The 57,671-nt window shown below is 70.0% G+C and carries 43 protein-coding genes, 2 tRNA genes and 1 pseudogene (1 of these 46 running past the window's edge); 2 read left to right on the forward strand and 44 right to left on the reverse strand.

Annotation, left to right across the window (positions count from 1 at the left end; genetic code table 11):
* Positions 1–138 precede the first annotated feature (138 nt).
* The 12 genes from HZB25_03100 to HZB25_03155 form a co-directional block, all read right to left on the reverse strand.
* Positions 139–405, reverse strand: coding sequence for a DUF1844 domain-containing protein (locus tag HZB25_03100; protein MBI5836213.1), 267 nt, complete (start codon positions 403–405; stop codon positions 139–141).
* 2 nt (positions 406–407) lie between these two features.
* On the reverse strand, positions 408–1,607 hold the full coding sequence (locus tag HZB25_03105; protein ID MBI5836214.1) for a class I SAM-dependent rRNA methyltransferase: 1,200 nt from the start codon (positions 1,605–1,607) through the stop codon (positions 408–410).
* Between the two features lie 24 nt (positions 1,608–1,631).
* On the reverse strand, positions 1,632–2,198 hold the full coding sequence (locus HZB25_03110; GenBank protein MBI5836215.1) for a helix-turn-helix transcriptional regulator: 567 nt from the start codon (positions 2,196–2,198) through the stop codon (positions 1,632–1,634).
* A gap of 206 nt (positions 2,199–2,404) precedes the next feature.
* Positions 2,405–3,307: an agmatinase gene (gene speB / locus HZB25_03115; GenBank protein MBI5836216.1), complete on the reverse strand. Its 903-nt coding sequence runs from the start codon at positions 3,305–3,307 to the stop codon at positions 2,405–2,407.
* Positions 3,304–3,522: a hypothetical protein gene (locus tag HZB25_03120; GenBank protein ID MBI5836217.1), complete on the reverse strand. Its 219-nt coding sequence runs from the start codon at positions 3,520–3,522 to the stop codon at positions 3,304–3,306. Before HZB25_03120 ends, speB begins: the two co-directional genes overlap by 4 nt.
* A 234-nt stretch (positions 3,523–3,756) precedes the next feature.
* Positions 3,757–6,102 carry a carbohydrate binding family 9 domain-containing protein gene (locus HZB25_03125; protein ID MBI5836218.1) on the reverse strand — a complete coding sequence of 782 codons (2,346 nt, stop codon included), beginning with the start codon at positions 6,100–6,102 and terminating at the stop codon, positions 3,757–3,759.
* A 119-nt stretch (positions 6,103–6,221) separates the two neighbouring features.
* Positions 6,222–8,609 (reverse strand): MASE1 domain-containing protein, encoded by a 2,388-nt coding sequence (locus HZB25_03130; GenBank protein MBI5836219.1) that lies wholly within the window; start codon positions 8,607–8,609, stop codon positions 6,222–6,224.
* Between the two features lie 160 nt (positions 8,610–8,769).
* A tRNA-Asp gene (locus tag HZB25_03135) sits at positions 8,770–8,846 on the reverse strand.
* 134 nt (positions 8,847–8,980) lie between these two features.
* The gene (locus HZB25_03140) at positions 8,981–10,267 is read right to left on the reverse strand and encodes a SpoIID/LytB domain-containing protein (GenBank protein MBI5836220.1); all 1,287 of its coding nucleotides are present in this window, start codon (positions 10,265–10,267) and stop codon (positions 8,981–8,983) included.
* Positions 10,264–11,397: an anhydro-N-acetylmuramic acid kinase gene (locus HZB25_03145; GenBank protein MBI5836221.1), complete on the reverse strand. Its 1,134-nt coding sequence runs from the start codon at positions 11,395–11,397 to the stop codon at positions 10,264–10,266. The genes HZB25_03140 and HZB25_03145 overlap by 4 nt, the downstream gene beginning before the upstream one ends.
* Before the next feature lie 32 nt (positions 11,398–11,429).
* On the reverse strand, positions 11,430–12,365 hold the full coding sequence (gene murQ / locus HZB25_03150) for an N-acetylmuramic acid 6-phosphate etherase (protein MBI5836222.1): 936 nt from the start codon (positions 12,363–12,365) through the stop codon (positions 11,430–11,432).
* Positions 12,362–13,690, reverse strand: a complete 1,329-nt coding sequence (locus HZB25_03155) for an insulinase family protein (GenBank protein ID MBI5836223.1) — start codon at positions 13,688–13,690, stop codon at positions 12,362–12,364. Before HZB25_03155 ends, murQ begins: the two co-directional genes overlap by 4 nt.
* A gap of 214 nt (positions 13,691–13,904) precedes the next feature.
* Between HZB25_03155 and HZB25_03160 the strand changes: the two genes are divergently transcribed.
* Positions 13,905–14,138 (forward strand): NifU family protein, encoded by a 234-nt coding sequence (locus HZB25_03160; GenBank protein ID MBI5836224.1) that lies wholly within the window; start codon positions 13,905–13,907, stop codon positions 14,136–14,138.
* An 8-nt stretch (positions 14,139–14,146) separates the two neighbouring features.
* The gene (mutM, locus tag HZB25_03165; protein ID MBI5836225.1) at positions 14,147–14,971 is read left to right on the forward strand and encodes a bifunctional DNA-formamidopyrimidine glycosylase/DNA-(apurinic or apyrimidinic site) lyase; all 825 of its coding nucleotides are present in this window, start codon (positions 14,147–14,149) and stop codon (positions 14,969–14,971) included.
* A gap of 65 nt (positions 14,972–15,036) precedes the next feature.
* Here mutM and hisE read toward each other — a convergent pair whose 3' ends face one another.
* From hisE to HZB25_03325, 32 genes and pseudogenes are all read right to left on the reverse strand, one after another.
* Entirely contained in the window at positions 15,037–15,324 is a 288-nt protein-coding gene (hisE, locus tag HZB25_03170) for a phosphoribosyl-ATP diphosphatase (GenBank protein ID MBI5836226.1), read from the reverse strand.
* Positions 15,325–15,488: 164 nt separating this feature from the next.
* Positions 15,489–16,253, reverse strand: a complete 765-nt coding sequence (gene hisA / locus HZB25_03175) for a 1-(5-phosphoribosyl)-5-[(5-phosphoribosylamino)methylideneamino]imidazole-4-carboxamide isomerase (protein MBI5836227.1) — start codon at positions 16,251–16,253, stop codon at positions 15,489–15,491.
* 60 nt (positions 16,254–16,313) lie between these two features.
* Entirely contained in the window at positions 16,314–17,558 is a 1,245-nt protein-coding gene (locus tag HZB25_03180) for an alanyl-tRNA editing protein (GenBank protein MBI5836228.1), read from the reverse strand.
* Positions 17,559–17,645: 87 nt separating this feature from the next.
* Positions 17,646–18,566: a sigma-54-dependent Fis family transcriptional regulator gene (locus HZB25_03185; GenBank protein MBI5836229.1), complete on the reverse strand. Its 921-nt coding sequence runs from the start codon at positions 18,564–18,566 to the stop codon at positions 17,646–17,648.
* A 403-nt stretch (positions 18,567–18,969) separates the two neighbouring features.
* Positions 18,970–20,442: an NADH-quinone oxidoreductase subunit N gene (locus HZB25_03190; protein MBI5836230.1), complete on the reverse strand. Its 1,473-nt coding sequence runs from the start codon at positions 20,440–20,442 to the stop codon at positions 18,970–18,972.
* On the reverse strand, positions 20,439–21,965 hold the full coding sequence (locus HZB25_03195; protein MBI5836231.1) for an NADH-quinone oxidoreductase subunit M: 1,527 nt from the start codon (positions 21,963–21,965) through the stop codon (positions 20,439–20,441). Before HZB25_03195 ends, HZB25_03190 begins: the two co-directional genes overlap by 4 nt.
* Positions 21,966–21,977: 12 nt before the next feature.
* Positions 21,978–23,927, reverse strand: a complete 1,950-nt coding sequence (gene nuoL / locus HZB25_03200; GenBank protein MBI5836232.1) for an NADH-quinone oxidoreductase subunit L — start codon at positions 23,925–23,927, stop codon at positions 21,978–21,980.
* 3 nt (positions 23,928–23,930) lie between these two features.
* Positions 23,931–24,233, reverse strand: coding sequence for an NADH-quinone oxidoreductase subunit NuoK (gene nuoK, locus HZB25_03205; protein ID MBI5836233.1), 303 nt, complete (start codon positions 24,231–24,233; stop codon positions 23,931–23,933).
* The gene (locus tag HZB25_03210; protein MBI5836234.1) at positions 24,233–24,754 is read right to left on the reverse strand and encodes an NADH-quinone oxidoreductase subunit J; all 522 of its coding nucleotides are present in this window, start codon (positions 24,752–24,754) and stop codon (positions 24,233–24,235) included. Before HZB25_03210 ends, nuoK begins: the two co-directional genes overlap by 1 nt.
* A 2-nt stretch (positions 24,755–24,756) precedes the next feature.
* Positions 24,757–25,734 carry an NADH-quinone oxidoreductase subunit NuoH gene (gene nuoH, locus HZB25_03215; GenBank protein MBI5836235.1) on the reverse strand — a complete coding sequence of 326 codons (978 nt, stop codon included), beginning with the start codon at positions 25,732–25,734 and terminating at the stop codon, positions 24,757–24,759.
* Complete coding sequence (gene nuoG, locus HZB25_03220) at positions 25,731–28,250, reverse strand: NADH-quinone oxidoreductase subunit NuoG (GenBank protein MBI5836236.1); 2,520 nt, start codon at positions 28,248–28,250, stop codon at positions 25,731–25,733. Before nuoG ends, nuoH begins: the two co-directional genes overlap by 4 nt.
* 8 nt (positions 28,251–28,258) lie before the next feature.
* The gene (gene nuoF / locus HZB25_03225; protein MBI5836237.1) at positions 28,259–29,554 is read right to left on the reverse strand and encodes an NADH-quinone oxidoreductase subunit NuoF; all 1,296 of its coding nucleotides are present in this window, start codon (positions 29,552–29,554) and stop codon (positions 28,259–28,261) included.
* Positions 29,551–30,024 (reverse strand): NADH-quinone oxidoreductase subunit NuoE, encoded by a 474-nt coding sequence (gene nuoE, locus HZB25_03230; GenBank protein MBI5836238.1) that lies wholly within the window; start codon positions 30,022–30,024, stop codon positions 29,551–29,553. The genes nuoF and nuoE overlap by 4 nt, the downstream gene beginning before the upstream one ends.
* Positions 30,024–31,214, reverse strand: a complete 1,191-nt coding sequence (gene nuoD, locus HZB25_03235) for an NADH dehydrogenase (quinone) subunit D (protein ID MBI5836239.1) — start codon at positions 31,212–31,214, stop codon at positions 30,024–30,026. Before nuoD ends, nuoE begins: the two co-directional genes overlap by 1 nt.
* Positions 31,204–31,743 carry an NADH-quinone oxidoreductase subunit C gene (locus HZB25_03240; protein ID MBI5836240.1) on the reverse strand — a complete coding sequence of 180 codons (540 nt, stop codon included), beginning with the start codon at positions 31,741–31,743 and terminating at the stop codon, positions 31,204–31,206. Before HZB25_03240 ends, nuoD begins: the two co-directional genes overlap by 11 nt.
* A gap of 19 nt (positions 31,744–31,762) precedes the next feature.
* Positions 31,763–32,278 (reverse strand): NADH-quinone oxidoreductase subunit B, encoded by a 516-nt coding sequence (locus HZB25_03245; GenBank protein ID MBI5836241.1) that lies wholly within the window; start codon positions 32,276–32,278, stop codon positions 31,763–31,765.
* A complete protein-coding gene (locus HZB25_03250) occupies positions 32,269–32,646 on the reverse strand; it encodes an NADH-quinone oxidoreductase subunit A (protein ID MBI5836242.1) in 378 nt (125 codons plus the stop codon). Before HZB25_03250 ends, HZB25_03245 begins: the two co-directional genes overlap by 10 nt.
* A 252-nt stretch (positions 32,647–32,898) precedes the next feature.
* The gene (locus HZB25_03255) at positions 32,899–33,879 is read right to left on the reverse strand and encodes an electron transfer flavoprotein subunit alpha/FixB family protein (protein MBI5836243.1); all 981 of its coding nucleotides are present in this window, start codon (positions 33,877–33,879) and stop codon (positions 32,899–32,901) included.
* Positions 33,880–33,893: 14 nt separating this feature from the next.
* Positions 33,894–34,646, reverse strand: coding sequence for an electron transfer flavoprotein subunit beta/FixA family protein (locus HZB25_03260; protein ID MBI5836244.1), 753 nt, complete (start codon positions 34,644–34,646; stop codon positions 33,894–33,896).
* Between the two features lie 335 nt (positions 34,647–34,981).
* Complete coding sequence (locus HZB25_03265; GenBank protein ID MBI5836245.1) at positions 34,982–35,884, reverse strand: hypothetical protein; 903 nt, start codon at positions 35,882–35,884, stop codon at positions 34,982–34,984.
* 79 nt (positions 35,885–35,963) lie between these two features.
* Entirely contained in the window at positions 35,964–44,585 is an 8,622-nt protein-coding gene (locus HZB25_03270) for a T9SS type A sorting domain-containing protein (protein MBI5836246.1), read from the reverse strand.
* A 1,057-nt stretch (positions 44,586–45,642) separates the two neighbouring features.
* A complete protein-coding gene (lon, locus tag HZB25_03275; GenBank protein MBI5836247.1) occupies positions 45,643–48,060 on the reverse strand; it encodes an endopeptidase La in 2,418 nt (805 codons plus the stop codon).
* Between the two features lie 124 nt (positions 48,061–48,184).
* Positions 48,185–49,427 (reverse strand): annotated as a pseudogene (gene clpX / locus HZB25_03280) (ATP-dependent Clp protease ATP-binding subunit ClpX).
* Between the two features lie 24 nt (positions 49,428–49,451).
* A complete protein-coding gene (gene clpP / locus HZB25_03285) occupies positions 49,452–50,060 on the reverse strand; it encodes an ATP-dependent Clp endopeptidase proteolytic subunit ClpP (GenBank protein MBI5836248.1) in 609 nt (202 codons plus the stop codon).
* Between the two features lie 34 nt (positions 50,061–50,094).
* The gene (gene tig / locus HZB25_03290; protein MBI5836249.1) at positions 50,095–51,408 is read right to left on the reverse strand and encodes a trigger factor; all 1,314 of its coding nucleotides are present in this window, start codon (positions 51,406–51,408) and stop codon (positions 50,095–50,097) included.
* 69 nt (positions 51,409–51,477) lie between these two features.
* Positions 51,478–51,562 (reverse strand) — tRNA-Leu (locus tag HZB25_03295).
* Between the two features lie 66 nt (positions 51,563–51,628).
* A complete protein-coding gene (locus HZB25_03300) occupies positions 51,629–52,810 on the reverse strand; it encodes a M20 family metallo-hydrolase (GenBank protein MBI5836250.1) in 1,182 nt (393 codons plus the stop codon).
* A 62-nt stretch (positions 52,811–52,872) separates the two neighbouring features.
* Complete coding sequence (locus HZB25_03305; GenBank protein MBI5836251.1) at positions 52,873–53,658, reverse strand: enoyl-CoA hydratase/isomerase family protein; 786 nt, start codon at positions 53,656–53,658, stop codon at positions 52,873–52,875.
* Positions 53,659–53,736: 78 nt separating this feature from the next.
* Positions 53,737–54,432, reverse strand: coding sequence for a hypothetical protein (locus HZB25_03310; protein ID MBI5836252.1), 696 nt, complete (start codon positions 54,430–54,432; stop codon positions 53,737–53,739).
* A complete protein-coding gene (locus HZB25_03315) occupies positions 54,390–55,130 on the reverse strand; it encodes a hypothetical protein (protein ID MBI5836253.1) in 741 nt (246 codons plus the stop codon). The genes HZB25_03310 and HZB25_03315 overlap by 43 nt, the downstream gene beginning before the upstream one ends.
* Positions 55,109–55,522, reverse strand: coding sequence for a PaaI family thioesterase (locus tag HZB25_03320; GenBank protein ID MBI5836254.1), 414 nt, complete (start codon positions 55,520–55,522; stop codon positions 55,109–55,111). Before HZB25_03320 ends, HZB25_03315 begins: the two co-directional genes overlap by 22 nt.
* A 164-nt stretch (positions 55,523–55,686) precedes the next feature.
* Positions 55,687–57,671, reverse strand: the 3' portion of a protein-coding gene (locus tag HZB25_03325) for a hypothetical protein (GenBank protein MBI5836255.1). 1,513 nt of this gene lie beyond the right edge of the window; 1,985 of the gene's 3,498 nt are visible here — the last part of the coding sequence; its start codon lies off the right edge, out of view; the stop codon is at positions 55,687–55,689.

Genomic DNA, 57,671 nt, shown 5'->3' on the forward strand with positions numbered 1-57,671 from the left:
CCGGGCGTCGGCTCCGGGCCAGAGGGGCACGAACAACCCGGTCCTGGACGTCCCGGGCTCCAATCCCAGAATAAAATCGTCGGCAGGAGCGCTGAAACCAGACAGATCAACTGCCGAACGAGTTACTCGGACAGGCTCCTAGGGGTTCTTCCCCCCCACGATGTGCACGTAACTCATCCGCAGCTCGTACAGCGAATCCTGCAGCACCCGCGCCTCGTTCTCGGCCAGGTTGCCCCGGGTGCGCTCCTGGAGCGCCTCCAGCTGGTCAATGAACATCCGCGCGTGCTCGGCGTCCACCTTGCGTTCCTTGGTGGCGGGGTTCTCGCGCAGCCCCAGCCCGATGCGGGCGCCATAGTCCAGCTGTGCGACCAGGGTCACGAAGGCGCGCTCCAGTTCCTCGCTCATTCCTACAGTCCCTCCAGCACGGCGCATTTCAGGTACTCGGTCTCGCGCATCGCCAGCAGCACCGGGTGATCGGCGGCCTGTCCGCGCAAAGCGGCCAGGCGGAACGCGGCGTGCGCCTCGTGCGCCGCGCGGCTCAAGAGCGGCAGGAACTCCTCCCGCGGCATCAGGTGCGAGCACGAGCAGGTGATCAGGGTGCCGCCGGGCGCCACCAGGCGCATGGCGGCGCGGTTCAGGTCGTTGTAGCCGCGCACGCCCTCGGCCAGTCGGGCGCGGCTCTTGATGAGCGCGGGCGGGTCCAGCACCACCACGTCGTACTTCTCCCCCGCCTCGTGCAGCGCGCGCAGCTCGCGGAACACGTCGGCCTTGCGGAAGGAGCAGCTGGCGCCGACACCGTTGCGCTCCGCGTTCACGCGCGCCAGCTCCAGCGCGAATTCCGACGAGTCCAGGCCGGTCACCTCGCGCGCCCCCCACATGGCGGCGAGCACCGCCCAGGCGCCGGCGTAGCAGAACAGGTCCAGCACGCGCGCGCCGGTCACGCGTCCCTGCAGCAGCGCGCGGTTCTCCCGCTGGTCGTGGAACCAGCCGGTCTTCTGCCCGCGCACCACGTCGGTGACGAACGTGGCGCCGTTCTCGCGCAGCTCCACGCGGCCGGGCTCCGATGCCGTCCCAGATGCCTGCCCCGGGTCCGGCTCCAGGAAGACGCAGTGGTCCCCGAGGCCTTCCTGCGCCCGGGTGGGGGAATCGGAGCGCAGGTACAGCGCGCGCGGCTGGAGCAGCCGGCGGAGGGCGCGCTCCGCCCACGGCCACAGCATTTCCATTCCCAGGGTGCCCACCTGGGCCACCAGCACGTCGCCGTAGCGGTCCACCACCAGTCCGGGCAGGCGGTCGCCCTCGCCAAACACGATCCGCCCGTACGCCGGATCGGGCAGCACGCGCGCGCGCAACTCCAGCGCCCGCTCGATGCGCCCGTGCACGAAAGCCTCGTCCACCGGCTCGCGCGAGCGCGTGAGCACGCGCCCGGCGATCAGCGACTTGCGGTTGAGGTAGGCCTGTCCCAGGAATGCGCCGCGGGAATCGAAGACTCCACCCACGCCCCCGTCGGCCAGGCCGGCGTCGGTGCCTTCGATCTCGTTGGAGAAGATCCACAGGTGGCCGGCACGCAGGCGCCGGTCTTCGTGCGGCTTGAGCTGGATGGTGTGCACGGCGGGAGCCTCCCGGCGAGGGAGCTAGATCGCCATCCGCGGCGATACCGCCACGAAGACGCGGGCCGGCGATTCCCCGATGTTCTCCATGACGCTGTCCGGCTTCACCACGAAGTGCAGGCTGTCGCCTTCCTTCAGGATGAATCGCTCCGCGCCCAGGGTCACTTCGAGGATGCCCTTGAGGCTGGTGAGGAACACTTCGCCCGCCGCGGCGCGCAGGAAGTCAGAGTCCTTCTCCCCCGGCTGCAGCTGGAGCAGGAACAGGCTCACTTCCGGTCCGGCCAGGAACGGGAACAACGGCTCGGCGGTGACGTGGCCGATCTTGATCTGGTAGGGAGCCCGGTCCTTGGGAGAGGTGTGGGCCACCGCCGGCGGAATGCGGAGATCCACGAGCAGGGACATCTTGGTGTCCAGGGCCGCGGCGATCTTGCTGAGCGCGCCCACGGTGGGTGAAGTGCGGCCCCGTTCGATCTCGGAGACGTGCGTCGCCGAGATTCCCACCTTGGCCTCGATGTCCTTGAGCGTGAGCTGCTTCCGAAGCCGCTCCTGCTTGATGCGCTTGCCTAATTCGACTGCCGTTATTTCCGACATCTCTGAATTTCCTCCCCAGGGCGGATGAGGATTATCCTACCCCGAAGAAAAACCGGACGCAACCGCTAGCTTACATTCAGAATTCAGAGAAGTCGCATGCCAGGGGGTGGAGATAGAGTCCCGCAGGGCACCCTCGACCGCCGCCAAGTGATTCTCCGATAGCGATATACAAGTCTCATCAAGAGCCGTGTTCGGGGGTGGCAGGGCTATCCGCGAGGCAGGCAGAACTTGTAGCCCACCAGCTTGTAGACCAGCTTCGCGGCCAGAAAGTCCGAGCGGATGTCGCCCGCCAGCGGGCACAGTTCCATCACGTCCGCGGCCACCACCTCCCGCTCGGAGAAGACGCGGCGCAGGATGCGCAGCAACTCCTCCCACTGGATCCCGCCCGGCTCGGGCGTGCCCACGCCGGGGCATACGGAAGGGTCGAGCCCGTCCAGATCAATGGTCACGAAGACATGTTTCGAGAGCGTTCCCAGCAGCCGGTCCCAGGTGGCGGGGTCCTTGCGCACGCCCCCCCAGCCCAGCTCGATCCGCTCCGACTTCACCCACGCGGCCTCCTCGGCCGAAAGGTTGCGGATGCCCAGCTGCACCACGTTCCGGCAGCTCTCCCGCACGCGCCGCAGGGCGCAGGCGTGGCTGAACGGAGTGTCGCGGTAGGTATTGCGCAGGTCGGCGTGGGCGTCGATTTGCAGCACCGAGAGGTCCGGCCAGCGCTCCTTCGCGGCGCGCACCGCCCCGGGAGTCAGCGAGTGCTCCCCGCCCAGCATCACCACGAACCGGGACGTGCCCAGGGCCCAGCGCCAGGCCTCCTCCACCCGGGCCACCGTGGCCTCGGGGCCGACATCGGAGATATCCAGCTCGGGGAGCGTGGCGATGCCCCCGTCGCAGGGCGAGGCTTCCAGTTCCTCGTCGTACAGTTCCACGTTCTGCGAGGCGGTGAGGATGGCCTGCGGCCCGCGCCGGGTCCCCGGAACATAGGATGTGGTGCCGTCGTAGGGCACGGGCAGGATCAGCGCCCGGGCCTTCGCGGGATCCGACAGCTCCGGGGGGAGCCCGCCAAAGCAGGCCCCCGGCCCCTGCGGGTACGGCACTTCGCGGGCGTCATTCAACGCTGCAGGTCCTCGTCGTCATCGGTCCCATCCTCGAATTCCTCCGGTTCCGCCTCGAACGGCCCTTCGTCGTCGTCCAGCTCGCGCAGGCCCTCGAGATCCCCGGCATCCACCGCCCGGCGGCCGCCGGCAAGCTCGAGGCTCTCCAGCCAGTGCTCGTCCCCCTGCTCCGATCCCGGCTTCCTCCGGGGCACGCTCTCCATCTTGTCTCGCATGGTCTCTCTCCGGTCCTCCGTGGCGACTCGGGTTGCGGGTCCACGATGCGCGGGCGCGGGCCGGGGAGACCGCGCACCATTCGAGGGCGGAAATATCACCGCGCCCCCCGGCCGTCAAGCGGAATCGCCGAGGGACGCGGGAACGCGGGGATGGGAGCGGTCGCGAGGCGGGCCGGCCCGCGGCGTGGAACCGCGCGGGCCGGCCCGCGGTGGCGGTGCGGCAGGAGCTCGCGATCAACCCTGCCAGAGGTACTGGAACTTCACGAAGACCTGGCGCGCCGTCTGGCCAAAGGGGGCGCCTCCGGCCGGCAGCGTGCCGTCCTCGCGCGTGAGGCCGTCGTCATAGTTGCCGTTGACGCCCAGGAAGAACACCGAGGCGTAGTTGAGCTTGTAGCTGAGCAGGAACTGGTTGGCGAGCTCGTTGTAGGTGCGCCGCTCGGGAGCGCGATACGGGCGCTCCACGCGCTGGTACTGCGAGAAGAGCCGGACGAAGAGCCGCGGCGTGAACTGGTAGGTGAGTCGCACGCCGGCGAGCCCCTGGCGCACCAGCACGGTGTCCACGTCGCGGTCCTGGATGCGGTACAGCTCGCCCTGCACGGTGGCGGTCAGCCGGCTGTTGGGGCGCACGTTGAGCGAGGCGACCAGGTCGCTGGAATGGCCCAGCACCGCCTGCCGGCGGTAGATGTCCTCGCCCACCCGCAGCTGCGCGTAGCCGCTCAGCAGGCCGCTGCCGTCCTTGCCCACGTTGACGAGCCACGCGCTGTGGTGCGTGGCGATCTCGCGGCCGATGCCCTCGTTGCGATACCGGCTGAACTTGGTCGCGACCTGCGCCTGCAGGGTCCACTGGCCCCGGAAGCGGGCGAACAGGTCCGGGCGCACCGCCTGGTAGCGGAGCACCCCGTCGTGGTCCACCTGGTACACGGCGTACACCGCGGGCCGATAGAATTCCAGGAATTTCCCGGTGGGACGGAAGTCCCACTCGTGCCAGGCCTCGACGGCGCGCATGTTGTTCTGGTCCTGGTAGCCCATGTCCGCGCGGTACTGCGGGGACTTGTCGGTGTACCAGAAGCCGCCGTTGTATCCGCTGCTGAAGTAGAAGATCTCCTGGTAGGTGGCCCAGCCTCCCTGCGCCACGCCCGTGGAGTCGGCGCTGTAGCCGTAGCCCGGCACGTCGCGGGTGTCGGACTTCGCCAGGTAGCCGGTCCAGCGCAGGCGCTTGAGGAACCGGACCTGCCCGTCCACGGCGCCCAGGACGTTGTGGCCGTCCGCGTAGGAGCGCCCGGTGCCGGTGAAGCCCACGTAGGACTCCCCGTGCAGCCCCAGCTTGCCGCGGACCACTCCGTCGGTGGAGGCGGCGTCGATGTCCAGCACGTCGCTGCCGTTCAGAAACGGGTAGAGCACCTGCGTGGAGCGGTCGCGCGCGGCCAGCACTCCCAGCTGGAACCGGCCCTGCCGGCCGGTCACCTTGCCCGCCCAGCGCGGATCGGAGATGTTGCGGCTGTAGAAGAAATTCCCGAAGGACTGGAAGATGGAGCTGCCCTCCAGGAAGAACGGCCGCTTCTCCTGGAAGAACAGCGCCGAGCCGCTGTTCACGCTGACCTGGTTCTGGTCCGCCTCCACCTGCGCAAAGTCGGGATGCACGGTGCCGTCCAGCGTGAGGCTGGGGGTGACGCCGTACTTCACGTTGATCCCGAAGTCGGGGTGGCTGTCCGTGTCGCGCGGCTGGTCCAGGCTGCCGCGGGTGCTCGCACCGGTGAGCGTCATGTACGGGAGAATTTCAAGGTTCCTGCCCGAGGCCAGCCCGTGGAACTCGTTGAGCACCGCGAACTGGCACGCCAGGCACGGGTTGTTGCGGTCCAGCCGGATGCTGGCGTACTGGAAGCGGCTCTCCCGGGGCCGGATGCGCAGCACGCTGAAGCCCCACTTCTGGTCCTGCTGCATGGGGAAGCGCAGGCTGCGGGTGGGAACCGAGAATTCCGCGGTCCAGCCCAGCGAGTCGAGGGTCGCGGCACTGGTCCACAGACAGTCGAAGGAGTCGTCCTCCTCGTCGCCGTTGCGCGCGATGTCCCCCTGGATGCCGAGCGGGTTGATGAAGAACTCGTAGCCGCTGCGCTGGTCTCGGAAGGTGTCGATCATGATCCCGACCAGGTCGTCGCCGAAGATCCGGTCGCGGTCGCTCAGGTGCGCGCGGATCTTCGCCGGCTCGGAATCGTAGCAGCGCGCGAAGAAGTAGATCCGGTCGCTCACGTAGGCCATGCGCGCGACGGTGCGCACGGGCGGCGGGGCGTTGTCCCCGGGGCTGACCTCGAAGAACTCGGTGATCTCGAGCGCCCCCTGCCAGCCCGGGTCGTCACCCCGGCCGTCCACGACGATCGGGCCCGCGGCCAGCTTCACATGGCTGATCGGCTGATCCTTGGAGGGCTTCGCCGCGCTCCCGGTGGCCGCACGAGCCACCGAATCCGGAGGGGTGGCCGGCGCGGGCTCCGTGGCGGCCTGGCCCGCGGAGATGGAGAGTGCCCCGGTCAGGCAGGCCGCGGCGAGGGCGGCTGCGGCCGCCGCGAACCTCGAAGTCCTTGCCATACAACAACCTCCGCAAGATGGGTGGATCTCGAAGGCCGGGGCACAGGACGGCCGGAGAGGTGGGGTCCGTGCCTTTCTAGACGTATTGCGGGCGCGAAAAGTTGCAGCGGGAAGCGCGGTTAGCGCGAGTCCAGGGTGGACCGGACGTGCCTCAGGAGATCGTCCGGCCGGATCGGCTTCTGCAGCAGCCCCCGTTCCCGGATCAGCGTGCCCCCTCCCGTCAGCCCCTCGTCGGTGTAGCCGGTCATGAACAACACCCGCAGGCCGGGGCGCTCCGCGAGCATGTGCTCGGCCAGCCGGGTGCCGCTCATGCCGGGCATCACCACGTCGGAGAGCAGCAGGTGGATCGTCTGCGCGTGGGCCCGCGCGATCTCCATCGCGTCCTCCGCGCAGGCGGCCTCGATCACGCGGTAGCCCGCCTTCTCCAGCACCCGTCGCAGCAGTTGCCGCACCGCCTCCTCGTCCTCGACCAGCAGGATGGTTTCGACCCCGCGCCCCGGCGGGGCCGCGGGCGGCGCAGGGGGCGGATCGGCCCCGGTGGCATCGGTGACCCGCGGCAGGCACAGATCGAAGCTGCTGCCCTCGCCGGGCCGGCTCCGGACCTGGATGCACCCGCCGGCCTGCTCCGCGATGCCGTACACCATCGCCAGGCCCAGCCCGGTGCCCTGCCCGTGCGCCTTGGTGGTGTAGAAGGGCTCGAAGATGTGCCGCTGCACCTCCGGGTCCATCCCCGCGCCGTCATCGGTCACGCGCAGCGACACGTACGGGCCGGGCGCCACGGCGGCGGGCCCGCGGGCTTCGGAGCGGTGGAGCTCGACGCGCCGGGTTTCGATCTCCAGCCTGCCGCCCTCCGGCATGGCGTCGCGCGCGTTGACCACCAGGTTGAGGATCACCTGCTCGATCTGCCCGCGGTCCGCGCGCACCAGCGCCGGAGCGGGGTCCAGGCGCGTGACCAGCACGATGTGCTCGCCGATCACCCGCCCCAGCATCTTCTCCAGCTCGGCCACGATCGTGTTGAGGTCCAGCACGCGGGGCACCACCACCTGCTTGCGGCTGAACGCCAGCAGCTGCCAGGTCAGCGCCGCGGCCCGCTCGCCCGACCGCCGGATCTGCTCCGCGTCGGCGCGCATGGGGCTGTCCGCCGGCAGGCGCTCGCGCAGCAGGTCCGCGTGCCCCAGGATCGTGGTGAGCAGGTTGTTGAAGTCGTGCGCCACGCCTCCCGCGAGGCGGCCCACCGCCTCCATCTTCACGGCGTGCCGCAGCTGCGCCTCGAGGCTGCGCAGGTCGGTCATCTCCCGCGTCACGCTCACCAACCCGGCCACCTCCCCGGCCGGCCCGTGCAGCGGCGAGAGCGCGGTCTGGAACTGGCGGACGGGGCCCTCGAGCGTGAATTCCCAGTCGTACACCACGTTCTCGCCGCGCAACGCCCGGCGGTTCGCCTGCTCGTGCACCGCCCCCGCCTTCGGGCCCAGCACCTCCACCGCGGTGCGCCCCAGGAACTGGTCGCGCGCGAACCGCGAGCTCCCTTCCGGGACCCCGAACAGGGCCGTGTGCCGACCCTCGAGGTCGAGCGTGGCCACCACGTCGTGCATGCTCTCGACCAGCGTCCGGAACCGCGTCTCGCTCCCCCGGAGCGCGTCCGCGTGGCGGCGGCGCTCGGTCACCGCGGCGGCCAGCAGCAGCGCCGTGGAGATCATCACCGCGGCGAACGTGTCCAGCTCCAGGAGGCTCTCGCGCACGCTGCCCTGGAAGAAGGGCCCCCGGCCGGAGACGGTCTCCCAGGCGGCGATGGCGGTGAGCAGCAGGGCGGTGAGCGAAGCGCCCCGCGGCCCGAAGCGCAACGCCATCCAGATGACGAAGGGGAACAGCAGGTAGGCCGAGTGGAACATGCCCCGGAAGACCAGCGCGGTCACCCCCGCGCAGAGGGTCAGGACCGCCAGGCCCTCGAAGAACCGGCCGGCCTGGAACCGGGGTCGTGGCGGGGTGAGCCAGGTGATGAGGAACGGGGCCACCGCCAGCATGCCCATCACGTCGCCCAGCCACCACACGCGCGCCGCGGGCTCGACCTGGGCCCAGGCGTGCCGCCCGCCCTCGCGCAGCACCACGCACCCGGCGCCCGCGCTCAGCAGCGGGCTCAGGAGCGCGACCGGGAGCACCAGCCACAGCACGTCGCGGACCCGGCACAGCGAGGGGTCCAGCCGGGCCAGGCGCCGGAGGATCCACCATCCGGCCAGGGGCTCGAGCGTGTTGCCCAGCGCGATGACCGCGGAGCCGGAGAATGCATGGGGAATCTCGAGGCTGGAAAGGAAGGAACCGAGGAAGATCCCGGGAATGGCGCGCGGCCCTCGCAGGATCATCGCGGCGAGGGCCAGCCCGGCCGAGGGCCACAGAGGGGTCGCGTTGCCGCCCAGAGTGGCATACAGCAGCCCCAGGCGCGCTCCAAGGTAGTAGAGCCCGGCCAGGGCGAGGATCTCGGCTGCGACGCCCGCGGGACGCCGGAATGACATTGGGCCTCCATCCCGGTGTGGACACTGCGGCCCTCATTCAAGGCCCCCGTGCCATTCCAGTCAACCCGGGCGCGGGGAACGGCGGCGGGCGCGGGTGGATGCGGCCCGCCAGCCGGGGCAACGGAAAGGCCGCCCGGGCAACTCCGGACGGCCTCTCGAATGGCGGTGCTGACGAGACTCGAACTCGCGACCTCCTGCGTGACAGGCAGGCGTTCTAACCGACTGAACTACAGCACCATTGAAGTCTTCAGCATGTCAGGATAGCAGGGTCAGGGCGCCGGGTCAACCTCGGCGAGGGACGGCCCCCGGCGGCGCCACAGAGCTTTCAAGTCACTGTGTTGCATCGCTTTACGGCGTCGGCCGCGAGCCGGTCAGTCGTACCACCGCTCCAGCTGCGCGCCGCGGTAATAATGCAGGAGAATCTGCTCGTACAGGTAGCCGCGGGCCGACATCCCGCGGGCCCCCAACTGGCACATTCCCACCCCGTGGCCGTTGCCGGCACCCTGCGCCACGACCTTCACGGGGGTGTCCCCTTCGTAGTCCACGCCGATCTTGAACAGCGTGCTGCGCAGGATGGGGCGGCCCTCCGTCGGGCGCCGGAGCGTGGCGCGCAGCCGCATCTGTTCGAGCCCAAAGGTGCCCGCGGTGGTCTCGATTTCCAGCCGCTTCACCCGGCCCGAGGGGCTGCGCCCCGCCACGCGCACGTCCAGCACCCGTCCCCGCAACTGGCCGTCCTCGGCGCGCAAGTCGGGCGGGCCGAACTCGGCCAGGGCCGACTCGAACTGCTCCATGGTCCACTCTTCGCGCCACCGGTAGGCCCCCTTGCCGCCGCAGAACGACTCGGCGGGCTCCAGGTCCGGGGAGCGGTCCCGGTGCGGGACCAGGTAGGGCTGTGCGGGGCTGGGAAAGGCCTCGTCCAGCGCCGCCAGCATCCCGCCGCAGGAGGACGAATACATGGCGCGCACCGCCCGCCCGTCGCTGGCCAGCACCATTCCCCGCGTGGCTTCCACCTGCGCGGTGGTGTAGGCGTCCTCGGCGTCCAGGCCGCCGTAGACCTGGTCCTCCACGTTGCCGTACACGTCGAAGCCCTCGGCGGCGCGCCGGCCCAGGTAGAAGAGCGTGTAGCTGCGGGCCGCCACGGCCTGGGCCCGCACCGCCTGCGCCCCGTCGGCGCCGGGGCGGCCGATCTCGGCAGGCACCACGCCGGCCAGGTAGCGCTCCAGCGGCAGCACATTGACCACGGTGAACGTGGAGCGGGCGTTGCGGAAGATCATGAGCCGGCCGGCGTAGTGGTGGCCGCGCCAGGTGAACCGGGATTCCAGCGGGCGATTGCGGAAGTCCACCACCAGCGTGTCCTCGCCGGGCAGCGTCTCGCGGTAGCCCTGGCCCCCGCTCAGTCCCAGGCCGCCCTCGGCGGTCACCCGCAGCTCGCGACCGATCTCCCGCGGCACGCGCTCGCGCTCCCCGCGCGGCTCGCGCAGCCGGAGCAGCATGTCGCGGTCCGAGGTGAGCTCCACGCTGGAGACGTCCCAGGCCAGCCCGACGCGGATCCACGGCTCGCCGCGCGCGCCGGTCTCCACCTGCTCCAGGCCCTGCCGCATCGCCGCGCACCCCCAGGTGGAGAGCAGCAGCGCCGCGACGGCCCACATCTTCTTCACGAGATCCTCCCCGATCGCCCCGGGACGACGCTGCCCAGCACCGCCTCCGCGGTGGCACCCGTGGCGCAGGGGAGATTACCCGGAAGCCCGCGCCACGTGAAGTGCCCGAGCACCGCGAACGCCAGCGCCTCGCGCGCCCTCGAAGGCACGCCGTGGCGATCCGAGGGCTCCAGCCGCAGCGGGGAGAGCATCGCCCGAAGCTCGCGCACCAGGGCGCGGTTCCGCATCCCGCCCCCGGCGCCGATCACCAGGCGCGTGCCCGGGGCCGCGTAGGCGTGCACCGCCGCGGCGACGGTGAGCGCGGTGAGCGCGGTGGCGGTCGCCAGGGCGTCCGCCCAGCGCATGCGGCGGCGCCGGATCGCCTCGAGCGCCGGAGACAGGAAGGCGTCCCCGAATTCCTCCCGTCCCGTGGAGCGCGGCGGGCGCCGGCGAAAGAAGGGGTGCGCCAGCCAGGCGTGCAGCAGCCCGGGATCCACATGTCCCGCGGCGGCCAGCCGTCCGCCGCGATCGAAGCGCAGCCGGCCGCGCGTGGCGCGCGCGGCCAGCGCATCCAACGCCATGTTGCCCGGCCCGGTGTCGAATGCCCACGCGGGGTGCGTGGTGCCGGCGGGCAGGACGGTGATGTTGGCGATCCCACCCAGGTTGAGCGCCACGCGCGGCTCGCGCGGGTGCCCGAAGAGCGCGGCGTCCGCGCGCGGCACCAGCGGCGCGCCCTGCCCGCCCAGGGCCAGGTCGCGGGCCCGGAAGTCGTGCACCACCGGCAGTCCGGTGCGCTCCGCCAGCGTGGCGGCGTCACCCACCTGCAGGCTCCATCCGCGCGCCCGCCCGGCGGGCGGATGGTGGTGCAGCGTGTGCCCGTGCGAGGCCAGCAGGTCAAAGCGTCGCAGCCCGGCGCGCCCCCCCGCGAGACGCGTCGCGGCCCCGGCCCAGAATTCCGCCAGCTCCACGTGCAGGGCGGCCACCTCCGCGGCGTCCGAACCTCCGGGGGCTGCGGCGCGCAGCAACCGCCCGCGCAGCGCGCCCGGATAGGCGCGCTCGGTCACCCCCAGGCAGCGCACCCGGGGCCGTCCCGCCGGGCCCGAGATGGAGGCCGCGGCCGCGGTCACCCCGTCGCAGGACGTTCCGCTCATCAGCCCGATCACCCGGAGTGCCCGCCCCTTCGTCACCCGCGCCCACCTTCCAGCGCCGCCCGCACGAAGCCGCCCACGGCCTCCAGGCGGCGCTCCGCCCCGGCCCGGTCCACGCCCAGCCCGCGCATCACCAGCGCGGTCTTCACCCTGCCCCCCGCGGCCTCCAGCAGCGTCACGGCTTCGGCGTAGCCTGCGCCGGTCACGGTCATCACGATGCGGCGGCTTCGCTCGCGCAGTTTCTCGCTGGTGGCGGTCAGGTCCACCATGAGGTTCTCGTAGGCCTTGCCCAGCCGCACCATCGCGGCGGTGGAGATCATGTTCAGGGTGAGCTTCTGCGCCGTGCCGGCCTTCATCCGGGTGGAGCCGGTCAGCACCTCCGGCCCCACGGGGATGGAAACCTCCACGTCCACTTCCGCGTCGCGCCCCGTGCCCGGGCTCATGTTCAGGTACACCGTCCTCGCGCCGCGCGCGCGGGCCCGGCGCAGCGCCTCGAGCACGAAGGGCGTGCGGCGGCTGGCGGCGATGCCCACGACGGTGTCGCGGGCATCCACGCCCAGCGCGTCCACCGCGAGCGCGCCGTCCTCGCCGCGGTCCTCGGCGCCCTCGACGGCGCGCACCAGCGCCTCGGGGCCTCCCGCGATCACCCCCACCACCTGCCCGGGCGACGAGCTGAAGGTGGGCGGGCACTCGGCGGCGTCCAGCACGCCGAGACGACCGCTGGTGCCCGCCCCGACGTGGATCAGCCGCCCCCCGGCGCGGAAGGAGGCCACCACCAGGTCCACCGCCTGCGCGATCATGGGGATCGCGGCGCGCACCGCCCGCGGCACTTCCTGGTCCTCGTCGTTGATGCGCTCGAGCAGCGCGCGCGTGTCCAGCGTGTCCAGGTCCAGGGTGCGCGGGTTGCGGCTCTCGGTGAGCAGCCCGGCCACCTCCCGGAACACCTCGGGCGTCTCGTCGTCCCTGCTCACGGTCCCCCTCCGGCGGCCGCCGCGAATGCGGCCTGCAGCGCCGAGCGGCGCACGTTCGACACCAGCGCCCAGCGACGCGGGCCCAGCCAGCGGCGCGCGGTGTCCGCCACCCGCTCCGGGCCCAGGGCGTCCGCAGCGGTCACGATGTCGTCCGGGGTGTCCACGGGCCAGCCGAACAGCGTGGCCCGCGCCGCGCCGGTGACCCAGTTCTCGTCGGCGAGGACCCGCAGGAGGCAAGCCTCGCGCAGGCGCTCGAAGACCGGCGCCGGCAGCGCCGCCAGGTCCCCCAGGTCGCGGGTCCAGTCCCGGGCTGCGTAGGCCAGCCCGGCCGCATCGGCGGTCCAGCCCACCCGCACCTCGTCGCACAGCCGGTGCCGCACCAGGCTCGCACGGCGCCTCGGGACGGCGGAGGACGAATCCACGGCCGTCGCCAGCGCCTCCGCGCACACTTCGAGGGCCAGCCGCTCCGGCAGCGGCACGTGCGGCACCAGCGCCCCGCCCAGGATCGCGCAAGTGCCGTCCACGCCCTCCGCGGAGCCGAACACCGGGCCCTCCAGCGGCGGCGGCTCCCGCGGGCTCGCGGGCGGCACGTAGCCGTACTGCCACGCCGAGAATGCGCGTGCCGCGGCCCGGCGGACACTCTCGGGATCCAGCGGGCCGCACACCGCCAGCACCGCGTTGTTGGGCCGATAGTACTGCGAGTAGTAGCCGTGCACCACGTCGGGGGTGACCCCGGCCAGCGACTCCCCGGTGCCGCGCGGGGAGCGGTGGTACCCGTAGACGTCGAAGAGCGCGCCGCGCAGCGCCACTTCCGCCGGGGACCACGGGCGGCGGTCCTCGAAGCGCTGCACCGCCCGCCGTCGAGCCGCCTCGACCTCCCCGGGGCCCGGCTCCAGCCGGCTGATCCGCTGTCCCAGCACCTCCAGCGCGTCGGGGAAGTCCCCCCCGCGGGTCTGCAGCAGGAACGTGGCGGCGTCCTCGTCGGCGCGCACACGCAGCGCCTCGGGCGCCATGCCCCCGGAGTCCCAGGCCTCGCGCACCATGTCGGCCACCATCGCGGCCGCCCCCTGCTTGCGCTCCATGTCGTGGACCGAGCCCACGCCGACGACCAGGCAGGCGGTCTCCACCGCGAGGTCCGGATCGCTCCAGATCACCACGCGCAGGCCGCCCGGCAGCAGGCCGCGCAGCAGGGCGCCCGGACGGCCCACCAGCGGGGCCTGGCCCGCGCGGCCGCGCGAAGGCGCCCTGCGGTCCGCGGGGGAGGCATCCGGCACGCTCAGGATGGAGAATGCAACGAGGAGAACCAGGGGAAGGCTGCGTTTCATGGACCCCGCTTTCCGGCCACTTCCGTTGTACGCCGAGACACGCTGCGCGCGGGCTCGCGCGCCAGTATGCCAGAGTCGCGAGGGGCGCGACAACCGGCCCCCGGGCGCGCCCGGTGGAGCCTCCCGGGGCGCGGCCGGACCTGCCTCCGCGCGCCCCTCCCGGGAGCGCGCCGATCGGCTTCCCCGCTCCCCCTGGAGCGGCTATCCTCACCGCATGAGCGAGGACATTCGAGACCAGGTGACGCGCGTCCTGGAGCAGGTCCGCCCGCTGTTCCGGGACGACGGCGTGGAAATCGAGCTGCTGGGCGTGCGCGGTGGCGTCGTGTCCCTGCACGTGGACACGACGGGATGCACGGGATGTGCCTCGCCCCAGGAAGTGCTGGAAAGTGGCCTCGAGCGGCTCCTTCGCGAGAAGGTCCCCGGGATCACCCGGATCGTCACGATGTAGCGCCCGCGATGCCCGAACTCCCCGAAGTCGAGACCATTCGCCGCGACCTGGCCCGCCGCCTCGCCGGCCGCCGCGTGGAAAAGCTCACGCGCGCGGTGCCGGCCATGCTGCGCGAGCTGCCACCCGCCCGGCTGCGCCAGGCCGTGGAAGGCCGGCGGTTCCTGGAGCCCGGCCGCCACGGGAAGCTGCTGCGGCTGCCGCTGGAGGAGGGCGCCGAGCTGGGGGTGCACCTGGGGATGTCAGGCCGGCTCACCGTGGACGAGCGCAGCGTCGAGGCCGGCGCCCACACGCACGTGGAAATGCTCCTGGAGGACGGCGCCCGTCTGCGCTTCCGCGACCCGCGCCGCTTCGGCCGCTGGGCGCTGACCGCGAACGGCCGCACCTGGGGCCGCCTGTTTGGCAATGCCGGTGTGGACCCGCTGGATCCCGCCTTCGACGAGCCCGCCTTGCGCTCCATCCTGTCCCGGGCCCGCGGCGAGGTGAAGCGCCTGCTCCTGGACCAGTCGCGCGTGGCCGGCCTGGGGAACATCTACGTGTGTGAGGCACTCCACCGGGCGCGCATCCACCCGGCCCGCCGCGCCGACAAGGTGGCCCGGCCCGCAGCCGCGCGACTGCACCGGGCCATCCTGGAGGTCCTGCGCACCGCCCTGGAATCCCGCGGCACGACGCTCAACGACTACCGCGACGCCGAAGGCCGCCCCGGCGGATTCCAGCGGTTGCTCCGCGTCTATGACCGCGAGGGGGAGGCGTGTCCCGGGTGTGGACGGAAGGTACGGCGCATCCTGCAGGCCGGCAGAAGCACGTACTTCTGCCCGGGATGCCAGAGGCGGTAGGGATCGGCAGGAAGTGCTTCCAAGCAAGCCGGACGCGGGCTTCGGCACGGTTTCCGGGCGGACGGCTACCCCAGGTGCCGCCGCTTCAGTTCGGTCACGACTTCGGTCGGCGTCACCCCCGCCTGCGACCACAGCGCCAGCAGGTGGTACAGCAGGTCCGCCGACTCCTCCACCACCCGCTCCCTCGACTGCGCCAGCAGCGCGACGGCCACCTCGACGCCCTCCTCGCCCACCTTCTTGGCGATCGCGGCCGGACCCTTGCGGAACAGCTTCGCGGTGTGCGAGTCCTCCGGCAGCTCCTGGCGGCGGCGCTCGATGAGATCGTAGAGCTGGAGGCCTCGCGGTCGGCCCATGCCAGGGCCAGGGCGCGTCCCGCGGCGGGGTCGTGCACCACGACCGGCACCAGGCCGCGCTCGTCGTACTTCAGGCCGGACATCCACTCCTCGAAGTTCACGGTGCCTCCTGCAGTCGTTCCGCCCGCCGCCACGCGCCCCGGCGGGCGGTGGCGGGAGTCACGTCACCCGGTTCCGCTGTCCGGGGCGGGCGGCGGGCCGTCTCCGCCACCCAGCGCCCGGCGCGCCTGGGCCAGGGTGAAGCGGCCCTCGTAGAGCGCCCGGCCCACCACGATGCCCTCCACGCCGGCCTCCCCCAGCCAGCGCAGCTTCTCCAGCTCCGAGAGCGAGCCCGCCCCGCCCGAGGCGATCACCTTGAGGCCGGAGGCGCGCGCGAGGCTCTCCGCCAGGCCCAGGTTGGCGCCCCCCAGCATCCCGTCGCGGTCAATGTCGGTCACCATCACTCGCTCGCAGCCCATGCGCGCCAGTTCGGCGGCGAACTCGATGGCGCGCACCATGGTGCTCTCCTGCCAGCCGGCGACCTCCAGCACCCCCTTGCGGGTGTCCAGCGCCACCACGATCTTCCGGTCATGGCGCGCCAGCATGCGCTCCAGCCAGGCGGGCTCGCGCACCGCGCGCGTGCCCAGCACCACGCGCGAGGCGCCCATGGCCAGCGCCTCGTCCACGTCCTCGTCGGTGCGCAGGCCACCCCCCAGCTGGAAGGGGATCTTCACCGCCGCGGCCAGGGCGTACACCGCCTCGCGGTTGTCCTGCCCCTCTCCCAGCGCGCGGTCCAGGTCCACCACGTGGAGCATTTCCGCGCCGAGCCGCTCCCAGCGCCTGGCCATCTCGGCGGGGTCGTTGGAGTACACGTGCGCGGCGCGGCGCTCGCCGTGCTGCAGGCGCACCACGTGGTCATCCAGCAGGTCGAGCGCGGGTATGATGATCATGGCGGCTCCCGGAAATCCCTCAGCATGGCGGGACCCGCACGTCGGCGGGACCGGCGCGCCTCACGAGCCCGCCCCCAGCGTGCCGCGCAGCATCGTCTCGGCGTGGCCCAGGGCATCCGCGGGCGCCGCGCCTGAGAGGCCGCCGCCCTGGATCAGGTCGGCCTTGCCGCCGCCCTTCGCCCCGATGCCGGCCGACCACTCTTTCCAGAAGACCCGCAGGTCCAGCTCCACGCCCGGGCCATGGCCGACGATCCACGCGGGATTGTCGGACGCCAGCCCCAGCACGTACACCAGGCCCTCGCGCCCCTGCAGCCCGGCACTCAGCGCGCGCAGGTAGGCGGCGCTGCGGCCCTCGATCCAGCGCACCAGCAGCCTCGGCGCGGCCGCACCTCCGGGGCCCTCCGGCGTCACCGGCCCGCCGGGCGCGGACACCACCACGGCCTCGCGCGCGAAGCGCTCCGCCTCGTAGCCTGCCAGCTCCTGCTCCAGCTTCTCGAGACTGCGCCGCTGGGCGGCCGCCTCCTCGATCTTCTTCTCCACCACGGCCTCCACCTGCGCCACCCCGGTGGTGAAGCGCGCGGACAGCCGCTTCAGGGCGTCGTGCTTGGTCGCGTAGTCGCGCAGCGCGCGCCCGCCGCACACGAACTCCACGCGGCAGTTCTCGCGCACCTTCTCCGCCCCCAGCACCTTGATCAGCTGGATGCGCCCGGTGGTCGCCACGTGCGTCCCGCCGCAGGCGGAGCGGTCGAAGCCCTCCACGTCCACCACGCGCACCGACCCGTCCACCGCCGGCGGCTTGCGCAGTCCCAGCGCCTCGACCTGGTCGCGCGCCGCCTCGTAGACGGTCACCGGCCGGTCCTCGGCCACCACGCGGTTCGCCAACGCCTCCGCCTCCGCCAGCCGGGACGGGTCGCGCAGCTCCACGTCAATCGTGGAGGTCTCCGCACCCATGTGGAACGATACCGTGGGCGCCTTGAGCGCCGCCACGAACGCGGCCGAGAGCACGTGCTGGCCGGTGTGCTGCTCCATGTGGTCGCGACGGCGCGCCGCGTCGATGCGCGCCTTCCACGGCCCGGGGCCGGGATCGCCCTCGAGCCAGTGCAGCACCTCGTCGCCCTCCTCGGTGACCTCCACCACGCGCGCCCCGCCCAGCGTGCCGGTGTCGTGCGGCTGGCCGCCCGAGGTGGGGTAGAAATACGTGGCCTCCAGGGCCACCGCGGAGCGGCCGCCGCGGCCCGTCGCGGAGGCCGCCGGCGCCTCGAATTCCAGCGTGAGCGCGTCGTGGTAGTAGAGCTTCCTGGTCATGAAGTCCTCGGTTGCGGGTCCGGGCGCGCGCGGTGGCGCGGCGCCGGGTGGTCCCCCGGGCGGGAAACAGGATCCACGGCGGCGGCCCTAGGCATGCCCGTCGCGGTCGCGCTTGAGCTTGCGCCACAGCGTGGCGCGGGAGATCCCCAGCGCCTTCGCGGTGCGGCTCATGTTCTGGCGGTGCCGTTCCAGCGTGCGCGCGATGTGGCGGCGCTCCAGCTCCTCGAGCGTCATGTCCTCGTCCGGGGGGGGCGCGCCCGGCCCGCCGGCGCGCTCGGTCAGGAGCCGGCCGCTCTCCAGCATCCACGGCGGGAGGTCCGACGCCTGCACCTGGCGCCCCTCGGCCAGCGTCACGGCGCGCTGCACGGCGTTCTCCAGCTCGCGCACGTTGCCCGGGTACTCGTAGCGCAGCAGCACCGCCTGCGCCTCCTGGCTGAACTCCTTGAGGTCCTTGCCCAGGCGGTGCGCGTAGCGGGAGAGGAAGTACAGCGCCAGGATGGGGATGTCCTCGCGGCGCTCGCGCAGCGGCGGCAGGTCAATCTGGAAGACATTGAGCCGGTAGTACAGGTCCTCGCGGAACGCCCCGCTGCGCAGGGCCTCCACCAGGTCCCGGTTGGTGGCCGCCACCACGCGCACGTCCACCACGCGGGACTGGTTGGCTCCCACGCGGCGCACCTCGCCCTGCTGCAGCACGCGCAGCAGCTTCACCTGCAGCGAGGGCTGCAGCTCCCCGATCTCGTCGAGGAACAGCGTGCCCTGGTCGGCCTCCTCGAACAGCCCCCGCTTCTCCTGGGACGCCCCGGTGAAGGCCCCGCGGGCGTGCCCGAACAACTCGCTCTCGACCAGGTTCTCCGGCAGCGCGCCGCAGTTCACGGCCAGGAAGGGCCGGTCGGCCCGGCGGCTCTGGTAGTGGATGGAACGCGCCACCAGCTCCTTGCCGGTGCCGCTCTCCCCGGTGATGAGGACCGGGGAATCGGTCGGTGCGATCTTCTCCACGAGCTTAAGCACCCGCTGCATCCGCGGGGTGGCGCCGAGGATGTCTTCCGACGGGCGGGTCCGGAGGGGCCCCTGTGCGAAGGTTGGGGTCGGCATGGGTGGTTCTTTCGTGCCGTGGCCAGTGTCTCAGGGTGAAACATGGGCATTGTGGCAGATACGGTGGCGGGGCGTCAATCGGGGCGCGAACGTGGCGTAACATATTGGGACATGGTAGCTTATGAAAGTGGAGCCGACGCCGAGGGCCGAGGCAAGTGGATGTGATCTATTGAGTTGACCGCGGGAAGCCCGCCGGGCGCCGCGTGGCGGGGGAACACAGGCCACCCGGCCCGGCCGTGGCAGGTTCGGGCCCTGGTGGGCCCCCGGGGGCACGCTGGCAGCGGGCTGGCAGGTCCCTCGGGGCGCCGGCCGGAGCGCCCTACGTCTGCAGCAGCCCCTGCACCGACTGCAGCGCCATGTCGAACAGGCCCCCGGGCTGGATGCCCATGTAGAGCAGGGCCAGGATGGACGCCAGCATCAGCGCGTTCACCACCGGCTTCGCGGCGGGCACGGCGTGGTTCTCGCCGGGCTCCTGCATGTACATGGCCACCACCGGGCGCAGGTAGTAGAACACCGAGATGACACTGTTGAGGACGCCCACGATGGCCAGGCCCAGGTGGCCGGTCTGCACGGCGGCCTTGAAGATGTAGAACTTGCCCATGAAGCCCGCGGTGGGCGGGATGCCGGCCAGCGAGAACAGGAACACCGCCATGGCCAGCGCCAGCCACGGCGAGCGCGACGCCAGCCCGGAGTAGTCGTCAATCAGCACCGCGTCGCCGCCCTTCTGCCGCTCCAGCGCGGTGATCACGGCGAACGCGCCCAGGTTCATCAGCGCGTAGGGCAGGAAGTAGAACAGCAGCGCGGCGCGGCCGTCATCGCCGCCGGCCACCATGGCCACCAGCAGGTAGCCGGCGTGGGCGATCGAGGAGTAGGCCAGCATGCGCTTGATGTTCTTCTGCTGGATGGCCACCACGTTGCCCCAGGTCATGGTCAGGATGGCCGCGGCGGCCAGGAAGCCCGACCACTCCGCGGTGAGCGGGGCGAACGCCACCCAGAACACACGCGCGAAACCGGCGAAGGCGGCGGCCTTCACCCCCGCGGCCATGTAGGCGGTGACCGAGGCCGGCGCGCCCTCGTACACGTCGGGCGTCCACATGTGGAACGGCACCGCCGCCACCTTGAAGGCGAAGCCGATGCCCACCAGGATCATCGCCACCGCCAGGATGGCCGGCTGAGAGGGGTTGCCCGCGATGGCCGCGGCGATCGCGTGCAGCCGCGTGGATCCGGTGGCACCGTAGAGCAGCGCGATGCCGAACAGCAGGAAGGCAGAGGCAAAGGCGCCCAGCAGGAAGTACTTCAGGGCGGCCTCGGTGGAGTCCATGCGCGAGCGCGCGAAGCCGGCAAGGATGTAGATGGCCAGCGAGAGCGTCTCCAGGCCGATGAAGGTCAGCACCAGGTCGGTGGAGGAGGCCATCAGCACCGCGCCCAGCGTGGCGAAGACGATCAGCGCGTAGTACTCGCCGTGGGCCAGCCCGTTGCGCTTCAGGTACGGGATCGAGATGAGCGTGGTGTAGATGCCGGCGGCCAGGACCACCACGCCGAAGAACACGGTGAAGTCGTCGGTGACGATCATCCGCCGGAAGCCCTCGGAGCGCACGCCCCACTGGCTCACCAGGTCGGCCAGCGCCACGAACATGCCGGCGGCGGCGAACCAGCCCACCAGCCCCGAGCGCTCGTCGCGCATGAACGCGGAGAGCAGCATGGCCACCAGGCCCACCACGGTCAGGATCTCCGTGGGCCGCAGCGTCACCCAATCCTGGACGGTAAGGGTGAGGTCGAGCGCCGCATTCATCGCGTCACCTCCGCGGCGGGCGGGCGGGCCATGGTCACCTCGGAGGCGCGCCCCTGGAAGTCACGCAGCAGCAGGTTCACGCTCGGCTCCATCCGGCTCAGCACGGGCTTGGGGTAGATGCCCATCCAGAAGATCAGCACCAGCAGCGGGATCAGCACCCACTTCTCGCGGGTGTTGATGTCCTTGAGCTCCTGGTTCTTCGGGTTCTCCAGCTTGCCGAAGATGGCGCGCTGGAACATCCACAGCATGTACACGGCGCTCAGGATCACCCCGGTGGAGGCGAACACGGTGATCCAGCGGTGCTTCTCGAACGCGCCCACCAGCACCAGGAACTCGCCCACGAAGCCGTTGGTGCCCGGCAGTCCCACCGAGGAGAGCATCACCACCATGAACATCGCGGAGTAGATGGGCTGCGCCTTCCACAGCCCGCCGAACTCCGAGATCATGCGCGTGTGCCGGCGCTCGTAGATCATGCCCACCAGCAGGAACAGCGCCCCGGTGCTCACGCCGTGGTTGAGCATCTGCATCAGCGAGCCCTGCAGGCCCTGGGTGTTCAGCGCGAACATGCCCAGCACGCAGAAGCCCAGGTGGCTCACCGAGGAGTAGGCCACCAGCTTCTTGAGGTCGGGCTGCACCATGGCCACCATGGCCCCGTAGATGATCCCGATCACCGAGAGCACCAGCACCATGGGCATGAACTGCAGCGTGGCGTGCGGGAACAGCGGCATGGCGAAGCGCAGCATGCCGTAGGTGCCCATCTTCAGCAGCACCCCGGCCAGGATCACCGAGCCCGCCGTGGGGGCCTCCACGTGGGCGTCGGGCAGCCACGTGTGGAACGGGAACATCGGCACCTTGATGGCAAAGGCCACGAAGAAGGCCAGGAACAGCCACGCCTCCATGGAGGCCCCGAAGCGCGTTCCGTACAGCGCCAGCAGGTCGGTGGTGTACGTCCCGGTCTGCGCGTGGTGGTGGAAGTACAGGACCAGGATGGCGACCAGCATCAGGACGCTGCCCGCCATGGTGTACAGGAAGAACTTCACCGCCGCGTAGATGCGCCGCTCGCCGCCCCACACCCCGATGAGCAGGTACATCGGGATCAGCATCGCCTCCCAGAACAGGTAGAACAGCACCAGGTCCAGGGACACGAACACGCCCAGCATGCCCGTCTCGAGCATGAGCAGCGAGATCATGTACTCCTTGATCTTCTTGTGGACGGAGGTCCACGAGCTGAGGATCGCCAGCGAGGTGAGCAGCGTGGTCAGCAGCAGCAGGAACAGGGTGATGCCGTCCACACCCAGGTGGTAGGACGCGCCCAGCTTCCCCAGCCACGGGAGGCGTTCCTCGAGCTGCATCCGGGCCTCGCCGGTGCGGAACAACTGCAGCACGCGCACCGACACCAGCAGGTCCGCGACGCTCACCAGCATCGCGAACCACTTGATGCCCTCCTCGTTGCGGCGTGGCCAGGCCAGCAGCGCCAGCGCGCCCGCAGTGGGAAGGAAGACCAGCAGACTCAGGATACCCATCGCAGCCCGCCCCTAGCGCAGGAAGTAGAAGCCCAGGACCACCATCACCCCCAGCACCATCGCCAGGGCGTAGCCGCCCACGTACCCGCTCTGCACGCGGCGGACCGTGCCGCCCACCGCCCGGACCACCTGGCCCGCGCCATTCACCGCCGCGTCCACCACCCGCACGTCGAAGAACGTCCACAGCGCCTGCGAGGCGGACACGAAGGGCCGGATCACGGCGGCGCCGTAGAACTCATCCACGTAGTACTTGTTCAGCAGGGTTCGGTAGGCGCCCGGCAGCGCGGCACCCAGGCTCCCCGGCAACCCCGGCCGGCGGCGGTAGAAGGTCCACGCCACGAGGATGCCCAGCAGCGCCACCGCCAGCGAGAAGACCATTAGCATCAGCTCGGTGGAGTGGCCCGCGGCGTGCCCGCCGGCCTCCGCCGCGTGGGCGCCCGCGGCCGCGGCGGCCTCGCCGCCCTCGGCGCCGAACACCGGCTCCAGCCACTGCGTGAACGGGTTGCCGCCCGGCATCATCGGCTTCGGCAGCCCGATCCAGCCGCCGACGATGGACAGCGCCGCCAGCACGTAGAGCGGCACCAGCATGCGGTTGGGCGACTCGTGCAGGTGGTGCTTCGCATGCTCGGTGAGGCGCGACTCGCCGAAGAACGTCATGTAGACGGCGCGGAACATGTAGAACGCGGTGCAGAACGCGCCCAGCACCCCCACCACCCACAGCGCCCGGTGCCCCTGGAACGCGCTCCAGAGGATCTCGTCCTTGGAGAAGAAGCCGGCCAGCGGGAAGATGCCCGCCAGCGCCAGCGTGCCGATGAGGAAGGTGGTGTAGGTCCTCTTCAGGGGCCCCTTGAGGCTGCCCATGTGACGCATGTCCTGCTCGCCGGAGAGGGCGTGGATCACGCTGCCCGAGCCCAGGAACAGCAGCGCCTTGAAGAACGCGTGGGTCATCAGGTGGAAGATGCCGGCGGTGAATGCGCCCACCCCCAGCGCCAGGAACATGTAGCCCAGCTGGCTCACGGTGGAGTAGGCCAGAACCCGCTTGATGTCGTTCTGGACCAGCCCGATGGTGGCGGCGAACAGCGCGGTCGCCCCGCCCACCACGGCCACCACGGTGAGGGCCGTGGGGCTCATCACGTACAGCACGTGGCAGCGCGCCACCATGTACACGCCCGCGGTCACCATGGTGGCCGCGTGAATCAGGGCGCTGACCGGTGTCGGACCCTCCATGGCGTCGGGCAGCCACACGTACAGCGGCAGCTGCGCGGACTTGCCGCACGCCCCCACGAACAGCAGCAGGCAGATGGCGGTCAGCACCGGGTCCCCGGCGTGGAAGCTGCCGGCGGCCTTGAAGACGTCCACGAAGTTGAGCGAGCCCATGTTCCAGAAGATCAGCATCATGCCCAGCGCGAAGCCGAAGTCGCCCACGCGGTTCACGATGAAGGCCTTCTTGCCGGCGTCGGTGGCCGACTTCTTCTCGTACCAGAACCCGATCAGCAGGTAGGAGCACAGCCCCACCCCCTCCCACCCCACGAACAGGGTGACGAAGCTGGAGCCCAGCACCAGCAGCAGCATGGAGAAGGTGAACAGGTTCAGGTAGGTGAAGTAGCGGGCGAAGCCCTCGTCGTGCTCCATGTAGCCGGTGGAGTAGACGTGGATCAGGAAGCCCACGCCGGTCACCACCAGGATCATCACCACGGAGAGAGGGTCCACCAGCAGGGCCAGCGGGACGTGCAGCGAGCCGGCATCAATCCAGTCGAACAGCGGGACCACCACCTGCCGCGACGCCGGCTCGAGCCCGCGCAGACCCACGAACAGCGCCACCGAGGCCAGGAACGACAGGAACACCGTTCCGCAGGCCACCAGGCCCACCACGCCCTTCGACACCCGCCGGCCGAGGAACAGGTTGAACAGGAATCCCAGCAGCGGGAAGAGCGGCACCAGGGCGGCGATTCGGAAGTCCACGTCTTACCCCCGCAGCAGATCGACCTGGTCGATGTCCACCGACTCGTGATGCCGGAAGATCGAGATGATGATGGCCAGGCCCACCGCCACCTCCGCCGCCGCCACCGTCATCACGAAGAACACCACGACCTGGCCGTCCAGCGAGCGCATGTTGCGCGCGAAGGCCACGAACGCCAGGTTGGCCGCGTTCATCATCAGCTCGATGCACATGAAGATGACGATCGCGTTGCGACGGACCAGCACGCCGGTCACCCCGAGACAGAACAGGGCGGTGCTGACCCACAGGTAGTTGGAGATCGGGACCATCAGAACTTCCTCTTGGCCAGCACCACGGCCCCCACCAGCGCCACCAGCAGCAGCACGCTGGTGACCTCGAACGGCAGCAGGTAGCGCGAGTACAGCGCGCGGCCCACCTCCAGGGTGTTGTTCACGGCGCCGAAGGCCGGGTCGCCCGCCCCCGGAGGGTAGGTGGCGGTGGTCACCACCGCGCCGAGCTGCGCCAGCAGGCCCATGCCCAGCGCCGCGCCCAGGATCTTCGGACCGAAGATCGCGCGGCCGGAGCGCGGCGTTCCGGTGAGCTGCAGCAGCATGATCACGAACAGGAACAGCACCATGATGGCGCCGGCGTACACGATCACCTGCACCATGGAGATGAACTGCGCGCCCAGCGTGAGGAACAGCCCGGCGACGGCGCACAGGGTCACGACCAGCGCCAGCGCGCTGGAGACCGGGTTGGGCAGCAGGACCACCAGGGCGCCCATGACGCAGGCGGCCACCGCGCACACCCAGAAGATAAGTTCCGTCACGGACGGGGCGGCCAGGTGCACCTCTACCTCCCGATCCAGGTCATCACCACGGCGGTGACGACGATGTTGAACAGGGACAGGGGCAGCAGGACCTTCCACCCGAACGCCATGAGCTGGTCGTAGCGCAGGCGCGGGAAGGTCCAGCGGAGCCAGATGAACACGAAGATCAGCGCCGCCACCTTGAGGCAGAACCACACGTACGGCGGCAGGAACGGGCCCTGCCAGCCGCCCAGGAACAGCGTGGTCATCATGGCGCACGCGGTGATCATGGCGGCGTACTCGCCGAGGAAGAAGAACGCCCACTTCATGCTGCTGTACTCGGTGTGGAAGCCGGCCACCAGTTCGGACTCGGCCTCGGGCAGGTCGAAGGGCGCGCGGTTGGTCTCGGCCACCGCGCAGGCCAGGAACAGCAGGAAGCCCAGCGGCTGCCACACGATGTTCCACATGTGCGCCTGGCCGTTCACGATGTCCACCAGCGAGAGGCTGCCGGAGCCCATCAGCACGCCCATGACCGCGAGCCCCATGGAGAGCTCGTAGCTGATCATCTGCGCGGTGGCCCGCAGCCCGCCCAGCACCGAGTACTTGCTGTTGGACGACCAGCCCGCCAGCACGATGGCGTACACCGACAGCGACGTGAACGCAAACACGTACAGCACTCCCACGTTCAGGTCGGCGATCCGCCCGCCCGGGCCGCTGGAGAACGGGATCACCGCGAACGAGGACATGGCCGGGATCACCGCGATCATGGGTGCGATGTGGAACAGGATCTTGCGCGACTCGGTGGGGGTCACGTCCTCCTTGAGGAACAGCTTCAGCACGTCGGCGATGGTCTGCAGGAGGCCGAACGGGCCCACGCGCTCGGGCCCGATGCGCAGCTGGATGTGCCCGGCGATCTTGCGCTCCGCCCACACCAGGTACGTCACGGCGCCCAGGAACGTGCCGATCACGATCGCGCCCCGCAGGAACGACTGCAGCACCACGTTGAGGATGTCCGGCGTCATGACGAGTGCACCGAGGCCCCCAGCGGGACCAGCTTGAGGTCGGCGTGGGCGGCGCCGGGGCCCAGGATGCGGTTGGCCTCCGCGCCGGCGAAATGGTCGGGGAAGAACGCAACCCCCGGCGCGGACGGGCCGCCCACCTTCACGCGCACCTCCAGGCGGGTGCCCGGGGCCTCCAGCTGCGCCAGGTCGCCCTCGTCCAGCCCCAGGCGGGCCGCGTCCTCGGCGGACACATGCAGCACCGGCGAAGGCAGCAGGCCGGTGAGCACCGGGTCGTGGCGCGTCAGGGTGCCGTGGTGGAAGATCGAGTTGCCGGCCTCGACGCGCAACAGGCCCGCGGCGGGTGCGGCCACCGCCCGGCCCTCGGGCACCGGCGCGAAGACCGGCGCCGCGGCGCCCTCCAGGGTCCAGCACGGCGCGGCCGGGCCCACGCGGCGGCCCAGCCCGGAGTAGAGCTTCACCCCGGTGCGGATCTCCTCCTGCACCGCCCGCACGTCGGCGTAGTTCCAGGCCGTGCCCGCGGCGGCCGCCAGGCGCTCGAGGATGCGCCAGTCCGGCATCGCCTCGCCCGGCGCGGGAGCCGCGGCGCGCAGCGCCTGGATGCGGCGCTCGGCGCTGGTCATCGAGCCGTCCGACTCGGCGTAGGAGCAGGCCGGGAGCGTGAGGTGGGCGGCCCCGGTGGCCTCGGTGTCGAAGAGCTCCAGGACCAGCACGAAATCCACCTTGCGCAGCGCGGCCTCGGCCAGCTTGCGGTCCGGGAAGTGACTCAGCGGGTTGGCGCCGGCCAGCACCAGCACCCCGACCTCGCCGGCGGCGGCGCGCTTCAGGATCTCGGCGGTGTTCCAGCCGGCCTTCGGGGCGGCGGCGTAGCCGGGGCCCAGGTCGGGCAGCACGCCGAGGTCCATCGCACCCTGGGTGTTGGCGCGGTCCCACAGCGGCGTGAGCGCGGCGCCGGCCAGCAGCGCGATGTCCGAGAGGGCGGCCACCAGGGCCTCGGCCTCGGCGCTCGCGAACACGCGCGAGCCGAACAGCAGCACCCGCGGCCCGGCGGCGAAGAACGTGGCGGCGGCGAGCTCGAAGGCCTCGCGCGCGAGGCCGCTGCCGGAGGCCACGGACTCCCACGTCCACGCGTCGCACAACTTCGCCGCGGCCTCGCGGTGCGCGGCGGCGGCGGCGGGGTGCGCGGCCACGGCCTTGAGCAGGCCGCGTGCGGCGGCCAGCTCGGCGCCCGAACGATACGTGAGCGTGGACGCCGCGGCCTTCAGGCGGTCCACGCGGCGAGAGTGCGCCACCACCAGCGGCAGGTTCCGGTAGTTGAGCTCGCGCAGCACGCTGGTGCCGTAGAGCGGCTGCTCCTCGCACAGGTCTTCGCCGAAGCTCAAGACCGCGCCCGCGGTCTCCAGCGCGGAGGCCGGGGCGGGCGGGAACGCGGCCAGCCGGCGCAAGGTCGCCCCGGAGAGCGGGGCGCGCGCGGACATGCGGTGGTCCACGTGCGGCGAGCCCAGCACCTCGCGGAAGAGCTTCTGGAACAGGTACAGATCCTCGTTGGAGAGCCGGGCCCCCGCGAGGCCGGCCACGGCCTTGCCGGCGCGCTTCGCGGCCTCCACGGCCTTCGCCCATGCGTCCAGCGCCGCGCTCCACTCCACCCGGCCGGTGGTCCCGTCGCGCCGCGCCTTCGGGTGCTGCAGGCGGTCCGCCGCGCTGATGAACTCGTAGCCGAAGCGGCCGCGCGCGCACAGGAAGTCGCGGTTCACGCCGTGCGAGCGCTTGGCCCGCGCGCGCACCACCTTCGAGCCGTGCCGGCCCAGGTGGTAGGTGCAGCCGTTGGAGCAGTAGGTGCAGACAGTCTCCACCTGCTTCAGCTCCCAGGGCCGGGAACGGAACCGGAACGGTCGGCTGGTGAGCGCGCCCACCGGGCAGACCTCGATGCAGTTGCCGCACTGCTGGCACTCGAGCGGGCCGCCGCCCAGGGAGCTGATGCGGCTCTGGTACCCGCGCTCCTCGATGGCCAGCGCGGTGTCGCCCATGATGTCCTTGCAGTAGCGCACGCAGCGCGCGCACACGATGCAGCGGTTGCGGTCCAGCACCACGACGGGGCCGAGGTCCACCTGGTCGAAGGCGCGCTTCATCTCGCCGAAGCGGGAGCCGGTGATGCCGTGGTCGTAGCTGGTGTCCTGCAGGTCGCACTCGCCGCCCTCGTCGCACACCGGGCAGTCCAGCGGGTGGTTCACCAGCAGGTACTCCATGATGCCGGTCCGGGCCTGCACCGCCATGGGGCTCTGGGTGCGGATCTGCATGCCCTCGGTCACCGTCTCGGTGCACGCCGGGATGGGCTTGCCCACGCCGACCTTCTCCACCAGGCACATGCGGCACGCGCCCAGCGGCTTCAGCCGGTGGTGCGAGCAGAAGATGGGGATGACGATGCCCAGCTGGCGCGCCGCCTCGGTGACCAGCGTGCCCTCGGGCACGGTCACCGCGCGCTCGTCGATGTTGAGGGTGATCATCTTGGGGTCGGGCATGGCATCCTCTACCGGGATCCCGCCAGGGCCGCGTCGCGGACGACGCAGCGCTTCTCGCGGATGTGGGCCTCGTACTCCTCGCGGAACGTGCGCACCGAGCTCTCCACCGGCATGGCCGCCGCGTCGCCCAGCGCGCAGAAGCTGCGCCCCAGCAACGTGCCGCACAGGTCCAGCAGCAGGTCCAGGTCGCCCGGCTGGCCCATGCCGTGCTCGATCCGGTCCAGGATCTTCTCCATCCAGTAGGTACCCTCGCGGCACGGGGTGCACTTGCCGCACGACTCGTGGCGGTAGAACCGGATCAGGTTGAGCGTGGCGCGCACCATGCACATGCGCTGGCTCATCACGATCACCCCGGCGGAGCCCAGCATGGAGCCCGCGGCCTGCACCGACTCGAAGTCCAGGGCGATATCCACCTTCGAGGCGTCCAGCACCGGCACGGACGAGCCTCCGGGGATCACCGCGCGCAGTTCGTGGCCGTCGCGCATCCCGCCGCATACGTCGTAGATCAGCGTCTTCAGCGAGGTGCCCAGGGGCAGCTCGTAGTTGCCGGGGCGTTTCACCGGACCGCTGACCGAGAAGATCTTGGTGCCGGGGCTCTTCTCGGTGCCGAACTTGCGGAACGCCGCGGGGCCCTGGCCCACGATGAACGGGACACAGCAGATGGTCTCGACGTTGTTGACCACCGTCGGGCCGCCGTACAGCCCCTTCACCGCCGGGAACGGCGGCTTCAGGCGAGGCTGGCCGCGGTAGCCCTCCAGCGAGTCCAGCAGCGCGGTCTCCTCGCCGCAGATGTAGGCGCCGGCGCCGCGGTGCACCACCAGTTCCAGGTCGTAGCCCGAACCGAAGATGTTTCTGCCGAAGTAGCCCCTGGCGTACGCCTCGGCCAGCGCCTCCTCCAGGATCTGCGCCTGCTGCACGAATTCGCCGCGGATGTAGATGAACGCCAGGTGCGCGCCGATGGCGTAGGCCGCGAGATGGATGCCCTCGAACAGCATGTGCGGGCACTTTTCCATGAGCTCGCGGTCCTTGAAGGTGCCCGGCTCGCTCTCGTCGGCGTTGACCACCAGGTACCTGGGGTCGGCGGAGACCTTGGGCACGAAGCCCCACTTCATGCCGGCCGGGAACCCCGCGCCGCCGCGGCCGCGCAGGCCGGACTGCTTCACCTTCTCGATGATCTCGTCCGGTGCCACCTTCGAGGTGAGCATCTGCCGCGCGACCTGGTAGCCGCCCACGTCCGCGGCCTCGTAGCCGGCCAGCGCCCGCAGCCCGGGCTTGTGGAAGTGCTTGAAGAGAATGTCGTTCATGGCAGCGAGTCCAGGATCCGGTCGAGCGCCTGGATGGTCAGGTTCTCGTGGTACACGCCGTTGATCTGCACCGCGGGGCCGGTGCCGCAGGAGGCCAGGCACTCCACGTTGCGCAGGGTGAAGCGACCGTCCGGGGTGGTCTCGCCGGGCTGGATGCCCAGCCGCTTGCGCAGGTGGCTGGCGATGTCGTCCGCGCCCATCAGCGCGCACGAGAGCGTCCGGCACACCTCCACCACGTACCTGCCGACCGGCTGGCGGTGGAACATGGTGTAGAAGCTCACCACGCCGGACACCTCCTCGGCGTGCAGGTCCAGCAGCTTTGCCACCAGCGCCTCGGCCTCCTCGGAGACGTACCCGAACTCGCGCTGCGCCACGTACAGCACCGGCAGCACCGCCGACCGCTTGCGCGGGTACTTCGCGATGATCCGCCGGCACTCTTCCAGCGCCGCGGGCTTGAACTCGAGGGCCATCAGCGGTCCACCTCCCCCAGCACGATGTCGATGGAGCCGATGGCGGCGACCACGTCGGCCACCAGGCGGCCCTCGCACATGGCGGCCAGCGACTGGAGATTCACGAAGGAGGGGCCGCGCACGTGCACGCGGTACGGGTTGGGACCGCCGTCGCTGCAGAGGTAGTAGCCCAGCTCCCCCTTGGGCGCCTCCACGGCCTGGTACACCTCGCCCGGCGGCGGGCGGAAGCCCTCGGTCACCAGGCGGAAGTGCTGGATCAGCGCCTCCATGCTGGAGTGCACGTCCTCGCGCGGCGGCAGCACGTACTTCGAGTCGGGCGAGCGGTACGGGCCGGCGGGCATCTTCGCGATCGCCTGCTGGCAGATCCGCACGCTCTGGCGCATCTCCTCGAGACGCACCACGTACCGGTCGAACACGTCGCCGCCGGTGGCCGTGGGCACCTCGAAGTCGAAGTGGTCGTACGAGGAGTACGGCCGCGCCTTGCGCAGGTCCCACTTCACGCCGGCGGCACGCAGCAGCGGGCCGGTGACGCTCAGGTCCTTCAGCTGCGCGGCGGTGAGCACGCCCACGCCCTTGGTGCGACGCAGCCAGATGGGGTTCTTCGTGAGCAGCGTCTCGTACTGGACGATGTGCCCGGGCATCTCGTCCACGAACTGCCTGGCGGCCTCCAGGAAGCCCCCGGGCATGTCCAGCATCACGCCGCCGATGCGCACGAAGCTGGCGGTGAGACGGGCGCCGCAGATCATCTCCTGGAGCAGCAGGAACTTCTCGCGCTCGCGGAAGCAGTACAGGAACACCGTCTGCGCACCCATGTCCATGGCGTGGGTGCCCAGCCACACCAGGTGGCTGGCGATGCGCGTCATCTCGGTGAGCAGCACGCGGATGTACTGCGCCCGCAGCGGCACCTCGATGCCGCACAGCTTTTCCACCGCCAGGCAGTAGCCCAGGTTGTTGGAGATGGGCGCGAGGTAGTCCATCCGGTCGGTGGTGGGGATGAACTTGTAGTAGTTCTTGCTCTCCCCCTGCTTCTCCATGCCGGTGTGCAGGTAGCCCACGTGGGGCGTGCAGCGGACCACGGTCTCGCCGTCCAGGTCGAGCACCAGCCGGAGCACCCCGTGCGTGGACGGGTGCTGCGGGCCCATGTTGAGGGTCATGGTCTCGGTGTGGAGACTGGCGACGTCAGTAGGCATCCGTGTAGTCCGGGCTGATGGTGACGGGGCGCTTCTTGTAGGTGTCCAGGTTGTGCGTGAACGCCACTTCCTCGCGTCCCAGCGGGTATTCCTTGCGCAGCGGGTGGCCTTCCCAGTCGTCGGGAGTGAGGATGCGGCGCAGGTCGGGGTGGCCCTCGAAGGGGATGCCCATCAGGTCGTAGATCTCGCGCTCCAGCCAGTTGGCGCCACCCCACACGCCGGTGGCGCTGGGGCAGGGCTCGCCGTCGCCCACGCGGACCTTCACCCGGACGAAGTGACCGTGAACCGTGGAGTTGAGGTGATACAGGATGTCGAAGCGCTCGGCGCGCTCCGGCCAGTCCACCGAGGTCATGTCGCTCAGCAGGTCGAAGCGCAGCGCGGGCTCGTCCCGCAGGAACGCGAGGGCCTCCAGCAGGCGGTCCTTGCGCAGCGTGAGGGTGATCTCGCCGCGGAACTCCGCCTCTCCCAGGACCGCGTCCCCGAGGCGTTCCCGCAACGCGGCCGCAACCGGCCCGGCTGGTTCGCTCACCGTGATCCTCCCCGCCCGCCTACGCGCCCGCCGCCCGCGGGCGGTCGGGCATGTCCACCACCACCGGCTTGAGGCTGCCGGTGCGGATCTTCTCCTGGAGCTTCATGATGCCCTGGATCAGCATTTCCGGGCGCGGGGGACAGCCCGGCACGTACACGTCCACCGGCACGATGCGGTCCACGCCCGGCACGATGGCGTAGTTGTTGAACACGCCCGCGCACGAGGCGCACGCGCCCATGGCGATGACCCACTTGGGCTCGGACATCTGGTCGTAGACCTGCCGCAGCACCGGCGCCATCTTCACGCTCACCCGCCCGGCCACGATCATGAGGTCGGACTGCCGCGGGGAGGCGCGAAAGACCTCCGCGCCGAAGCGGGCCAGGTCGAAGCGCGACGCCCCGGCCGCCATCATCTCGATCGCGCAGCACGCCAGCCCGAAGGTGCACGGCCAGATCGAGCTCGCGCGCGCCCAGCCGACCATCTTCTCCACGCTGGTCAGCAGGATGCCTTCGGGGACCTTTTCCTCTAGTCCCATTCGAGCGCCCCCTTCTTCCAGATGTAGACGTAGCCGGCCAGCAGCAGCGCGATGAACACCAGCATCTCGAACAGCCCGAACAGCTTCAGCTGCTTGAACGCGACCGCCCACGGGTACAGGAAGACGGCCTCGATGTCGAAGATGATGAACAGCATCGCGACGAGGTAGAACTTCACCGAGAAGCGCTCCGAGGCGCTCCCCACGGGCTCGATGCCGCACTCGTAGGGCATGTTCTTCTCGCGCGAGGGCCGGTGCGGGCCCACGAACCGCGAGGCGGCCACGGTGGCGGCCGCGAAGCCCGCCGCCAGGAGGAACAGGATGAGCGCGGGCAGGTAGGTGTGGATGAAGTCGGTGGAACCCGGTGCCATGGGTGACATGAGCGTTCCGTCGTTTCCCGTCCCGGGGCCCCGCGAGAGGCCCGCGTCCCTGCGGGCTCATGCAGAGCCCGCAGCCCTGGGACCCCCTCAGGGGATCCGCTTCCCAAACCGGCACATTCTAGTCTGCCGGGCGGCCCGAGTCCAGTAGGGCAGGCGTTCCTGCCTGCCGGGTTTCACGACACCCGCAGGTCCGGCACGAATGCCCGACCTGCGTGGGCGGGCATGCCTGCCCGCCCGCGCGCGTCAGCGCGAGTTGAGCTTCCTCACTTCCGCGGCCACGGCCGGGACGACCTCGAACAGGTCCCCCACCAGCCCGTAGTCGGACACCTTGAAGATGGGCGCGTCGGCGTCCTTGTTGATGGCCACGATGCACTTCGAGCCGGTCATCCCGGCCAGGTGCTGGATGGCCCCGGACACGCCACAGGCCACGTACAGCTTGGGCGATACGGTCTTGCCCGTCTGGCCCACCTGGTCGGCGTGCGGGCGCCAGCCGGCGTCCACGGCGGCCCTGGAGGCTCCCACCACGCCTCCCAGCGCGGCGGCCAGGTCCTCGAGCACCCCGAAGCCCTCGGGCCCCTTCAGACCGCGCCCGCCGGACACGATGATCTCGGCCTCGGTCAGGTCCACCCTGCCCTGCGCCGCGGCCTTGAGCTCCACGGTGCGGACCTTGAGGTCCCCCTCACCCACCGGCGCGGGCATGTTCTCCACGGTCGCGGAGCGGGAGGCGTCCGGCGCCAGCGGCTCGAAGATCTTGGGCCGCAGCGAGGCCACCTGCGGAAGCCGGTCCCAGGTGAGCTCGGTCACCACCTTGCCGGCGAACACCGGCCGGGTGGCCACCAGCCTGCCGTTCTCGGCGCGCAGCGCGGTGCAGTCGGTGGCCAGGCCGGCGCCCAGGCGCGAAGCCACGCGCGGGGCGAGATCCTTGCCCATGGCCGAGGCCGCGAACAGCACCACCGCCGCGCCGGTCCTGCCGGCCGCGTCGGCCACCGCGGCGGCGTACCCGTCGGGGGTGTAGGACTGGAAGTGCGGGGCGTCGTAGACCAGCACGCGGTCGGCGCCGGCCGCCCCCATGGCGTCCACGCCGGCCACCTGGTGGCCCGGGACCACGGCCACCACGGGCGCGTTGCCCAGCCCGGCGGCAAGGCCCCGGGCCGCGCCCAGCGCCTCGTGCGACACCCTGCGGATGGAGCCCTCGCGGGCCTCGATGAAGACCAGGATTGCCATGGCGTCCCCGCGCGTCAGATGACGCGCGCCTCCTCGCGGAGAACCCGCACCAGCTCCGCCGCCGCCGCCGCGCCCTCGCCGACCATCCGGCCGGGCTTGCGCGCCGGGGGCGGAGTCACCGCCTTCACCACCAGGCCGGGGGCCTCGAGGACCACGTCCGACTCCTGGATCTCCTTCTTCTTGGCCGCCATGATGCCCTTGAGCGAGGGGTAGCGCGGCTCGTTGAGGCCCTTCTGCGTGGTGATCACCGCGGGCAGGGCGCACTCGCAGACTTCCAGGCCACCCTCGATCTCGCGCTCCGCGCGCACCCGGCCGCCGGAGACCTCCAGGCCGGTCACCACGGTGACGCACGGCAGGCCCAGCAGGTCCGCCACGCGGGGGCCCACCTGCGAGCCGTCGTCGTCTATGGCCTGCTTGCCGAAGAGCACCAGGTCCGGCGCCAGTTCCTTGAGCTTCGCCGCCAGCGCCACGGCCACGGCGCGGCCGTCGGCGTCGCCGGTGTCGGCCTTGAGCAGCACCCCGCGGTCCACACCCATCGCCAGCGCCGTGCGCATGGAGGTCACGGCTCCCGCGGGGCCCAGGCAGAGGACCGTGACGTCCTCGGCGGTGCCCGCCTCCTTGAGCTTCAGCGCGGCCTCGATGGCGAACTCGTCGTACGGGTTCACCACCAGGCTCACGCCCGAAAGGTCCACGTGCCGCCCATCCGCGCCCACCTTCACGCGGGTCTCGGAATCCGGCACCTGCTTGAGACAAACGACGATCTTCACGGCTCGCGCTCCGCGGATTGTGAAATGGTTCACGAGAGTGGTCGGAATTCGCGTTATCAACCAGCCCGGAGGGGAAAACCTTGCTGGACTGGCGCATTTTGGCGGTTGCGGACGCCCGTGTCAAGGCGCGGGCATCGGGCCGGGACGTCCGGCGCGGGGGGCATGAGGTGCGCCGGGGGGCAGGCGGGCCGGGACGGCTGGCGGGGGCGACGGGCACTCTGAATTGGCGGGGGCGACGGGCACTCGGACCGGCCCCTGGGCGCACCGCTTAAGGAAAGAGGACGGCGCCATCATGGCGCCGTCCTCCCGGAAAGGCTTCGAGTGAGACCGGGCGGTTACTGGAAGTGGACGTTCAGGCTCACGCGGTGCGCGTTCCCGAAGCCCGACTCCTTTTCGCCCGTGAAGGCGTAGTCAGCCTGCAGCTTGCTGACCTTCACACCGAGACCCGCGTTGAACTTGGAGTCGTTCACGCCGGCACGGAGGAACGCCATCGCGTCATCACCGAACTTCACGCCGTACTCGCCGCCGCCGTGGAGCACGGTGGCCGAGTTCTCGGTCCGCTCCACGTCCATGGCGAAGCGCAGGCGCTCCATGGGGTACAGGCCGGCGCCGATGCGCAGGTTGACCGGAAGGCGGTCGCCGCCGACCTTGCCGCCCATGTCCTGCAGCACGCCGCCCAGGGTGAGCATGTCACTGACCTTGAACTGCACGCCGGCGTCGAGGCCGACGCCGTTGCGCTGCTGGCTGTTCAGGCCCTGGAAGTAGCCCTTCAGCGTGAACCCGAAGGCCGCGCGGTCGGTGCCGACACCCACCGAGAGGCCGACGATGTTGTCGAACTCGCCGAAGTTGCTGGTCGAGTTGCCCTGGCCATCCCAGCCCTGGACGTCCCGGATACCCGAGTTCAACCAGGTCACGCCCAGCGAGAAGCTCTGGAAGCGGTGCGCAACGGCGATGTAGTTCTGGAAGCGGTCATTGGAGAGACCGGTGGTGTACATGGAGCTCAGGCTGGTTGCGCCTTCGCCCATCATGTAAAGCCCCGCGGGGTTCCAGTAACCCGCGGCCGCGTCGTTGGCCAGTCCGACGTAGGCGCCGCCCATGCCGAGCGCGCGCGCATCGAACCCGGTCCGCGAAAGCGGGGCGAAGTTCTTCGCATCCGAACTGTCTTCGGCCCACGCGGGCACGGTCACGGCAAACAGCGCCAGGCCGGCCAACAGGACCAGGGAGCCTTTCCGGAACATCTTTGCTACCTCCTTGTCTGTCGTTTTCAAGGACATCGGCGGGTCGGGGGCCCGGTTACCCGGGCCCCCTCCTCCACTCTTACCGGGCCACGGCGATCTTGATCATCGCCGTCGCGGTGCGGGAGCCGTCGCTGGCCTTGATCCGGCCGAGGTAGACACCACGGGCGACGGTCTTGCCGTCGTCGGTGCGGCCGTCCCAGACCCAGGTGGACTGGGGGGTCGCGTTGTCCACGTGCTTGGTGCGGACCGTGTTGCCCGCCAGGTCGAAGATGGTGACATCGACGGTGGCGTTCTTGGTCAGACCGAACACGATGGTCGTGGTGTTGTTCGGCGCCTTGTTATCGAACGGGTTCGGGTAGTTCTTGGCGTCGCCGCTGATCGCGAGCGTCTGCGACTGCGTCACGCCACGGAAGGTGCCCACGTTGCCGACGTTGTCGGTCACGTTGACGACGAGGGTCTTGCCGTAACCCGGGTTGCTCATCGAGATCTGGTGCATCGCGGCGTCGTACGTGAACGGCCAGGAGGCGCCGTCGACCAGGACCTGGATGCTCTCCGAGTTGACGTTGTAGTCGCCGTTGCAGTCCGTGGACGCGATGTCCAGCTTGATCGTGCCGTCGGAGATGTTGGCGCCCGTGGCGAGAGTGACCACCGGGCGGGACGCGTCGACGGTAAAGTCGTACGTCGCCGTCCGGAAGTTCTTGGGCGTGCCGTTGTCACCCACGGTCAGCGTGGCCTGCAGCTTGGTGCCGTCGGCCAGGTTGAAGGAGGTGGCGTCCGTCATCAGGTCGCCCGAGAAGCTCACGTCCGAGATGCGGTGGGTGGCAAGGGTCGCGCCCGTGGTCACGTTCTTGTACGCGATCACGAGGGAGTTCTTGTCCACGCCGTTGCCGTTGTCACTGATCTGGACCCTGATCACCGGGTTCGGGCCCACGCAGATGCCCGTGGCATTCTGGGTGGTCGGACCGGCGAAGTTCAGGTTGATGGTCGTGTTGATCTCGAGCGGAGTCGCGCCGTTGTTGAGCGAGTCCTTCACGCCACCGGCCGCGTGGTACTGCCGCGCGTCGTCGGTGTAGTGGTACGAGCTGTCCACGAACCAGTCACTCACCATGCCACCGTACGCGACCGCGCGCAGGTGATCCCCGTCCTTCAGGTCGAAGTTGGTCTTCGCCGAGAAGAACCAGGTGGTCACGCCGTCGGCGGTCCTGGACGAGTCACGGGTGATGTTGTTGTTGTACAGCGTACCCTTGTAGTGCGGGTACCGCAGCGACGCGTTGTCCCGGTCGAACTCCTGGACAAACACGTCCACCGCCATGCGCGTGGCGCTCAGGCCGGCGCCGGCGTCACTCGCGCTGAACCGGATCACCGGGTTGTTGCCCTGGTAGACCGGGGTCAGGTTGGTGACGGTCGGACCGTTGGCGTCCACGTTGAACTGGGTCTCGACGAACGTGTAGTCGCCGGTCGCGGAGGAGGCGGCAACCTTCAGCTGGTAGTTGCCGGTCTTCAGCGACGGGAACGCGCCGTCGTCGTTGCCCGGGTTGTTGTCGAAGCAGCCTTCGCTCTCGGACACCTCGTAGCAGATGTTCATGAAGCCGCTGCCCGACTCGTAACCCATCTCGTCATCAAGACCGCAGTGCGTGAAGCTGGTCTTGTAGTCGTAGATCTTGATGTAGTTGCCACCCACCGGGCGCATCCACGCCATCACGTTGTCGACCTTGTCATTGCCGAACGTGTGGTTGATGAGCGCCGAGAAGCAGGGGCGCGCATCCACGAAGCCGTTCACCGGCATCTGCAGGTGGGCCGGCCACGTCATCTCGCCCGGCAGGGCCTTGACGTCCGTGATGGTGATGTTGCCGTTGTGGACGGTGAAGTCCTTCTCCACGACGGCGTAGTAGCCCGCCTCGGTCACCCACGCCGTCGCCAGGTTCTGGCTCGGGTCAATGGTGACCTGGGTGGTGTGGTTCAGGTCCCACGCACCGGTGTCGAAGTCCCACAGCGCCACGGTCAGGGCGTTCGCGGTGTTCGCGCCCAGCGGGGTGCCGTACTTCAGGACCAGCTGCACCGGCTTGAGGAAGCTCGGGGCCGAGGTCTCGGTGCTCTGCTTCGAGATCAGTCCCCTGTCGTTGTACCCGCAGATTTCCACGCCGTACATGATGTTGCCGTACGCCGAGGGCACTCCACGGATGCGGTTCACGTCCGGCTGCGGCTGCGGCATGTCCGTCGGCAGCAGCAAGGCGTGGCTGGTGAAGCTCACCGAGGCCGGCGGGAAGTACGCCTGCGCAACCGGCAGGCCGCCCACGGTCTCGAGGCTGCGGATGGTGCTGTAGGAACCGAGCGACGGGGTGACCGAGAAGGCGGTGAGGCCGGCCATCTCGAGGTCCGTCACCAGTCCGTTATTCAGGCCCGCGAACACCCACGCCAGACCACCGTCGCTGGTGATCGTGTTGAGCGGCACGGAGCCCGCGTACAGGGTCGAGTTGATGGTGTTCTGACGCATCGCAACCGCGTAGGCCACGTAGGCGTCGTCCGCGGTGTTGACCGCGCGTTCCACGGCGAGGACCGCCGGGACGCCACCGGTGCCGTCCGTCGTCACCTGGACCAGCGCGCTGTCACAGTCCGTCTCGTTCGAGGCGAAGCTGATGTTCGCGATCTGCGCCAGGTTGGTCATGGTCCAGTTCGCCAGGCCGCTGCTCACCGCGAGTGCAGCCGAGGTGACCGGGGCCAGGGTCGGGTCGCTGTTCGCCGCGGTGTCCTTCGCGACGGCACGGAATTCGTACGTGCCGTTCGCGTACTTCGCCGCGTCGAACGTCGTCTTCCACAGGGTCCACGCCACGTTGCCGTTCGCGAGCTTGCGGACGACGCGGTTGCCGAGGCCCTTCGCCGCGGCCGGAGTCAGCGTGCCCCTGAAGACCTGGGTGCTGATTCCGACGTTGGTCCAGGAGCCGGCGCCGCTGAGGCGGGCCTGGAACTGGACGTCGTTCACGTCCTTGTCGTAGCTCACCGCGTAGACGGCCTTCGGCAGCAGACCCGCGATCGAAGCGACCGGGGAGAGCTGGTCGGAGACCAGCACGGTGGTGCTGGCGACTTCGGAGAAGTTGTGCAGGTTGTCCCACGACTGGAAGTACACGGTGTACAGGCCGGCGGCCAGACCCGTGGTGTTCCACAGGGTGGTGAACGCACCGCTCACACCCTGGCTCGCGGCCATGCGGACGTCGAACATCTGGACGCCGCTGCCGTTGTAGACGTGGAACCAGACGCTGTCGACGCCCACGTTCAGGGCGGCGGTCGGCACGTCGTCGTAGGTGGCCGCAACCAGCGCCACGTTGGTGCCCGCGGTCACGTTCACCGGGACCGCCGTGACCGGCTGGCCGGCGACGGTCTGGAAGAACGCGCGCGGCGCGTTGAAGTCAATGTTGTACAGCACGTTGTCCGGCGTCGCGACCGTCCGGGCCCCGCTGCACGCGTTGTCCGTCACCGTGGCGCGCAACTGCACCTTGCCCACGTTGCCGAACTGGCTCGTCCAGGTCGAGATCGCCGCGCCGTTGAACAGGTAGCTCAGGGCGTACGGCGTGTTCGCGTCGCTGCCCAGGTTCAGCCAGTTGGACGCGATCTCGGCCGAGGCAGGCGTGATCGGGCTGCTCGGGAGAACGGTGGCAAGCTTCGCCTGCCACGCGACGTTGGTCACCGGCGCGATGCTGCGGGTCACCGTGGCGCTCAGGCTCATGATCGGGGTGTGGGTGCGGCCGTCGAAGGCCGTGCCCGTGCCACCACCGATCCACGTGCCGCCGCCCAGGGGCTCGACCACCGGGCCCATGGTGAGGGCCGGACCGGCGTTGTCCACGATCACGCTGATGTTGTTCACAGCGGGGTCGAAGTTGCCGGCGGAGTCGATTGCGGCCGCGCGGACCAGGTACTGGCCATCCGCGAGGAGTCCGATCGTGTGCAGAACGCCGGTGTAGGTCTTGGGCGAACCCGAGGCCGCGGCGGTCAGCATCGAGTCGAACGGCGTGAAGCTGCCGCCCGAGACGCTCTTGTAGTCGAAGCGGACCTTACGAATGCTGGAGGCGTCGATGACCATCGCGCTGAACGAGACGTCACCGTACACCACGCAGCCGTTGTTCGGGGCGGTCACGACCGCCTGGTTCGGGTTCACGTTCGTGACGCCGATCTGGATGGCGTCGGTCGAGGTGACCCCACCGAACCTGTCGTAGATCTTCACGGTCAGCGTGCCCTGCCAGTAACCGTTCACCTGCAGGTAGGTCTGCAGGCCGGCGAGGCGGGACAGGCCGAACCCGAAGTTGTACGGGGACACGGTCACGTGGCCCAGCTGGATCGTCGCCGGCGTGGTGCCGTACACGTTGGAACCGGCGCCCAGGTTCGGGCCGGTCAGCGTGTACTCGGCGTACGCGTCGACGCTGTTGTTGGCGTTGTCCTGCGGGTTCACGTACAGCGAGTCGTTGCCGCTCGCGTACACCCAGCCGCTGCCACCGAGCAGGGTGCTCGGGTAGTAGATGGTGGAGGACGTGACGTCCGTCACCTTCCACAGGGCGAAGGCCGGGCCCGAGGTGGTGTAGAACTGCACCGCCGACGGGGGCACCGTCGCCAGCGCGGTCGGGAACGTACCCGGGTCGAACTCGGCGTCGGCGTCGGAGTCGTACGCCATGTTGCCGGCGGCGTCGAAGCCGATCACGCGAACGTCGATCGAGTCGTTGGACGGGAACGTGCCGTAGGTCAGCCAGTACGCGCCGTCACGCAGCGTGTTGACGGTGCCCATGCTGGTGTACGAGAAGTACTCGTCGGCGACGGTCTTCCGCTTCCAGAAGAACCGCGCGGAGGTCACGTCGGTCGCGTACGGGCCCTGCGGCGTGGCCTTGAAGGTCACGGTCGTGGGCATGGTCACGCGGCCGCCGATGGTGACCGGGTCCACGATGGCCAGCGCCAGCGTCGGCGCCAGGGCGTCGTAGATGAAGGTCGTCGTGGTCGTGACCGTGTTGTTCGCCAGGTCGTACACGGTGGCCTTGATGTCGTACTGACCGTCATTGGCCATCCCGACGATCTTCGTGTAGCTGACGCTGCGGTTCCAGCTGTAGCTGTAGGTCTGGGTCGCGACCGCAGTGCCCTTCGGACCGCCCTTGCCCTTGGTCTCTTCTTCGACGTCCGGGCGCGGGAGAATCACGATGGTGTCCATGAACGCGCTGGTCGCGTGGTTCCACAGGGTCAGGACCGCCGCGCCCAGGCCGGCGTTGTCCGACGCCGCGAGCGAGATCGTGTACGGCAGGGCGAGGCGCGTGTTCATCAGCGGAGCGGTGAAGTGCGCCGTCGGCGGCGAGGTGTCCTTCAGGTAGAAGGACTTCGTCGAGCTGCACTCGTTCCCGGCGCTGTCGCGCACGAACACGTACGCGGAGCCGGTGAACCCGCCCGCGGTCGGCGAGGTCGCAACCGCACCCGAGGACGGGTAGCGGATCACGACTTCGTGCGTCAGCGCGGCGGTGTGCAGCCAGCCGTAGGTGTGGACGTCACCACCCAGGTCGGAACGGAAGAAGAACGGCAGGCCGAGGCGGTCGCTGACCGCGTCGGTCACGCGGACCGTCAGGCTGACCGAGTCCACACCGGTGTCCACGATCGGCAGGACGCCGCTGCTGGTCTCCTGGCCGTTGATCTTGATCAGCTCACAGACCGGCGGCTGGTCGTCCCAGACGAAGCACAGGTTGTTCAGGCCGCCCTGGATCAGGCTGTTGGCCCGCTCGTACGAGTGCTGCGGCGACTCGAAGTTCCCGTGGACGTCGGATGCCGTCACGGTCAGTTCGAAGTCGTCCTGCAGGCTGGTCGAGTTGTCGATGCTGGCGATCTGGTACATGAACCAGTACGAGCTGCCCACCTGGTCCATCGGACGCGGGAGCGAGCCGAGGCCCATCTCGTTCACGTCGATGTTGGCGTCATCCCACGGTCCCGGCTGGTTGCCCGGGGTGCTCGGGTCGACGTCACGGAACCGGATGTGCAGGCGCACGCTGCCGCCCGAGATGTCCGGACCGTTGGAGCTGTCCACGACCGCGTAGACGTACAGGTGGTGGTTGCCACCCGTGCTCAGGTTGGTGGACGGACCGTACACGCCGCACTGGCGGGTCGGCGAAACCAGGTTCACCGCCGGCGCCAGGGTGTCGGCGAAGGTCGAGTAGTAGAACGTGTTCAGCTCCAGGTTGCCGCCGTTGTCGCGGGTCCGGACGCCGAACAGGTAGTGGGCGTTCTGGTTGAACTTCACGACCTTGGTGGCCGGGTTGCCGCCCGTGCCGAACAGGTCACGGATGCGGTGGCTCACGTTGCCCGAGATGCTCAGCGTGTCGTTCCAGGGGATCGTGTCAATCACGGTCGCCCAGTTGATGTCGCCGCTGGGGGCGCCGGAGAGCCAGTTGGACTGCGCGTAGACGTACCACGCGCCGCCGCCGGCGTTCTTGGCGGTGCTGCGCATCCCGCTGCGCGGGCTGCCCACACGTCCGCCGTCCTTGGTGCCCGAGCTCGGGGCGAACTGCATGTCCAGCTTGCCGCTGTCCGCCATGGCGAACGAGACGTCGGTCACGCGGTTCGGCACCCAGCTGTCCACCGGGATCATCGAGTACGGGCCGGCGTAGCTGTCACCCGGGAAGCCGGTCGGGGCCCAGCCGGAGTCGACCTGGCCCACGCCCAGCAGGGTGCGGGAGTAGGCGTACCACTTCGGGAACGCCATGCCCGTGATCGCGCCGGTGTTGGCCACGGTGTACGGACCGTCCGGCTGCGCCAGGAACCCGGTGTTCCCGTTGGAGACCGTCACGGTCGGGCGGTTGTAGGTGTCCGCGGCGTAGCGGTCGCGGGTCAGGCCGGAGCCCCACGCGTCGTTGTACGCCGTGGTCCCGTCGAGCACCGAGAAGGTGTCGGCCCAAACCGTGTCCGTGCCCAGCGGGCGCCAGCCGGTCTTCGGCAGGTTGTAGCGCATGCTGTGACCGAACGCGCGCAGGTCCACCACCAGCGAGTCAATGTCGCTGGAGGCGTTCTTGACCTTGACCTGGGCGACTTCCGGCGCGAGCAGCAGGCCCGAGCCGTAGTTCTTGGCGCCCATGTCGATCACGCCCTTCACCAGGATGCCCGACATGTTGGTCGTGCTGTCCGGGAAGGAGTTGGCGCGCAGCGTGCGGTTGCTGGTCACGGTGTCAATCCACACCGTGAACGGCAGCGACAGGAACGTCACCTGCGCAGAGTCGACCGCCACGTCCACCGGCGGCGTGTAGCCGCAGGTGCGCGAGAAGATGTCGAACTGCGTGATGCGCACGTCGAGCACGTCCCCGTTGTGGGTCCGGCCGACCGAGTTCATGTCGTAGGTGACCAGGTAGTTGCGCGACTGGCCCGGCGCGAAACGGGTGTTGCCGTTCGCGAGGACCGAGCCCACGCCGCTGCCCGAGCCGACGGTCAGGGTGGCCTTGGCGGGCGAGCCGGAGAACGGCGTCGCGCCGGCGGTGCCACCGACCACGGCCATCAGCGTGTCGCCGGTCTGGATGGTGTCGGCGGTGTTGCCGGTACCCTTCAGCCACAGCTTCACGGTCTTGACGTCGATGTCGTTGGTGTTCTCACTGGTCACCGTCACGGTGATCAGGGAGTCGAACAGGTTGCCCTTGAACGCGCCGAGGCCGCTCGCGACACGCGTGGTGTCGCCGCGACCGAACAGGCGCAGGCCGGCTGCCGGCCCGGGGCTCTTCGACGAAGCGAAGCCCGTGTCCGGCGCCTGCAGGCCGAAGTACAGGATCGGAACGTTGGTGTCCTGCTGGCTGGCCTTGTTCAGGGCCGGCTGGCCGACGGCGTTCAGCGAAGGCGAACCGTAGTGGTTGGCCTGGGCCCACGGAAGGATGCGCTCGGCGGTGGCGGTGTAGGTGGCACCCGCCTCCAGCGTGCGCGCGACCGCGGTCACGGTGCTGTCGTTCTCCAGGGGGCCGAGCAGCCAGGAACCGGAACCGTTGTTGAAGATCCCGGTGGTGGCCCACATGGTCGAGTCCTGGAAGACGGAGTTGAGGACCACGCCGCTGGCGCCGCCCTGGAAGGCGATCCGGAGCTTGCTGCCGTTGGTCACCTGCTGCGCCATCGTGTAGACGACGAACAGGCCCAGGTGCGGGTCGGTCTGGGCGAGCGAGTCACCCGCGGCGGTGGCCAGGGGCCACGAGCCGGCGACGTTGCTCTTCCAGTGGGTGTTGGCCGGAACCGTCAGGGTCTGGCTGAAGGTGATGAAGGTCGCGATCGAGTCGGTGGCTGCCGGGCCGGTGAAGGCCAGGTTGGCCGGGCTCGTGGCGACCAGCTGGTCGGCGCTGTCCCAGAGATTGTTTCCGTTGGTGTCGACGTAGATCCGGACTTCATCGATGTTGCCGATGTTGTCGTTCTTGTCGGTCACCTTCACGGCCTTCACGGTGTCCTGGACGTTCGAGTACACATCCAGGCGGCCGACACAGAACGCCTGCTTGTTGTGGACCACGTACGTCGCGCTGTCCTGGGCCGCACCGCGGGAGAAGAACACGCGGGAAAGTCGGGTCAAGTAGTTCCCGACGTATCCCGAGCGCACCCCGTGGTTGGTCAGGGGAGTGACGTACGTCTGCGCGGCGTTGGCACTGGGCACCAAGCTGGGCACCAGTCCGACCGCGCAGATCAGGGTCAGCAGCAGAGCGCCGACCGTTTTCCGCCAGCCATTCATTCCCGAACCTCCTTGTGGATGAACCGGAATCACGTTCACTTTCTCTCTAAACCCCTGTGGCCCCGAAGGGCCCTGTTCATTGCTTCTGCGTATCTCACAAGCCGCCCGATCGGTTTCTGGCGGCGACGTCCGGTGGCTTGCAGTCCTCTCGTTTCCCCCTCCACCGGGTCCGGCGCTGGGCCGGTGGGGGCTGCCCGCATTCATCGGAGCCCCCTTCCAGACCGGGATTCCCAGGCGGTGATCCCCCCGGCGCTGAGGCCGAGGAGACGGGACGGAACTGAGATCATCGGACCACCTCTCTTGGAGACTGCATGCCTAGAAATCGTGAAGGACGCAATAAGGCCATTGCCCCTGCGTCGAGCCGAAAATGTTCGCTGCTTGTGCAGATGTGGGCTGCGGCCCGTCGAGCTGCCGCGCCACGTAACCAGTGAGAGTTCTATCCAAGTGACGCCCGGGCTGTCAACCCGGTCTCTACCTGGGTCTCCCATAACAGAAGCGCTCCCTCGCTTCTGCCCTCCCTGTGGTCGTGAGGCTCGGGGTGGGAGGGCGCCGCCCGGTTCGCGAAACTCCCTTGCACGGAATTTCAGCCGAGACACGGGAAGCAGTGCGGCCGTGAAGGGACATGATGAAGCACTCGTTGCCCGTGCGCAGAAGAACGGAACAACCGGGCGCACCCTATCACCGGCCCGAAGAGAGTGTCAACGGAAAACTGCCCGTGCACACGCTCCCTGCATATTCGACCGCGTTCAGGGCCACCTTCACCGCATTCCCCCTGGGCGCACTTTCTCCGTTCAGCGCAACGCAATAGAGCCGCCGAAGGGCGCATCGCAAGTTCTGTTCCAGCCACTGGGAAACGCGCGTCAATGTACCTTTCGACTGCGGCTTAGCTGGCCGCGTCGCCCGCGACATGTGGTGTTATGTAAAATATCGAGCGTGCGCAACCGACCAATTGCTGGGCAGAGCGCACGAAGTGAGCGGTCGAGATAATATGTAATCGAGTGGGGGCGCCCCGACGGGCGCCCCCACTCGATTTTCTCGAAAACGACCGGTGGAAAACTCAGTGGGCGTACGTGGGAGGGCTCTCCGGGTCCTTGGACGCCCGCTCGGCGGCCGGCATCAGCGCCCGCTCCAGCACCTCGTCCATGGTGTCCACGGTGATCAGCTGCAGGTCGCGGCGCACTTCCTTGGGCAGCTCCGCGATGTCCTTCTCGTTGGCCTTGGGAATCAGGACGGTGCGCACTCCCGCGTGACGCGCGGCGACGGTCTTCTCCGGCAGGCCGCCCACCGGCAGCACATTGCCGCGCAGGGTGATCTCGCCGGTCATGGCCACGTCGGCGCGCGTCGGAACCCCGGTCAGGGCGGAGATCAGGGCGGTCGCCATGGTGATGCCCGCGGACGGGCCGTCCTTGGGCATGGCGCCCTCCGGCAGGTGCACGTGGATGTCGAGGTCCTTGTAGAACCATTTGTCCAGACCCAGGCGTGCGGCCCGCGAGCGGGCGTAGCTCATGGCCGCCTGCCCCGATTCCTTCATCACCTCGCCCAGCTTGCCGGTGAGCACCAGCTCGCCGCGGCCGGGCAGGACGCTGACTTCCACGGTCAGCACCTCCCCGCCCACCTCGGTCCACGCCAGCCCGGTGGCCACGCCGACCCGGTTGCGCGTCTCGATGGGGCTCTCGAGGAAGTGCGGCGGGCCCAGCACCTTGGACAGGTTCGCCGGCCCCAGCCGCAGGGAGGACTTCACCACCCCCTCGGCCTTCTTGCGGGCCACCCGGCGGCAGATCCGGGCGATCTCGCGCTCCAGGCTGCGCACGCCGGCCTCCCGGGTGTACTCGTTGATCAGCTTGCGCAGACCCACGTCGGTGATGGAGAGGTCCGTCTCCTTCAGCCCGTTGGCCTTCAACTGCTTCGGGACAAGGAAGTTACGTGCGATCTGCACCTTCTCGGTCTCGAGGTAGCCCGGCAGGCGGATGATCTCCATGCGGTCCTGGAGCGCCGGCGGGATGGCGAACAGGGAGTTGGCGGTGGTCACGAACATCACGTCCGAGAGGTCGAAGTCCACCTCCAGGTAGTGATCGTTGAAGGTGTGGTTCTGCTCGGGGTCCAGGACCTCCAGCAGGGCCGCCGCCGGGTCGCCGCGGAAGTCGGCGCCGAGCTTGTCGATCTCGTCGAGCAGGAACAGGGGGTTGCGGGTGCCGGCCTTGCGCACCGCCTGGATGATCCGGCCCGGCATGGAGCCGATGTAGGTGCGCCGGTGCCCGCGGATCTCGGCCTCGTCGCGCACCCCGCCCAGGCTCATGCGCACGAACTTGCGGTTGACCGCGGAGGCGATGCTCTTGCCCAGCGAGGTCTTGCCCACGCCCGGGGGGCCCACCAGGCACAGGATCGGCCCCTTGAGCGCGCCCTTGTTGAGCTTCATCACCGCGATGTACTCGACGATGCGCTGCTTGACCTTCTCCAGCCCGAAGTGGTCGGCGTCCAGCTGCTTCTGGACCGCCTTCACGTCCGCCATGTCCTTGGTGCGCTTGGCCCACGGCAGGGCCACCAGCCAGTCCACGTAGCTTCGGACCACGGCGGCCTCGGGGCTCATGAAGCTCATCTTGGCCAGCCGGTCCAGCTCCTTGAGCGCCTTGTCCTGGACGTCCGCCGGCATGCGGGCCTTCTTCACCGCCTGCAGCAGCTCGTCCACCTCGCCCGAGAACTCGCTCTGGTAGCCCAGCTCCTTGCGGATCGCCTTGAGCTGCTCGTTGAGGTAGAACTCCTTCTGGTTCTTGTGCACCTGGCTGCGCACCTGGCCCTCGATCTTGCGCTCGAGCTTCACGATCTCGAGCTCCTGGGCCAGGATCTTCGAGAGCTGGCGCAGGCGGCCGACGGTGTCCTCGACCTCGAGGATCTCCTGCTTGGTGGCCACCTTGTTGATGAGCAGGTGGCTGGCCACCGTGTGCGCCAGGCACGAGGGGTCGGCGATGTTGTTGGCGGTGAGCAGCACCTCGTCGGGGATGCGCCGGTTCATGTGCACGTAGTCGTTGAACGACGACAGCACCATGCGGTTGAGCGCCTCCACCTCGGAGCTGGCGGGCGTGCCTTCGCCCAGCATCTCGACCTGCACCAGGTAGTAGTCGTCGGCCGGCAGGAAGCGCTTCAGGCGCGCGCGGGCGATGCCCTCGACCAGCACGCGCATGGTGCCGTCGGGCAGCCGGAACAGCTGCAGCACCCGCACCACGGTCCCGACCTTGTACAGCCCGTCGCGGCCGGGGTCGGCCACCTCGGGCTTCTTCTGGGCCACGCAGAACAGGATGCGGTCGCGCGCGACCGCGCGCTCGATGGCGTTCACGGACGGCGCCCGCCCCACCAGCAGCGGCGTGGTCATGTAGGGGAAGATCACGACGTCCCGGAGGGGCAGCAGCGGCAGCTTCTCCTGGATCTCGAAGACCTCGTCCCCGCGTTCGACGATGGCGATGTCGCCCTTGTTCTTCATGGTTCGGTCGGATTCCCAGGGGTGTGGGTGAGCTGCGCGGCCCAGGCGCGTCGTGGGGGGCGTTTCAGGCCACGATGCCCGGGGCGGACCGCCCCGGGCACGTGTTTCACCGGATACCGGGCGGTCAGGCTTCCTTGCGCTTGCGCTCCCCGCGGAACGTCAGCGCCGGCGGGGTGCGCTCCACGATGGTCGAGCGCGTGATGACGCAGGTCTGCACGTCCGAAGTGGACGGGATGTCGTACATCACGTCGAGCATGCGCTCCTCGAGCACCGCCCGCAGCCCGCGGGCCCCGGTGCCGCGCTTGCGGGCCATGCGGGCCACCTCGCGCAGCGCCTCGGGCTCGAACTCGAGCTTCACGCCCTCCATCTCGAAGAACTTCTGGTACTGGCGCACGATGGCGTTCTTGGGCTCGGTGAGGATCCGCACCAGCGACTCCTCCTGGAGCGAGTCCAGCGTGCCCACCACCGGCAGCCGGCCGACCAGCTCGGGGATCAGCCCGTAGCGGAGCAGGTCCTCCGGTTCCACCTGGGCCAGGATCTCGCACACCTGCCGGTCGCGCTTGCTCTGGATATCGGCGCCGCATCCCCTGACCTTTTCGCTCGATGATCTTTTCCAGGCCCTCGAACGCGCCGCCACATATAAAGAGAATGTCTTTCGTGTTGACTTCGATGTACTTCTGCTGGGGGTGCTTGCGCCCGCCCTGCGGCGGGACGTTGGCCACGGTGCCCTCGAAGATCTTGAGCAGCGCCTGCTGCACACCCTCGCCCGACACGTCGCGCGTGATCGAGGGGTTCTCGCTCTTGCGTGAGATCTTGTCGATCTCGTCCACGTACACGATGCCGTGCTCGGCGTTGACCAGGTTGAAGTCCGCCGCCTGCAGCAGCCGCACCAGGATGTTCTCGACGTCCTCGCCCACGTAGCCCGCCTCGGTGAGGCAGGTGGCATCCACGATGGCGAACGGCACCTTGAGGAACCGCGCCAGGGTGCGCGCGAGCAGCGTCTTGCCCGTGCCCGTGGGGCCGATCAGCAGGATGTTGCTCTTCTCCAGCTCCACGTCGTCCGTGGTGGCCGGGGTGTAGATGCGCTTGTAGTGGTTGTACACCGCCACGGCGAGCGTCTTCTTGGCGCGGTCCTGGCCGATGACGTAGTCGTCCAGGATGCGCTTGATCTCGCTGGGCTTGGGCAGCGCGCCGCGCTGGACGGGCTGCTCGCGTTCCCCTTCACCTTCGAGGATGTCGTTGCACAGCTTCACGCACTCGCTGCAGATGTAGACCGACGGCCCGGACACGAGCCGGGCCACCTCGTCCTGCTGGCGACCGCAGAACGAGCAGCGGATGGGATGCGGGGATGCGACGCGCTTTTTCATGTGGTGGTCTTTCCGCCTCGGCGGCTACTGCCGCTTCACGAACACTTCGTCGACCAGGCCGTAGGTCTTCGCCTCCTCGGCCGACATGAAGTAGTTGCGATCGGTGTCCTTGTCGATCTTCTCGACGCTCTGGCCGGTGTGCGTGGCCAGGATCTGGTTGAGCTTGGACTTGAGCACCAGGATCTCCCGGGTGGCGATCTCGATGTCGGCGGCCTGGCCCTGCGACCCGCCCATGATCTGGTGGATCATGATCCGGGAGTGCGGGAGCGCGCTGCGCTTGCCCGGCGCGCCCGCCGCCAGCAGCACCGCCGCCATGCTGGCGCACTGGCCCATGCAGATGGTGGCCACGGGGGCCTTGATGAACTGCATGGTGTCGTAGATCGCCAGCCCGGCATTCACGATGCCGCCCGGCGAGTTCAGGTACAGGTAGATGTCGCGGTCCGGGTCCTGGGCCTCCAGGAACAGCATCTGCGCCACCACCACGTTCGCCACGGTGTCGTCGATCGCGGTGCCCAGGAAGATGATGCGGTCCTTGAGCAGACGCGAGTAAATGTCGTACTGGCGCTCGGTGCGGCCGTCCTGCTCGATCACGAACGGCATCGGGACGTAGTTCTTCGGGCTCTCGATCTTCATGGTTCCCCTATTCTAGCACACCCGCGGGCCCGCTTCAGGAGGACGCGGGCTGGGACGCCCGCGGCCGGCTGACGGTCTTCACCTGCGCCGCGTTCACCAGGAACTCGTACACCTTGCGGTCGGTGAGCGCGTCCTCGATCCGGGCCAGGTTCCTGGGAGTGCGAACCACGGCCTCGTCCGGGGCGCCCCGCCCCTCCGCCTGCGCCTCCGCCGCCCCCGCCTGCACGATGCGGGTGACCTCGGCGTCCATCTCCTCCTTCGACGGCGCCAGCTTCTCGGCGCGCGCCAGGGCCTCCCACAGGAGCTGGCGCTTCACCGAGCGCTCCGCGGCGGGCCGGTACTCGGTCCGGACGCGGGCGACGTCCTCGTCGGAGACTTCCTTGTTCTCCTCCCGGGCGCGCTCCACCAGCCGGTCCAGGAGGTCCTCCACCATGGATTCGGGCGGGGCGAAGTCGTTGCGCCGAACGACCTCTTCGGCCACCGCGGCCTCCAGGCGCTCGCGCGCCGCAAACCGCTCCTCGCCCTCCAGCCGCAACCGGATACGGGTGCGGAAGTCCTCCAGGTCCTTCGCGCCGAAACGCGTGCTGGCGAAGTTATCGTCCAGTTCGGGGAGCTTCTTCTCCCGAACCTCCTTGATCTTCATGTCGTAACGGACCTTTCTGCCCGCCAGCTTCGGATTCCCGAATTCCGCGGGATAATCCACCGTCAGCGTGCGCCCCTCCCCCGCGCGGGCGCCCAGCAGGCCGTCCCGGAACTCCGGGAGCAGCCCTCGCGCGCCCAATTCCAGCGGATAGTCGTGGCGCTTGCCGTCGGCGACCGGCTGGCCGGCCTCGTCCCGGGCGTCGTAGTCCACGATCACCACAGCCTCCAGCCCCGCCGGGGCCTCCGACACCGGGTATTCGGCGCTCCGCTGCCTCAAATCCTCCAGGATGCGGGCGACGTCCTCTTCGCCCACCTCGGTCACCTCCTGGGTCAGCTCCAGGCCCTTGTAGTCCCGGGGCTCCAGCGAGGGCCGCACCTCGAAGAACGCGGTGAAGCGCAGCGGCTGCCCGGCGTGGTAGTGCAGGTCCTCCACGCGGGGGCGCAGCGCGGTGTCGGGGTCCACGCCCGCGTGGCGCAGCGCCTCGGCGAAGGACTCGGGCAGCACCAGGTCCAGCACCTCCTGGTCCAGGCTGTCGGACAGCGTGGAGCGCACCAGGCTCTCGGGCGCCTTGCCCTTGCGGAATCCCGGCAGGCTCATCCGGCGCTGGTACTTCTGCACCAGCCCGTCAATGTGGCGCTGCACCACCTCCACGGGGACTTCGACGTCCACCGAGCGCTTCCAGTTCTCGTGCTGTTTCAGTTCCACCTTCAAAGGTCGCGTCTCCTGTGCCGCCCGGGGCGGCCGGCCGGGCGCCTGCGGGCCCGGGTCAGAGCGTGGTGCGAGAGGGGGGACTCGAACCCCCATGGGTTGCCCCACCGGCTCCTAAGGCTGGCGCGTCTGCCAGTTCCGCCACTCTCGCGGCGCGGGGCGAAGCTCTCCCGGCCGGCGACGGCCGCGGGACCCGGCCCGGCGGAACCGCGGGCCGCTAGCCCGCGGCCCCCATCATGCGCGCGAACACCTTCGCGTCGCCGATCATGTAGTCAATGACGCAGAACTCGTCCGGCTGGTGGGCCATCGAGCGGTTGCGCCCGATGACCACCGCGGGAAGGCCCTTGCGGCGCGGGAACGCCGCCACGGTGCCCCCGCCGATGCCCAGCAGCCGCGGCTCCACGCCGTACACGGTGCGCAGCGCCTCGGTGGTGAGCCGCACCACCGGCGCGTCGGGCGGCGTCGGCGGGGCCGCGTGCGAGAGCTTGCCGGGCTCCACGTCGATCTTCACGCCGTACTTCTGCTCCACCGCGTCGGCCCGGCGGCGCACCGCGGCCACCACCTCGGCGAGCGGGATCTCGGGCAGCACGCGGCAGTCCACGTGAAACACGTCGTCACCCGGGATGGTGTTCACGTTCGGCACGTTGGGCTCCTTCTTGGTGGGCTCGAACGTGCTGACCGGCGGGTCGAACGTCGGGTTGGACTGCGGAAACTCCTGGTACAGCCCGTCCAGCGACACCACCAGCGCCGAGGCCGCGCGGAACGCGTTCACGCCCAGTTGCGGCGTGGAGGCGTGGCACTGGCGGCCGCGCGTGCGCACCCGGATCCAGGCGCCGCCCTTCTCGGCGATCTCCACCTCGCCCCCGTCCTCGCTGCCGCCGTCCGGCACCACCAGCAGGTCGCCGGGGCGCACCAGGTCGGTGTGGTCCATGACGTGGGCCATGCCCAGCGCGCTTCCGGTCTCCTCGTCGGCCATGAACATCAGGCCCACGTCCAGCGGGAAGCGGACCTTCTCCGCCAGGCAGGCCTTCAGCGCGAAGAACGAGGCCACCAGGGACTGCTGGTTGTCCTCCACCCCGCGCCCGTAGATCTTCCCGTCCTGGACACGCGCCGTCCACGGGTCGCCGGTCCACAGGCTGGCCTCGCCGGGCGGCACCACGTCGGTGTGGGTCATGATCCACAGGGTGCGCGACGAGTCCGCGCCCTTCCACTTCGCCACCAGCGTGGGCCGGATCCCCGAGGGCACGCGCGGGTCCGGGGCATTCACCTCGGTGAGAAGATCCGGGCGCAGCTCCGCGACGCGCGATTTCAGGAATTGCTCCTTCTTCAGCTCGCCCTCGCCACCCGAGGTGGGGCACAGCGCCGGAATGGCGCACAGCGCCACCTGCAGCGCCACCATCTCATCCCGCAGCGACTCCACCCGCCTCGCGGCGCGCTCCCAGTCCGCGGCCTGCCACACGGTCACAGGCCCCGGAACGCGGGCTTGCGCTTGTTCAGGAAGGCGTCCAGTCCCTCGCGCGCGTCGGAGGACGTGTAGGCCAGCGCGAACAGGTCACCCTCGTACTGCTGCGCCTGGGTGAAGGGCATCTCCAGCCCGCGCTGCACCGACTGCAGGGCCAGGCGCACGGCCAGCGGGCCGCGCGAGAGGATGGTCCCCGCCATGCGCGACGCCTCGGCGCGCAGCTCCTCCACCGAGGGCAGCACCCTCTGCACCAGCCCGGCCTGGAAGGCCTCCTCGGCGGTGAGCGCGTCGCCGGTGAGGATCATGTGCAGCGCGCGGCCCCTGCCCGCCAGCCGGGACAACCGCTGGGTGCCGGCGAAGCCGGGGATGACGCCCAGGTTCACCTCGGGCTGCCCGAAGCGCGCGTTGGCCGAGGCCAGCCGGATGTGCGTGGCCATGCACAGCTCACAGCCCCCGCCCAGCGCGAACCCGTTCACCGCGCCGATGACCGGCTTGGGGCACTGTTCCACCTTGTCCAGCACCGCCTGCCCGTGGCGCGCGAACTCGCGCGCGCCCATCACGTCGAGCTGCGCCAGCTCGGAGATGTCCGCGCCGGCCACGAAGGACTTCGCCCCCGCCCCGGTGAGGATCACCACGCCGGTGTCCGCGTCGGCGGCCAGGGCGGTGAAGGCCGCCGACAGGTCCTCGAGCGTGGCGTGGTTCAGCGCGTTCAGCTTGTCGGGCCGGTTGACCGTGACCGTGGCGACGCGGTCCGAGCGCTCCACCAGCAGATTGGCAAACTTCATCCTCGCAACCCTCCCACCTTGCTGCACCATCCCCTGCCCGCGCGGGTCCGCCGGCCGGGGGCCGGGGGCTTCGCGGGCTCACTGTTCGATGACATGCGTGCTCTCGGGAAACGTCGCCGTCCACAGCGCAGCGTCCAGCCGGCCGTTCTTCACCGCCCGCGACAGCTCCATGCGGAGGTCCTCGCCCGATTCCAGTTGAATGCGGACCTTGCGCGGAAGGTACGTTGCGGGATCCAGGAACAGCACCGCCCGGCGCACCGCCAGGGTTCCCGGGCGCAGCGGCTCCAGCGTCAGCGCCGGGGCGCCCGCGCGCATGAGCCGCCGGTCCTCCGGTGTGGGCCGCGTGCCCAGCCGGTAGATGCGGGCCAGCTCCGAAGTGGGCTGTCCCAGGATGAGCAGCCCGACCTGGGCCCGCTCCTCGGGCTTGAGCCGGTAGTGGACGGCCTGCCGGAGACGGCCCACGTAGATCCAGCCCTCGTCGCCCCGGACCAGGTACTTCTCGGGCCGCGGGGTGTGGAACTCCAGCATCCACCGGTCCGGGCGCTGGTAGAGGAACAGGCCGCAGCCCTGATCCTCGGCCCGGCGGCTCTCCGGGTTGGGCCAGGCCAGGTTCGCCTGGTAGGTTCTCACGGAGGCCCACGCCCCGTCCACCCGGCGGCACAGGGCGTCCAGCCCGGGCTCCGCGGCCGCGCCGGCGGGCCCCGTCGCGGGAGCCATCGCCAGCAACGCGGCTACCGCGGCCGCGCGGAGAAGATCTCTTCCCAGGATGTCCACGGCACCACCTTCAGTTCGGAGTCCGGGGGCGGGCCGAAGGCCACGCCGTCCATTCCGGAATCCAGCCGCACGTCGCCGAATTCCATGGTCAGGGTCTGCCGGCGCTCCGGGTCTGTCCACCGGATGCGCCGCGGGTAACCACCGCCCTGCACCTCCGCGTAGCGCTCGAAATCGACTTCCAGAAATTGCTCGCCCGAATCGTGCCGCCGGGTGAATCGCAGCGGCCGGCCCGCGGGGTTGAGGCGGAGCTCCCAGGTGCCCAGGCTGTCGCGGCCCGCGACGCGCGCCCCCGTGGAATCGGTCACCGTGTCGGCGTCGCCCGGGGGCCCGCCCAGCGGGTCCAGGAACAGCGCCTGCGTGAGCCGGCCCGGGTCCAGCGGCGTCACCCGCACCTGGTCCTTGCGGCCGGCCAGCACCGCCCCGAACCGCGGCACCGCGACCCAGAACGAGTCGCCGCGCGCGGTCAGGTCGAAGGCCTTGAAGAACCCGAAATGGGTGGCCAGGCGCAGCCGGTCGGGGCCCTCGGCCGAGAGGTATCCCTCGATCACCGCGCGCTCGTCGCCCTCTCGCTCATAGGCCAGCACCACGTCCGAACGCACCGTGCGCGGACCGGCCAGCCCGGCCGCCGGCACGGCGAGGACCACCGCCGCCAGCAGCCCCGCGGCGATCGCCCCGTTCAGTCGCGCACCCGCATGCACCGCGCGCTCGCGGTCGCCAGCAGCTCCCCGGTGGCCGCCACGCGCGCCTCGGCCCGGGTGTCCACCACGCGGCCGCGGTCCGCCTCGATCCAGCCTTTCCACAGCACCTCGTGTCCGGTCGGAGTGGGGCGGTGCAGGCGCACCGTGATCTCCGAGGTGAGCGCCCGCCGGCCCAGCATGTGCAGCAGACGCACCATCAGCTCGTCCAGCACCAGCCCCACCAGGCCCCCGTGCATGCGCCCCGCGTAGCTCTGGTGCTCGCGGCCCGGTGTGAACCGGGTGAGCAGGAACCCCGAGCCGTCCAGCTCGAAGTCCAGCCGCAGACCGATGGGGTTCTCGGTGCCACAGGCGAAACACCAGCGGTCGTCCTCGGTGGCGGAAGCCGGGCTCATGGGATCCATCCTGATTGTGGGACGCCGGGCGACACCAACCCGTTGGCGGCGACCGGAAGACGGGGGCAGGCCCGCGAAGGCCAAACCGGGCCACCGGAGACGCCCCGGTGGCCCGGCAGGGTTCCAGCTACATTATATAGGGCCGTCGACCGGCCCGCCCGGGTCTAGCGCAGCCAGAGCACTTTCCGGCTGAGCGAGTGGCCCCCGGCGTCGAGGCGCAGGAAGTACACGCCCGAACCGGCCCGGGAGCCTCCGTCCAGGGCGCCGTCCCAGGCGACTGACTGCGGCCCCGCTTCCCGGGTGTCGTGCACCAGGGTGTGGACCTGCCGGCCCGAGACGTCGAACACGAGGAGCTTCACGGGCACCCGCTCGGAGGAGCGGCCCGGGACCACGAAGGAGATGCGGGCCATCCCGCGCGCCGGGTTGGGACGGACCTGCCCCAGGCCAAGCGAAAAGTGCACCGGCACCACCGGCACGGCCAGCGGCCGGGCGCTCGCCACCACGGCGCCGTCCTTCACCAGCTCGTAGAGGAAGTTCGCCGCGTCGGTGTCCAGCCGGTCGTCGGTGCCGCCCGGTCCGGCCGCGGCCGACCAGGTGCCCAGGCACACGGGCCGCGACATCGCCCCCGAGCCGTAGGCCGCCAGGTCATAGCGGAGCAACTGCAGGTTTCCGCCGGCGGCCTCGGCCGGCACGTTCCAGCGCACGCGGACATCCGAGCCGTGGAGCGCGGCGGTCAGGCCGATGCGCGCCGCCAGCCGGCAGTCGGCGTTGGCACAGGTGTCCGGCGCCTGCGCCAGGGTGAGCGAGTAGATGTCGTAGCCGTCCCGCTTGATGCGGTCCGACTGCCACACCACGGTGAGCGCCGAGGCACCCGAGTAGGCGGGGACGGCGGAGCCGTGCACCGCGTCCTGGAACTCGGTGTCGGTGTTCACGAACAGGTTCCGGCCCAGGAAGCGCAGCTGCGAGGCGGTCCCCGCGTCGGCGGCGGGAATCGCGTGGTAGCCCTGGCGCATGACGTTGTAGTTGGCCCCGGTCCGGCGGTCGGCCCACATCACGGTGAAGGTGTTGCCCGCGGGGTCGGCCGCGATCTGCGGGTCGTACTGGCTGGCGCTGAGGTAGTTCACGAAGCCGGCGGCGTCCGCCTCCAGCGCCACGGTGTCGTCGTTGACCAGGAAGCTCGGGCCGTCCGGGTACACCTGCAGCGTGTCGCCGGTGAGGTAGCGCACGCGGTACAGCCGCCCACGGATGTCCTCCCGCGAGGTGGTGCCCAGCCGCTCGTCCTGGAAGGCCACCGCGTAGGTGTCCAGGCCCAGGTAGCCGGTGGCGGAGCGCTGCTGCGTGAACAGGAATCCGAGGCCCAGCGAGTCGGTGACCGAGAAGGACTGGCTGGCAATCAGGCGCCCGAGCTCATCGAGCATCGGCACCAGCCGGCCGGGCGCGCGGAAAAAGCGTCCGACCACGTCCTTGTTGGTGAACGCCAGCGTGCCCTGGGTCTGCACTGAGATGGAGTTCCAGAACAGCACCCCGTTGCCGGCCGGGTCCACCGCCACCGAGGGCTCCGTGGACGGGTACGCCCCATCACCCAGCGACGCGCGCACGGGGCTGCCCGTGGCCAGCCCGCTGGCGTCCACCGGCACCATCCAGATGTCCACCACGTGGACCGGGTTGACGGTGCCCACCACCCGCCGGTTGTCCTCCCAGGCCACCACGCCGCCGCCGCCGGGCTGGCCGGAGATCGCGGGGCGGAACTGCTGGAACGTGTCGCGCGACGCGCCCGCGCCCGGGCCAGCCAGCTGCGACTCGGCGCCGTCGGGGGCGTTGTCCGCGCGGAAATGGCGGCGGTACAGCAGGAAATTGCCGGTGCGGGCGTCCTCCCACACCACCGTGAAGCCGCCCAGGTCGTCCATCGCCACGCGCGGGTGGTCCTGCCACGAGCCGGCCGCATCGGAGTTGACGCGGAAATTGGCGCCCACCCGGCCGCCGGAGGCATCCAGCACCTGGCCGTAGACGTCCGGGTCCAGCGTGCCGTTGCGGAAGTCCGTCCACACCGCCACGCCCTTGCCCGAGGTGTTGTACGACACGTGCGGCGAAACCTGGTCGGGCTGGCGGTCCCGCACCAGCGCCGAGTCCTGCGAGGCGCCGGAGCCCA

The sequence above is a fragment of the Candidatus Eisenbacteria bacterium genome, assembly GCA_016235265.1.
Taxonomy (GTDB): domain Bacteria; phylum Eisenbacteria; class RBG-16-71-46; order RBG-16-71-46; family JACRLI01; genus JACRLI01.

Excerpts from the sequence above, each read along its gene's own strand:
- HZB25_03100 (MBI5836213.1), bottom strand. The coding sequence starts at position 405 with ATGAGCGAGGAACTGGAGCGCGCCTTCGTGACCCTGGTCGCACAGCTG.
- HZB25_03110 (MBI5836215.1), bottom strand. The coding sequence starts at position 2,198 with ATGTCGGAAATAACGGCAGTCGAATTAGGCAAGCGCATCAAGCAGGAG.
- HZB25_03120 (MBI5836217.1), bottom strand. The coding sequence starts at position 3,522 with ATGCGAGACAAGATGGAGAGCGTGCCCCGGAGGAAGCCGGGATCGGAG.
- HZB25_03125 (MBI5836218.1), bottom strand. The coding sequence starts at position 6,102 with ATGGCAAGGACTTCGAGGTTCGCGGCGGCCGCAGCCGCCCTCGCCGCG.
- HZB25_03130 (MBI5836219.1), bottom strand. The coding sequence starts at position 8,609 with ATGTCATTCCGGCGTCCCGCGGGCGTCGCAGCCGAGATCCTCGCCCTG.
- HZB25_03145 (MBI5836221.1), bottom strand. The coding sequence starts at position 11,397 with ATGAGCGGAACGTCCTGCGACGGGGTGACCGCGGCCGCGGCCTCCATC.
- HZB25_03155 (MBI5836223.1), bottom strand. The coding sequence starts at position 13,690 with ATGAAACGCAGCCTTCCCCTGGTTCTCCTCGTTGCATTCTCCATCCTG.
- HZB25_03160 (MBI5836224.1), top strand. The coding sequence starts at position 13,905 with ATGAGCGAGGACATTCGAGACCAGGTGACGCGCGTCCTGGAGCAGGTC.
- mutM (MBI5836225.1), top strand. The coding sequence starts at position 14,147 with ATGCCCGAACTCCCCGAAGTCGAGACCATTCGCCGCGACCTGGCCCGC.
- hisE (MBI5836226.1), bottom strand. The coding sequence starts at position 15,324 with ATGGGCCGACCGCGAGGCCTCCAGCTCTACGATCTCATCGAGCGCCGC.
- hisA (MBI5836227.1), bottom strand. The coding sequence starts at position 16,253 with ATGATCATCATACCCGCGCTCGACCTGCTGGATGACCACGTGGTGCGC.
- HZB25_03180 (MBI5836228.1), bottom strand. The coding sequence starts at position 17,558 with ATGACCAGGAAGCTCTACTACCACGACGCGCTCACGCTGGAATTCGAG.
- HZB25_03190 (MBI5836230.1), bottom strand. The coding sequence starts at position 20,442 with ATGAATGCGGCGCTCGACCTCACCCTTACCGTCCAGGATTGGGTGACG.
- HZB25_03195 (MBI5836231.1), bottom strand. The coding sequence starts at position 21,965 with ATGGGTATCCTGAGTCTGCTGGTCTTCCTTCCCACTGCGGGCGCGCTG.
- nuoK (MBI5836233.1), bottom strand. The coding sequence starts at position 24,233 with ATGGTCCCGATCTCCAACTACCTGTGGGTCAGCACCGCCCTGTTCTGT.
- nuoH (MBI5836235.1), bottom strand. The coding sequence starts at position 25,734 with ATGACGCCGGACATCCTCAACGTGGTGCTGCAGTCGTTCCTGCGGGGC.
- nuoG (MBI5836236.1), bottom strand. The coding sequence starts at position 28,250 with ATGCCCGACCCCAAGATGATCACCCTCAACATCGACGAGCGCGCGGTG.
- nuoF (MBI5836237.1), bottom strand. The coding sequence starts at position 29,554 with ATGAACGACATTCTCTTCAAGCACTTCCACAAGCCCGGGCTGCGGGCG.
- nuoE (MBI5836238.1), bottom strand. The coding sequence starts at position 30,024 with ATGGCCCTCGAGTTCAAGCCCGCGGCGCTGGAAGAGTGCCGGCGGATC.
- nuoD (MBI5836239.1), bottom strand. The coding sequence starts at position 31,214 with ATGCCTACTGACGTCGCCAGTCTCCACACCGAGACCATGACCCTCAAC.
- HZB25_03245 (MBI5836241.1), bottom strand. The coding sequence starts at position 32,278 with ATGGGACTAGAGGAAAAGGTCCCCGAAGGCATCCTGCTGACCAGCGTG.
- HZB25_03250 (MBI5836242.1), bottom strand. The coding sequence starts at position 32,646 with ATGGCACCGGGTTCCACCGACTTCATCCACACCTACCTGCCCGCGCTC.
- HZB25_03255 (MBI5836243.1), bottom strand. The coding sequence starts at position 33,879 with ATGGCAATCCTGGTCTTCATCGAGGCCCGCGAGGGCTCCATCCGCAGG.
- HZB25_03265 (MBI5836245.1), bottom strand. The coding sequence starts at position 35,884 with ATGTTCCGGAAAGGCTCCCTGGTCCTGTTGGCCGGCCTGGCGCTGTTT.
- HZB25_03270 (MBI5836246.1), bottom strand. The coding sequence starts at position 44,585 with ATGAATGGCTGGCGGAAAACGGTCGGCGCTCTGCTGCTGACCCTGATC.
- lon (MBI5836247.1), bottom strand. The coding sequence starts at position 48,060 with ATGAAGAACAAGGGCGACATCGCCATCGTCGAACGCGGGGACGAGGTC.
- clpP (MBI5836248.1), bottom strand. The coding sequence starts at position 50,060 with ATGAAGATCGAGAGCCCGAAGAACTACGTCCCGATGCCGTTCGTGATC.
- HZB25_03300 (MBI5836250.1), bottom strand. The coding sequence starts at position 52,810 with ATGGTGGCGCTGCAGGTGGCGCTGTGCGCCATTCCGGCGCTGTGCCCC.
- HZB25_03305 (MBI5836251.1), bottom strand. The coding sequence starts at position 53,658 with ATGAAGTTTGCCAATCTGCTGGTGGAGCGCTCGGACCGCGTCGCCACG.
- HZB25_03320 (MBI5836254.1), bottom strand. The coding sequence starts at position 55,522 with ATGAGCCCGGCTTCCGCCACCGAGGACGACCGCTGGTGTTTCGCCTGT.